Annotated in this window: 50 protein-coding genes and 3 tRNA genes (2 of these 53 only partly in view); 27 read left to right on the plus strand and 26 right to left on the minus strand. The window is 42.3% G+C overall.

The genetic code is table 11. From position 1 onward, the window contains the following. The 8 genes from rcsF to DXX92_RS07950 all read right to left on the minus strand — a co-directional run. On the minus strand, positions 1–34 hold the 5' portion of the coding sequence (rcsF, locus tag DXX92_RS07915) for an Rcs stress response system protein RcsF (RefSeq protein ID WP_181901720.1). It extends 368 nt beyond the left edge of the window; 34 of the gene's 402 nt are visible here — the first part of the coding sequence; the start codon lies at positions 32–34; the stop codon falls past the left edge of the window. Positions 35–128: 94 nt separating this feature from the next. Beyond that, complete coding sequence (locus tag DXX92_RS07920) at positions 129–395, minus strand: hypothetical protein (RefSeq protein ID WP_115999958.1); 267 nt, start codon at positions 393–395, stop codon at positions 129–131. A 79-nt stretch (positions 396–474) separates the two neighbouring features. After that, on the minus strand, positions 475–870 hold the full coding sequence (locus DXX92_RS07925) for a hypothetical protein (RefSeq protein WP_147301944.1): 396 nt from the start codon (positions 868–870) through the stop codon (positions 475–477). A gap of 206 nt (positions 871–1,076) precedes the next feature. After that, positions 1,077–2,012 (minus strand): alpha/beta fold hydrolase, encoded by a 936-nt coding sequence (locus DXX92_RS07930; protein WP_115999960.1) that lies wholly within the window; start codon positions 2,010–2,012, stop codon positions 1,077–1,079. A gap of 355 nt (positions 2,013–2,367) precedes the next feature. Further along, positions 2,368–3,351, minus strand: coding sequence for a rhodanese-related sulfurtransferase (locus DXX92_RS07935; protein WP_115999961.1), 984 nt, complete (start codon positions 3,349–3,351; stop codon positions 2,368–2,370). A gap of 358 nt (positions 3,352–3,709) precedes the next feature. Then, positions 3,710–4,090 (minus strand): VOC family protein, encoded by a 381-nt coding sequence (locus DXX92_RS07940; RefSeq protein ID WP_115999962.1) that lies wholly within the window; start codon positions 4,088–4,090, stop codon positions 3,710–3,712. Positions 4,091–4,161: 71 nt separating this feature from the next. After that, positions 4,162–5,118, minus strand: coding sequence for a DUF1295 domain-containing protein (locus DXX92_RS07945; protein WP_115999963.1), 957 nt, complete (start codon positions 5,116–5,118; stop codon positions 4,162–4,164). Between the two features lie 36 nt (positions 5,119–5,154). Beyond that, a complete protein-coding gene (locus DXX92_RS07950; protein ID WP_115999964.1) occupies positions 5,155–7,278 on the minus strand; it encodes a molybdopterin-dependent oxidoreductase in 2,124 nt (707 codons plus the stop codon). A gap of 191 nt (positions 7,279–7,469) precedes the next feature. Here DXX92_RS07950 and DXX92_RS07955 point away from each other — a divergent pair, with 191 nt between their 5' ends. Then, positions 7,470–8,453 carry a GlxA family transcriptional regulator gene (locus tag DXX92_RS07955; RefSeq protein WP_115999965.1) on the plus strand — a complete coding sequence of 328 codons (984 nt, stop codon included), beginning with the start codon at positions 7,470–7,472 and terminating at the stop codon, positions 8,451–8,453. Positions 8,454–8,487: 34 nt separating this feature from the next. Here DXX92_RS07955 and DXX92_RS07960 read toward each other — a convergent pair whose 3' ends face one another. The 5 genes from DXX92_RS07960 to metG form a co-directional block, all read right to left on the minus strand. Next, a complete protein-coding gene (locus DXX92_RS07960) occupies positions 8,488–9,117 on the minus strand; it encodes an HAD-IB family phosphatase (protein WP_115999966.1) in 630 nt (209 codons plus the stop codon). A gap of 49 nt (positions 9,118–9,166) precedes the next feature. Further along, on the minus strand, positions 9,167–9,565 hold the full coding sequence (locus DXX92_RS07965) for a hypothetical protein (protein ID WP_115999967.1): 399 nt from the start codon (positions 9,563–9,565) through the stop codon (positions 9,167–9,169). A gap of 17 nt (positions 9,566–9,582) precedes the next feature. Then, positions 9,583–9,846 carry a Txe/YoeB family addiction module toxin gene (locus DXX92_RS07970; protein ID WP_115999968.1) on the minus strand — a complete coding sequence of 88 codons (264 nt, stop codon included), beginning with the start codon at positions 9,844–9,846 and terminating at the stop codon, positions 9,583–9,585. Then, positions 9,839–10,093, minus strand: coding sequence for a type II toxin-antitoxin system Phd/YefM family antitoxin (locus DXX92_RS07975; protein WP_115999969.1), 255 nt, complete (start codon positions 10,091–10,093; stop codon positions 9,839–9,841). Before DXX92_RS07975 ends, DXX92_RS07970 begins: the two co-directional genes overlap by 8 nt. 200 nt (positions 10,094–10,293) lie before the next feature. Then, positions 10,294–12,360: a methionine--tRNA ligase gene (gene metG / locus DXX92_RS07980; RefSeq protein WP_115999970.1), complete on the minus strand. Its 2,067-nt coding sequence runs from the start codon at positions 12,358–12,360 to the stop codon at positions 10,294–10,296. Positions 12,361–12,504: 144 nt separating this feature from the next. Between metG and apbC the strand changes: the two genes are divergently transcribed. After that, positions 12,505–13,608 carry an iron-sulfur cluster carrier protein ApbC gene (gene apbC, locus DXX92_RS07985; RefSeq protein WP_115999971.1) on the plus strand — a complete coding sequence of 368 codons (1,104 nt, stop codon included), beginning with the start codon at positions 12,505–12,507 and terminating at the stop codon, positions 13,606–13,608. Between the two features lie 86 nt (positions 13,609–13,694). Beyond that, the gene (dcd, locus tag DXX92_RS07990; protein WP_115999972.1) at positions 13,695–14,288 is read left to right on the plus strand and encodes a dCTP deaminase; all 594 of its coding nucleotides are present in this window, start codon (positions 13,695–13,697) and stop codon (positions 14,286–14,288) included. Between the two features lie 38 nt (positions 14,289–14,326). Here dcd and DXX92_RS07995 read toward each other — a convergent pair whose 3' ends face one another. Further along, positions 14,327–15,253, minus strand: coding sequence for a gluconeogenesis factor YvcK family protein (locus tag DXX92_RS07995; protein WP_245961431.1), 927 nt, complete (start codon positions 15,251–15,253; stop codon positions 14,327–14,329). 333 nt (positions 15,254–15,586) lie between these two features. Between DXX92_RS07995 and DXX92_RS08000 the strand changes: the two genes are divergently transcribed. The 4 genes from DXX92_RS08000 to DXX92_RS08015 all read left to right on the plus strand — a co-directional run bounded on the left by DXX92_RS08000 (position 15,587) and on the right by DXX92_RS08015 (position 17,797). Beyond that, positions 15,587–15,662: transfer RNA gene (locus DXX92_RS08000), tRNA-Ala, on the plus strand. A 61-nt stretch (positions 15,663–15,723) separates the two neighbouring features. Continuing rightward, positions 15,724–15,799, plus strand: a tRNA-Glu gene (locus tag DXX92_RS08005). Positions 15,800–15,992: 193 nt separating this feature from the next. Beyond that, positions 15,993–16,068: transfer RNA gene (locus tag DXX92_RS08010), tRNA-Glu, on the plus strand. Between the two features lie 559 nt (positions 16,069–16,627). Then, entirely contained in the window at positions 16,628–17,797 is a 1,170-nt protein-coding gene (locus DXX92_RS08015; RefSeq protein ID WP_115999973.1) for a hydroxymethylglutaryl-CoA reductase, read from the plus strand. 191 nt (positions 17,798–17,988) lie between these two features. On the opposite strand, the gene DXX92_RS08020 is transcribed toward DXX92_RS08015, so the two are convergent. Both DXX92_RS08020 and DXX92_RS08025 read right to left on the minus strand, forming a co-directional pair. Continuing rightward, positions 17,989–19,566: a cation:proton antiporter family protein gene (locus DXX92_RS08020; protein WP_115999974.1), complete on the minus strand. Its 1,578-nt coding sequence runs from the start codon at positions 19,564–19,566 to the stop codon at positions 17,989–17,991. Beyond that, positions 19,566–20,198 carry an arylesterase gene (locus tag DXX92_RS08025; protein WP_115999975.1) on the minus strand — a complete coding sequence of 211 codons (633 nt, stop codon included), beginning with the start codon at positions 20,196–20,198 and terminating at the stop codon, positions 19,566–19,568. Before DXX92_RS08025 ends, DXX92_RS08020 begins: the two co-directional genes overlap by 1 nt. Here DXX92_RS08025 and DXX92_RS08030 point away from each other — a divergent pair. Further along, positions 20,197–20,961 carry an ABC transporter ATP-binding protein gene (locus DXX92_RS08030; RefSeq protein ID WP_115999976.1) on the plus strand — a complete coding sequence of 255 codons (765 nt, stop codon included), beginning with the start codon at positions 20,197–20,199 and terminating at the stop codon, positions 20,959–20,961. The two genes, DXX92_RS08025 and DXX92_RS08030, sit on opposite strands and share 2 nt — an antisense overlap. Next, a complete protein-coding gene (locus tag DXX92_RS08035) occupies positions 20,954–23,458 on the plus strand; it encodes an ABC transporter permease (protein WP_115999977.1) in 2,505 nt (834 codons plus the stop codon). The genes DXX92_RS08030 and DXX92_RS08035 overlap by 8 nt, the downstream gene beginning before the upstream one ends. Before the next feature lie 91 nt (positions 23,459–23,549). Here the strand turns inward: DXX92_RS08035 and DXX92_RS08040 are convergent, their stop codons facing one another. Beyond that, positions 23,550–24,437 carry a TIGR01777 family oxidoreductase gene (locus DXX92_RS08040; protein ID WP_115999978.1) on the minus strand — a complete coding sequence of 296 codons (888 nt, stop codon included), beginning with the start codon at positions 24,435–24,437 and terminating at the stop codon, positions 23,550–23,552. Between the two features lie 155 nt (positions 24,438–24,592). Here DXX92_RS08040 and DXX92_RS08045 point away from each other — a divergent pair, with 155 nt between their 5' ends. Beyond that, positions 24,593–25,648: an AI-2E family transporter gene (locus DXX92_RS08045; RefSeq protein WP_115999979.1), complete on the plus strand. Its 1,056-nt coding sequence runs from the start codon at positions 24,593–24,595 to the stop codon at positions 25,646–25,648. A gap of 80 nt (positions 25,649–25,728) precedes the next feature. Here DXX92_RS08045 and DXX92_RS08050 read toward each other — a convergent pair whose 3' ends face one another. The 4 genes from DXX92_RS08050 to DXX92_RS08065 all read right to left on the minus strand — a co-directional run bounded on the left by DXX92_RS08050 (position 25,729) and on the right by DXX92_RS08065 (position 28,605). Continuing rightward, positions 25,729–26,133, minus strand: a complete 405-nt coding sequence (locus DXX92_RS08050; RefSeq protein WP_115999980.1) for a lysozyme inhibitor LprI family protein — start codon at positions 26,131–26,133, stop codon at positions 25,729–25,731. 127 nt (positions 26,134–26,260) lie between these two features. Then, complete coding sequence (locus DXX92_RS08055; RefSeq protein ID WP_115999981.1) at positions 26,261–26,563, minus strand: YciI family protein; 303 nt, start codon at positions 26,561–26,563, stop codon at positions 26,261–26,263. Positions 26,564–26,574: 11 nt separating this feature from the next. Further along, a complete protein-coding gene (locus DXX92_RS08060; RefSeq protein WP_115999982.1) occupies positions 26,575–27,135 on the minus strand; it encodes a septation protein A in 561 nt (186 codons plus the stop codon). A 231-nt stretch (positions 27,136–27,366) separates the two neighbouring features. After that, positions 27,367–28,605 (minus strand): PQQ-dependent sugar dehydrogenase, encoded by a 1,239-nt coding sequence (locus tag DXX92_RS08065; protein ID WP_245961432.1) that lies wholly within the window; start codon positions 28,603–28,605, stop codon positions 27,367–27,369. Between DXX92_RS08065 and DXX92_RS08070 the strand changes: the two genes are divergently transcribed. Further along, complete coding sequence (locus DXX92_RS08070) at positions 28,590–29,045, plus strand: hypothetical protein (protein ID WP_115999983.1); 456 nt, start codon at positions 28,590–28,592, stop codon at positions 29,043–29,045. The two genes, DXX92_RS08065 and DXX92_RS08070, sit on opposite strands and share 16 nt — an antisense overlap. A 252-nt stretch (positions 29,046–29,297) precedes the next feature. Here the strand turns inward: DXX92_RS08070 and DXX92_RS08075 are convergent, their stop codons facing one another. Beyond that, on the minus strand, positions 29,298–30,311 hold the full coding sequence (locus DXX92_RS08075) for a sel1 repeat family protein (RefSeq protein ID WP_115999984.1): 1,014 nt from the start codon (positions 30,309–30,311) through the stop codon (positions 29,298–29,300). Positions 30,312–30,807: 496 nt separating this feature from the next. Between DXX92_RS08075 and DXX92_RS08080 the strand changes: the two genes are divergently transcribed. The 16 genes from DXX92_RS08080 to DXX92_RS08155 all read left to right on the plus strand — a co-directional run bounded on the left by DXX92_RS08080 (position 30,808) and on the right by DXX92_RS08155 (position 53,073). Beyond that, positions 30,808–31,083: an STAS domain-containing protein gene (locus DXX92_RS08080; protein ID WP_115999985.1), complete on the plus strand. Its 276-nt coding sequence runs from the start codon at positions 30,808–30,810 to the stop codon at positions 31,081–31,083. A 32-nt stretch (positions 31,084–31,115) separates the two neighbouring features. Continuing rightward, positions 31,116–31,478, plus strand: coding sequence for a response regulator (locus DXX92_RS08085; RefSeq protein ID WP_115999986.1), 363 nt, complete (start codon positions 31,116–31,118; stop codon positions 31,476–31,478). Positions 31,479–31,484: 6 nt separating this feature from the next. Further along, complete coding sequence (locus tag DXX92_RS08090; protein ID WP_115999987.1) at positions 31,485–33,704, plus strand: chemotaxis protein CheA; 2,220 nt, start codon at positions 31,485–31,487, stop codon at positions 33,702–33,704. Further along, entirely contained in the window at positions 33,704–34,228 is a 525-nt protein-coding gene (locus tag DXX92_RS08095) for a chemotaxis protein CheW (protein ID WP_115999988.1), read from the plus strand. Before DXX92_RS08090 ends, DXX92_RS08095 begins: the two co-directional genes overlap by 1 nt. 65 nt (positions 34,229–34,293) lie before the next feature. Next, a complete protein-coding gene (locus tag DXX92_RS08100) occupies positions 34,294–34,776 on the plus strand; it encodes a chemotaxis protein CheW (protein WP_115999989.1) in 483 nt (160 codons plus the stop codon). Positions 34,777–34,873: 97 nt separating this feature from the next. Further along, positions 34,874–37,654 carry a methyl-accepting chemotaxis protein gene (locus tag DXX92_RS08105; protein ID WP_115999990.1) on the plus strand — a complete coding sequence of 927 codons (2,781 nt, stop codon included), beginning with the start codon at positions 34,874–34,876 and terminating at the stop codon, positions 37,652–37,654. Positions 37,655–37,664: 10 nt separating this feature from the next. Further along, complete coding sequence (locus tag DXX92_RS08110; protein WP_115999991.1) at positions 37,665–38,510, plus strand: CheR family methyltransferase; 846 nt, start codon at positions 37,665–37,667, stop codon at positions 38,508–38,510. An 80-nt stretch (positions 38,511–38,590) separates the two neighbouring features. After that, entirely contained in the window at positions 38,591–39,253 is a 663-nt protein-coding gene (gene cheD, locus DXX92_RS08115) for a chemoreceptor glutamine deamidase CheD (RefSeq protein ID WP_115999992.1), read from the plus strand. Between the two features lie 17 nt (positions 39,254–39,270). Continuing rightward, entirely contained in the window at positions 39,271–40,359 is a 1,089-nt protein-coding gene (locus DXX92_RS08120; RefSeq protein WP_115999993.1) for a protein-glutamate methylesterase/protein-glutamine glutaminase, read from the plus strand. Beyond that, positions 40,352–41,548: a methyl-accepting chemotaxis protein gene (locus DXX92_RS08125; protein ID WP_115999994.1), complete on the plus strand. Its 1,197-nt coding sequence runs from the start codon at positions 40,352–40,354 to the stop codon at positions 41,546–41,548. Before DXX92_RS08120 ends, DXX92_RS08125 begins: the two co-directional genes overlap by 8 nt. A 15-nt stretch (positions 41,549–41,563) precedes the next feature. Continuing rightward, the gene (locus DXX92_RS08130) at positions 41,564–41,872 is read left to right on the plus strand and encodes an STAS domain-containing protein (RefSeq protein WP_115999995.1); all 309 of its coding nucleotides are present in this window, start codon (positions 41,564–41,566) and stop codon (positions 41,870–41,872) included. Positions 41,873–41,876: 4 nt separating this feature from the next. Then, positions 41,877–43,604: an ATP-binding SpoIIE family protein phosphatase gene (locus DXX92_RS08135; RefSeq protein WP_115999996.1), complete on the plus strand. Its 1,728-nt coding sequence runs from the start codon at positions 41,877–41,879 to the stop codon at positions 43,602–43,604. Positions 43,605–43,735: 131 nt separating this feature from the next. After that, positions 43,736–44,899 (plus strand): response regulator, encoded by a 1,164-nt coding sequence (locus DXX92_RS08140; RefSeq protein ID WP_115999997.1) that lies wholly within the window; start codon positions 43,736–43,738, stop codon positions 44,897–44,899. Next, the gene (locus DXX92_RS08145; RefSeq protein ID WP_115999998.1) at positions 44,899–47,502 is read left to right on the plus strand and encodes a hybrid sensor histidine kinase/response regulator; all 2,604 of its coding nucleotides are present in this window, start codon (positions 44,899–44,901) and stop codon (positions 47,500–47,502) included. The genes DXX92_RS08140 and DXX92_RS08145 overlap by 1 nt, the downstream gene beginning before the upstream one ends. A gap of 32 nt (positions 47,503–47,534) precedes the next feature. Next, positions 47,535–51,605: a response regulator gene (locus DXX92_RS08150; protein ID WP_115999999.1), complete on the plus strand. Its 4,071-nt coding sequence runs from the start codon at positions 47,535–47,537 to the stop codon at positions 51,603–51,605. Between the two features lie 163 nt (positions 51,606–51,768). After that, on the plus strand, positions 51,769–53,073 hold the full coding sequence (locus tag DXX92_RS08155) for a diguanylate cyclase (RefSeq protein ID WP_116000000.1): 1,305 nt from the start codon (positions 51,769–51,771) through the stop codon (positions 53,071–53,073). Positions 53,074–53,172: 99 nt separating this feature from the next. Here the strand turns inward: DXX92_RS08155 and yfaE are convergent, their stop codons facing one another. The 4 genes from yfaE to DXX92_RS08175 form a co-directional block, all read right to left on the minus strand. Next, positions 53,173–53,454 carry a class I ribonucleotide reductase maintenance protein YfaE gene (gene yfaE / locus DXX92_RS08160; RefSeq protein ID WP_116000001.1) on the minus strand — a complete coding sequence of 94 codons (282 nt, stop codon included), beginning with the start codon at positions 53,452–53,454 and terminating at the stop codon, positions 53,173–53,175. 53 nt (positions 53,455–53,507) lie between these two features. After that, positions 53,508–54,638, minus strand: coding sequence for a class Ia ribonucleoside-diphosphate reductase subunit beta (gene nrdB / locus DXX92_RS08165; protein WP_116000002.1), 1,131 nt, complete (start codon positions 54,636–54,638; stop codon positions 53,508–53,510). 205 nt (positions 54,639–54,843) lie between these two features. Next, positions 54,844–57,108: a class 1a ribonucleoside-diphosphate reductase subunit alpha gene (nrdA, locus tag DXX92_RS08170; protein WP_116000003.1), complete on the minus strand. Its 2,265-nt coding sequence runs from the start codon at positions 57,106–57,108 to the stop codon at positions 54,844–54,846. A 383-nt stretch (positions 57,109–57,491) separates the two neighbouring features. Further along, positions 57,492–57,671: the end of an HAD family hydrolase gene (locus DXX92_RS08175; protein ID WP_116000004.1), read on the minus strand. Its footprint extends 528 nt past the window's final position; only the last 180 of its 708 coding nucleotides appear in the window; the start codon falls outside the window, past its right edge; it ends in the stop codon at positions 57,492–57,494.

Consider the following 57,671-nt stretch of genomic DNA (forward strand, 5'->3'; position numbering starts at 1 on the left):
CAATGCTGGTTAATGCTAGTAAGCGATTCGACATACCATTCGACAAATGGTTCGATAAGCAATTTGATAAAAGATTAGTTAGTTTCATTCAACGGTTCTTGGTAAATTTGAGTTAAAACAAGTTGTAATTAGGGCGCTTGATGCTTATCACGAGCAGCCGCTATCAGCCAAAATAAGCTGGTGTAAGCGATATATTGGCCCGACATAAAAATCACCATTTTAGGCCAAAACGGTGTTTCTTCACTAAAAAAACTTAATGCCCACATCGCTGGCGCAGCGATGATTTCATAACCGGGTAAAGATGTTGGCACCATATGGTAATTAAATAAAAACGCGATGGTACCCAAAAGAATACCCAACAATCCCCAACGGGTCGCAAATTGTAACCTGCTCATCTTAGTCCTTGATAGTAAAATTATTTATCGACTCGACCATGGCAATTTAATTAGTGGTAACTTCATTAAAAGCGTTTTATTAATTTGTGTGACAGTCTACCGATAAATTGGCCGTTAAGGTAATCGATACTCGCTTATGATACTGACTATGCGTTACATAGCCGCATTCGCCAGCAATTTCCGTCGCTAATGGCGCTTTCATTTTAAACTGATAAAAATAGCTACCATCATTTTGGTCAAGCGCATAGTAGATGGTATTAGTGTTATTCGAGGCGATGGTGCCAAAATTCCAGTGACTGTAAGGTAACGTAACACTCGCTTTTTCAATCAGATACTGAGAGTTATTGGTAATGGTAACGCTTGGCTGTATGAAAAAATAAGTTTGATAGACAATAGCAAGTAGCATAAGTATTGCGGAAATTTTTAAAATTATTCGCCTAACACTCGCAATACCAAATTTTTCTGTATAAGACACTAGCTTTAAAATACTTACTGTTGTTTACAATGGCAGTAACTTTATCACCTCTCTTGGTTTTATCTAAGAATTTCAATTTTGGTAATTAATCATATTCACAAAGTTACCATTTGCTAATTTAATACATATTAAATTAGCAAATGGTAACTTTATTTATGAATGCCTAGTCAACCGGATTTTGAGTTCTGTTATTGGTAAGCCATCGACTATTTACTAAGAAACTCTTTAAATACCAATACAGTTTCCAATGGTGCTTCTTCATGGGGCAGGTGCCCAAGCTCTTCAAACATCACCAGCTCGCTGTCTGGTATTTCGCGGTGGAAATGATCACCAAGCTCAGGTGGAATTAAGCGGTCTTGTCCACCCCAGATAATCAATGTTGGCTGGGTGATGGTGTTGATTTTATCGGCGTAAGGGCCGGGTTTAGTTTGGCGAAAGCGTTGCGCTAAGGCTTGGCGGTTACCAGCTCGAACGGTCAAGTCAAAATAGCGGTCAACAAGCTCAGGAGTGATAACGCTTGGGTCGCCATACAAATTAACAATACTGCTTTCAATCATGCTACGCGGCAGTACTTTTTCCATCAGTTTGTTTAATACTGGCGTATTGGCAACGATAAAGCCGATGGGGGTGGATTTAGGGGTAAATGGATAGCCGCTGGTGTCAACCAGTGCTAATTGGCTTACTCGCTCTGGGTAGATAACAGCGGTTGCCCAAGCCACGTAACCGCCAAGTGAATTACCTGCTAACACCCCCTGTTCGATATTTAGGTGATCGAGCATCGCAACAATAAAACTGGCGTAGCTTTCAATGGTGTAGTTATTATCGGGCGATGGTCCGGTTAAGCCAAAGGCTGGAATATCGAAGCGAACTACGCGGCGTGTTGATTTTAATTCGTCTGTCCAGCCGTCCCATGTGTGTAGTGATGAAGAAGTGCCGTGAATAAGCACGATAGGGTTCGGATCATCGCGCGGCCCTTCATCGCGCAGGTGTACTTGCATTCCTTGTACATTAACAAATTGTGAAGGTGCTGGTGCCCATTTGGGTTTGAGCTCTTCAAGCGATTTGTCAGCTTGCCAATAAACCGCAATTAAAATGATGCTAGTCACAAGAATGACAAGCAGTAGCCAACCCAATACCTTCATGGTGTTACCTTATTGTTGTTATCTAACTTAATGATTATGAGGTGTACAAAGATTAACCTACTGGTAAAAAGGCACTTTATCAATTGGTTAATGACTTATATTACAAATAAGTGTTGCGAATCATAACGCCAGCAAAGACTGCTATTTGTTTTTAGAGGCATTACGGAGGCTTGGCTAATTTGGCTTAGCCGTTTCATAATTTAAGGAATTTAAGGCAGAATAGTTTGGTACCAAGGCAAATACAGGTCTAATCAGGACATAAAAAAGGCGCTTAGCTAGTGCTATGCGCCTTGTAATATTTTTTACTAGCTTGTGTTTGTCTCTAGTTGAGACAGCAGCCGCAGATTAGCCTTTATTAACTTTTAGCAGCTTCTTGTTGTGCTGCGATACGTGCTTTTTTCTCAGCTTTACGTTGCTCTAAAATTTTTGCAGCGTCTGAACCTACGTGCGTTTCGCCACGTTCTTTTGCTAATTGCATTTGGCGTTCGCGTTCAGCGTAACGAGCGCGTTGCGTTTCGGTTGTTGAACTAAAACAGTGATGACAGCTAACGCCTTTTTCGTATTCTGGCTTTTCTTTGTCTTCTGCTAAAATCGGCATACGACATGCGTGACATTGGTCGTATTTACCTGCTTCTAGGCTGTGATCTACGGTGACGCGATCGTCGAATACGAAACATTCACCTTGCCACATGGTTTCTTCCGCTGGTACGTCTTCAAGGTATTGGAGAATGCCACCTTCAAGGTGGTAGACTTCTTCAAACCCTTGCTCTTTCATGTAAGCCGTTGATTTTTCACAGCGAATACCGCCAGTACAGAACATCGCTACTTTTTTGTGCTTGGTCGGGTCCATGTTCTCTTTTGCCCAAGCTGGGAATTCACGGAAGGTTTTGGTGTCTGGGTCAACCGCGTTTTCAAACGTACCAATTTGCACTTCGTAGTCGTTGCGGGTATCAACCACGAATACTTCTGGATCAGAAATTAGTGCGTTCCAGTCTTTTGGTTTGACGTAAGTACCTACCACATGGCGCGGGTCAATGCCTTCAACGCCCATAGTTACGATTTCTTTTTTCAGCTTAACTTTGGTGCGTTTAAATGGCTTTTCTTCGGTGAAAGATTCTTTGTAAGAAATGTCGGCTAAGCGTTCGTCGCTTTTTAGCCATGTAAGTAAGGCGTCGATGCTTTCTCGAGAGCCTGCGACTGTACCGTTGATACCTTCTTTGGCAAGTAAAAGGGTACCGCAAACTTGGTTGTCTTCCATTGTTTTTAACAACTTAGGACGGATAACTTCAAAATCTTCAAGCGCAACAAACTTGTACATTGCGCAAACAACGTATTGCATATTTACCTCGGCTGGCGGGAGCGTAATTCCCGTGCTTTGTTAATAAAATCGCACGTGTGTTTGGCGGCTTAAGCTAGGCAATTAACTATTAAATTAGCACACCAAGTACATCGTACTTACTTCGATAAATTCTTTGGCAAACCGACTATTTAACGATCAGCTAAGAATATTTGCGCGCAATTATATTGATCTGGATCAAGAAATGGAAGTCAATGAACAAAGTATTACAGTTACAAAACGAGTAGTTATTGGATAGGTAAAAGCGCGAATTAGGTATAGAAAAAGCAGCATTGTGCTGCTTTTGGTATTCATTTGCGCTTATTATTTGTTGAGCGTTTGTAACCTAAAAAAGCGCTGGTTATTTAAAGCGGTGTAGGGCGCAGATTTTGTTACCTGAAGGGTCACGCAAGTAGGCAAGGTAGAGTTTTACGTCAAAGCCCTCGCGAACACCCGGAGGCTCTTCACATGTGGTGCCGCCATTAGCAATACCAGCAGCATGCCATGCATCGGCGATTTCAGGTGATTTAGCAAAAAAGCCTATGGTAGAGCCATTGCCATGACAGGCAGGCTCGCCATCAATGGGCTTTGATAAGGCAAAAATACCTTTGTCGGTGTAATAGAAACAACGGCCTAGTGGGTCAATAACTCCTTCTTTATGGCCCATTGCGCCCAATACGGCATCGTAAAACTTTTTAGACTCTTCAATATCATTAGCGCCGATCATAATATGACTAAACATACTTTCTCTCTTGTGTTTATTGTTTGTTATTTGCTGTTTGTTATCTGTAATTAGATAAATAAAAAATGCGATTAATCGGTGGCATTTACCGTGTTATTACTTTCATTATTAGCTTTGGGTTTGACGCGCCCAGGAAAAAATATATTCGTTTCTTGTTGATACTGGCGGTAAGCAGGGCGCTTTTGTACTGAATAATATTCAGCAGGCACAGCACCTGTGTAAGTCACCAGCGTGGTGTACATAACTCTTGAAACAAATAGTAAGCCCAAGCCTAACAGTAAGTTAGTGATTAACTTTTCTTGTCCAAACAAGGCTAACCACGCAGGAATAGCGGCAATCAGTAGTGCATTCCATACCATCCATTCAGCGAAATAATTAGGGTGCCTGCTATAGCGCCAAAGTCCGACATTACACACGTTATCTTTTGCTCCGCTTGCTTTGGCAGCTTTTAAAAATGAAAGCTTTTGCATATCGGCCAACGATTCCATCGCAAATGCCGCCAACCAAAGGATGATGGCGACAATTTCAAATGGGGATATTTGCGGTGACGTATTAGCGGCAATAATAAAAGCGGGAAACGCCAAGAAAGCTGCGTTAGCAAAGCCCTGTAAAATGGCTTCAACTTGCATGGCAAGTGCCGTATTCGTTTTACCTTGCTTATGCCAACGACGCTTTTGAAATTCATAGCGTGGTAGCTCAGTGTTTAAATGACCAGACGTTAATAGTTTGATTGCACCTAAGCCCATGCGGCTGCCAGCGAAAATGTACGCGATACTGACCATTGCAACACGCACAGGCTCGCCATCGCTATAAAGCCAAGTGACAATACCAATCACAGTTAGACCCCAAGGCCAGCCGATATCAACATACGACATGCGGCCTGTTTTCCACGCTGGAATGCAAACCACCAAGGCAAACAACAGCATTTGCAGGGCACCATTGATTAATGCCATTTGGCTAAAGCTAGTAGTGTTCATCAGCAACAACCAACCGCCGATAAACGGTGCGAGCGGTGCGAAGTATTTCACTCTGTTTTTCCTAATTCTTGTGCACTACTTTTCTTTTTAAGCGGCGCGAATGGCGACAGGTGTGCCATTAAACGCGGCATTGCCGGTAAGCACGTCAACACGATCTGCAGCGGTAACATCATTAATACTGACCCCCGCTTGTGTGGCGGCAGTGGTCATTTGCGTACCTGCTTGATTATGCCCCCAGCCTTGCGGCATCGACACAACACCGGCGAGCACATCGTCGGTGACACTGGCAGGCAAGGTAACTTCACCAACCGGTGATGACACCACCACAAGCTGGCCTTGGCTAATACCTAATTTATCCGCATCTGTGGGGTGAATTTCCAAGGTCACTGGGTTTTTGCCTTTGACTAAACGAGCAGAGTTTTGTGTCCACGTGTTATGGCTTTTCACTAGGCGGCGGCTGATCAGTTCAAACGGATATTGTGGGTCAATGGCAGGTGATTGAATTAGCTTGTTTAACCGCGGTAAGTCATTGATAAACAAGTATGGCGCGAGCTCTATTTTACCGCTGGCAGTTAATAGTCGCTTTGGCAGGCTTTGCTGTAATGGCCCTAAATCAATACCGTGTGGGTTTGCTTTAAGCTTTTCTAGATCTAGTGCTTGCTCGCTATCATTTTCCTTGCCGTAAGGACCGGCTTTTAGCTCCATATCTAAAATCATTTCAGGGGAATAAGGCAGGGCAGGTTTACCAGTAACGGCTTCGGCGATACTATTAAGGATCTCCCAATCCGCAAGTTGGTGTTCGGTTTTTTCAAATAATGGCGCTGAGTACTTAGCCGTATTACGCACCGCAAAGCTGTGGAAGAAAATATCGTAATGAGAATTTTCTAGCCCAGTGGTTGCCGGCAAAATAATGTCGGCATGCTTAGTGGTTTCATTAAGGTAGATATCAACGGCCACCATAAAATCTAGTGACTGAAACGCTTGTCCAAGTTTTTGGCCATCTGGTGCAGACAGCACAGGGTTACCGGCGATGGTGATCATGGCTTTAATTTGGCCGTCACCTTCAGTCAGAATTTCATCGGCTAAGGTTGCCGTCGGGAATTCACCATTAAAAAATGGCATTTTCTGAACCCGTGATTGGTATTTGCCAAAATTCGTCGGGTGACCAGCGGTTTTACCTCTCAGTAAGTTAAAGGCAGGGAGTGGAAACATGGCACCGCCTTCGCGATCAAAGTTACCTGTGATCACATTAAGAACGATCGTTAACCATTGGCACAGGCCACCGAAACTTTGTGTGGACGCGCCCATGCGGCTGTAGCAAACGGCAGATTCAGCCCCAGACATTTCAGCAGCTAAGGCTTTAATGTCATCAACACTAATCCCAATATGCTCTGCGACTGCCTCAGGCGCATAGTCTTTTGCCACTTGCGCTATATCAGCTAAACCATTTACATAGTCGCTTAAATGCCCCAAGCGTACTTGGTGATTGGCAAAAATACAGTGAATAAGTGAAAGCAGCAGTAGCGCATCTTTTTCTGGGCGAATAAACAGGTGCTGATCTGCCATTTTCGCCGTTTTAGTGCGCTGTGGATCAACAACTACGACTTTGCCGCCTCGTTTTTGAATCGCGGTTAAGCGGTTTAACACGCCGGGTGCGGTCATCATACTGCCATTAGAAACCACAGGGTTGGCGCCAATAATCAGCATAAAGTTGGTGCGGTCAATATCTGGTACGGGAATCAGCATGCCATTGCCGAGCATGTAATTAGCGGCAACGTGGTGCGGCATTTGGTCGGTTGATGCCGAGCTAAAGCGATTTAATGTACCCATGGCTTTAGAAAATGGCTTCAGCACCAGTGAATTGCCAAAATTATGGGCATTAGGGTTACCGAGGTAAATACCTAATGCATTTTTACCGTAAGCATTTTGAATGGTGCTGAACTTTTCGCCAATCTCAGCAAAAGCTTGCTGCCAGCTTATTTCTTGCCAACCATCCGCGGTGCGTTTTATCGGACGTTTTAAGCGATCTTTATCTTCGTAAAAGTCTTGTAGTGCAAGCGCTTTAGGGCACATATGGCCTTTGCTAAACGGGTCGTTCTTATCGCCTTTGATTGAGATAATTTCTTTGCTGTCGGCTTTGTACTGAATTTCAATTCCACACATGGCTTCGCAAATATTACAGTTGCGATAGTGGGTTTTAATGTCGCTCATGGTTTGTGCCCTCGTTGCGGCGTTGGATGAGTTAACGCCTGCCTGCAATTTTTATTGTTGTGTTTTCGACTATGTATTTTAGGTAACGGATTTAGTGTGACAGTAAAATAAGCCAAGACTAACGGTAATAATTGACATATATTGGGTGGGATTAGCCATTTTTTAACCATTTGAGGTGTCAACGCAAAGCGATGATCACAGTAACGATACTGGCGTTTGACTATGTGCTTGCCAGCGCACTGACAGGGATTAACGATTTATTTAATTTGGCTGGTGTTTCTTGGAATAAGTATCACCAACTGCCGGTTGATAAGCGTTTTCAGGTGCGAATTGCCAGTTGGCAGAAAAAGCCTATTTATACCTTAAACAATGTGATTATTAGCCCGCACTGCGCAATTAGCGACACCATGGATAGTGATATATTTCTGGTACCGAGTATTGCGGGCGATATAGAGAAAACGTTAGCGCAAAATCCAGAATTAATAGCGTTTTTGCGCCACTTAAAAGCCAGTGACGCGATGATTGGCAGTAATTCTACAGGGTCATTCTTTTTGGCTGAGGCAGGCTTACTTGATGGTAAAAGTGCAACCACCCATTGGGCATCAGCTGAGCAATTTAGTCAGCGTTATCCCAATGTTTCGTTAAACAGCGAGCAGCATATTACTCATGATGGCAATATTCTATGTGATAGCGGTGGTATGGCGTGGTTTGATTTGGGGCTGTATTTGATTGAACTTTTTTGTGATCACGAGACTGCGCAAGGCGTTGCGCGCTCGTTTGTACTTGAGACTGGTCGAACAACGCAGCTTACTTACTCACCGTTAATCGCTAAAAAGTATCATAACGACAAAACCGTGAAAGCGGTGCAAGAGTGGCTGGAAATTCACTACCGCCAACAAATAGCCATTGGTGATATTAGTCAACAATTTGGTGTGTCTAATCGCACCTTGATCAGACGTTTTAAAGAGGCCGCAAAAATTACCCCCTCCGAATATTTACAAGCGATTCGCATTGACGCCGCGAGTAAACTATTGGTGCAATCAAATCAGCATATTGATGAAATTACTCACGCGGTTGGGTACAGCGACATTAGCTCATTTACCAAGTTGTTTAAGCGCAAAACTGGGCTTTCACCCAGTAACTATCGCGCCCGCTATAAAGCGAATCTGCTTTAACTCTTCTTTCTTTATGAGCCCGTGTTTTTATGAATCAGGGTATCTCTTGCCATTGAAAGTACTTCTTATTGGCAAGCGCTAGCATTGGCATATCTTCTTGCGTGTCACCGTAGGCATAAATATGCGAGTAGTTGACTAACTCATAGTGAGATTGGACCGCGAGTGCTTTCTTTTCATTGCTGCAATCGCCATTACGGTATTTGCCCGTGTAGCGCTGATTTATTCGGCGCTTTTGAACGGCGAGTTCGCTGCTAATCAAGTTTACTTGATAGCGGCGACACCAAGCGGCTAAGTAGATATTCACGTTCGCAGAGACCACCGCTATTTCATGGCCTTGTGTCCGATGCCAACGAATTTCGGTAAGTGCTCTGTCGAAAATAACTGAATCCATAAACTTGGCGGAAAAATTATTAGCTTGTTGTTTAGTGCTTGCGACTTTTCTGCGCCAAAAGGCAAAAAAAGTGAGCTTAGGCCTTAGTTTAGCGGTCGGATAGCGGCCAAGCTTATTCAGTAAAATAAAAGGTGACAGCACAAGTGCGCCAATAACAATGCGATATAGTGGCGTGGTATTGAGGAGAAACTTGGTATAAGTATCTGCGGTGGTAATGGTACCATCAAAATCAAATAGCGCGAGGCCAAGATTCGGGTTATTTGCTGCTTTCATTTTTTGGAGTTAACTTTTAAAGACTTTGCTTTTTAAGATCGGATAGGAACTAAGGTGAAATTATTTCATTCAGAAAGTTCGCTTCTAAGCCAATACCTGCTGGCGATGTAAAGAAAACTTGTGTCATGACAATATCAGGTAGTGAGTCAGTGCGGTAGCTGATACCTAGCTCATCCAGCTTTGCGAGTAATCGAGCTAAGCCTGTTAGTTGGAATGCAACATGATCAAGGTAATGTTTTACTGGGCTGGCAGAATGTTCGTCGCTTTCGGTTAGGTGCACCAAGGCGTTCTTATCTTTACTGTCAGTTTGAGTGGCATAAAGCCAATAGCCATTTCGGGAAAAATTAGGGCGATACCCAATAGCTAATTGAAATACCTTACAGAAAAAGTCTTTTTCAATGGCCAATACTGCTTTTGGGGCACTGATATTGATATGGTCGATATGCATAGTTTTACCTGAAAATATTAATAATGATATCGGCAAGAAATGATGGTTATTGCTTGTTTATCAACGGCATAAACAAGTCGGTTGGTATCATCAATCCTTCTTGACCAAAAGCCAGAAAGGTTTTCTTTGAGCGGCTCTGGTTTACCTATACCTTCAAAAGGCATTCGTTTGGTTTCGATAATTAATTTGTTAATGCGTTTTAGCGTTTTTTTATCTTGGCTTTGCCAATAGAGATAATCTGACCAAGCTTCATCAGTCCATGACAAAAGCAATTTACTCATCTATGAGTTCTCGCTCCGTTGCATTGCCAGCTTTGTACTGTTCGATGGACTTATGCAAGTGTTCAGCATTGGCAGGCGAGCGCAGCAAATGTACCGTCTCCATTAAGCTATTGTAATAATCAAGCGACATGACTACAGCATCTTCCGCATCTCGGCGCGTTATTACCGTTGTACTTGCATCATCAACGACATTATCCAACACCGATTTTAGGCCGTTTCTCGCTTCGGTAAATGAAATAACTCTCATGCTCTATACTCGTATGTGCCATTAATTGTACAAGTATAGCTAGCCAGTTAAATATGTACAAGATATTGAACAGGTTTGCATTATGTATTTAATAATTAAGCTTAGACTTGCTATGGCTAAAGAAATAGGCAAAAGAGAAAGGCATAAAAAAGCCCATCAAGGTGACGGGCTTAAAATCGTTAGTAAGGTGAGGCTAGCGACTATTTAACGCGCATTCCCGGCTGGGCGCCTTCTTCTGGATTAAGAATCCATAAGTCTTTACCGCCAGGGCCAGCAGCTAACACCATACCTTCAGACATACCAAAACGCATTTTGCGCGGCGCTAGGTTAGCCACCATAACCGTTAACTTACCTTCTAAGTCTTCAGGTTGGTATGCTGATTTAATACCCGCAAACACTTGGCGTGTTTCGCCGCCTAGGTCTAATTCAAGGCGCAGTAGTTTGTCTGCTTTTTCAACGTGCTCCGCTTTTACAATTTTCGCTACGCGTAGGTCAATTTTTGCAAAATCGTCAAATTGAATTTCTGGTGCAATCGGGTCATCAGCTAATGGGCCAGTTGGCGCAGGTGCTGCTTTTTCAGTTGCTAATGATTCTTTAGAGGCTTCAATCATTTCGTTTACTTTATCCATTTCAATACGTTGCATTAACGCTTTGAATTTGTTGATTTGGTGATCTTTCAGAAGGGCTTTATGGCCGTCCCATACTAATTCGTCGTTTAAGAAACCTTGCGTTTTTTCTGCTAGGGCAGGAAGCACAGGTTTTAAGTAAATCATCAAGATACGGAATAGGTTAATGCCTAATGAGCAAATATCTTGAACTTCTTGCTGCTTGGTTTCGTCTTTAACCAGCTGCCATGGCTCTTTAACGGCAATGTACTCGTTCACTTTGTCAGCTAATGCCATGATCTCTCGCATTGCTTTACCAAATTCACGGCCTTCGTATAGCTCAGCTAGCTTGTCACCAGCGGCCATTACTTCGTCTGCCAATGCTTGGTCTTCAACATTGCTTGATAACATGCCATCAAAGCGCTTGGTGATAAAGCTAGCACAGCGTGAGGCAATGTTAACGACTTTACCAACCAAGTCAGAGTTTACGCGTTGCGCAAAGTCTTCTAGGTTTAAGTCTAAATCGTCGATGCGGTTGGTTAATTTCGCCGCATAGTAGTAACGTAAGTACTCAGGGTTTAGGTGATCTAAGTATGTGCGGCCTTTAATAAAAGTGCCTTTCGACTTAGACATTTTCGCGCCATTTACGGTCACAAAACCGTGTGCGTAAACAGACGTCGGCTTACGGTAACCCGCGCCCTCCAGCATGGCAGGCCAGAATAAACTGTGGAAATAGATGATGTCTTTACCGATAAAGTGGTAAAGTTCGGCATCTGAGTTTTCATTCCAGTAGCTGTCAAAATCAATGTTTTCACGGTCACATAGGTTTTTGAAGCTGCCCATGTAACCGATTGGTGCGTCTAGCCATACGTAAAAAAACTTGCCTGGTGCGCCTGGAATTTCAAAACCAAAGTATGGCGCGTCACGGCTGATATCCCACTGCTGTAGGCCAGATTCAAACCATTCATTTAACTTGTTGGCCATTTCTTCTTGCAATGAGCCACCAGTAGTCCAGTCTTTTAGCATTTGCTCAAACGCTGGCAGGTCAAAGAAGTAATGCTCCGAATCACGCAATACTGGTGTTGAACCTGATACTACTGAGCGCGGGTTGATGACTTCTGTTGGCGAGTAAGTTGCGCCACAGTTATCACAGCTATCGCCGTTTTCGTCTTCACTGCCACATTTAGGGCAAGTACCTTTGACGAAACGATCTGGCAAGAACATGCCTTTTTCTTCATCGTAAAGCTGTGAGATAGTGCGTGTTTTAATGTGGCCAGCAGCGTTTAGCTTATTGTAAATTTCACTGGCAAACTCACGGTTCTCGTCACTGTGGGTTGAGTGATAGTTGTCAAAGCTGATCAAAAAGTCGTTGAAATCTGCCATGTGCTCTTCGCGCACACCATCAATCATTTGCTCTGGCGTAATGCCAAGCTCTTGCGCTTTAAGCATAATTGGTGTGCCGTGGGCGTCGTCGGCACAAATAAAGTAAGTTTCGTTGCCGCGCATACGTTGGAAACGGACCCAAATATCGGTTTGGATATGTTCAAGTAAATGACCTAAATGAATAGAGCCATTGGCGTAAGGCAGGGCACAGGTCACTAAGATTTTACGCTTGTCTGCGGTAGCAGTTTGGGCGTTAGCTTGAGGTGTAGATTCTGACATTTTCTTTAGATACTAGCGTGCTAAGCACTTTAAGGTGGAAATCAATGGCGCAATGGTACAGAATTTACCAGCTATTTTCATTAACAATTCTGGGCTATTTTTAATTAACTCGCCCTAGTTACTGTTATTTATACAGGTGTCCATTTGAGTCGCTTAAGTCAATTTTTTAGTAAGAAGAAACCCATTAATCCCGAAGACCTTTCACTTATTGAGTCAGTGCTTGATGCCTATCGCTCTGATGCGTTTCCGTATGGTGTATTAGCTTTATCCAACGAATTAGCGGGTGAACAGCAAAAAGATAAGTTGCTTATTGCGATAGAACTGCCTTTTTTTGCGGGCGATGAGCTAACCAGTATTGCCCATTCGCTTTCTGATGAACTAGGTAAATCGGTTGAGTTTACTACCTCAAACCATATAGAGCCGGTGCGCAAGCACGACATAGCAGGCGTAAAAAACATTATTGCTATTGCGTCTGGCAAAGGTGGTGTTGGAAAATCGACAACAACTGTCAATATCGCCCGTGCCTTGCAAAATGAAGGCGCGCGAGTCGGTATTTTGGATGCTGATATTTACGGCCCGTCAATTCCGACGATGCTGGGCTGCCAAGACGATAAACCGAGCTCAGTTGATGGTAAAACTATGATCCCCATTGACGCTGATGGTATTTACTCAATGTCAATCGGCTATTTAGTGCCAGACAGTGACGCTGCAGTCTGGCGTGGCCCTATGGCGAGCACGGCGTTTAGCCAGTTATTAAATGAAACCCAGTGGCCAGAACTTGATTACCTGCTGATTGATATGCCGCCAGGTACAGGTGATATTCAACTAACGCTTTCCCAAAAAGTACCTGTTGCCGGTGCCGTGATTGTCACTACACCGCAAGATATTGCACTAACCGATGCGCAAAAGGGCATTGCCATGTTTGATAAAGTGAAAGTACCTGTGCTTGGCGTGGTCGAGAATATGAGTTATCACATTTGTGAAAACTGCGGTCATCACTCGCATTTATTCGGCCTTGATGGCGGCAAGGATATTGCCGAAATTAATCAGGTGGATTTGCTAGGACAGCTGCCGCTTAATATTCAAGTTAGGCAAGAAGCGGATTTAGGCGAGAGCTTATTTAATAGTGAAAGCGCTAGTGACATCTGTGATCAATACCGTAAAATAGCGCGCAATATAGCAAGTAAAGTATTTCATTTGCTTGATATGCGCAGTCCTGCAACACCTAATATCGAAATACTGGATTAGCTAAATACAGGGATGAACATTTTGATATACACAATATTAAATAAAAACGAAAACCTAATAGACACAACAAAATAAGAAGAAGCGCCATGAGATTATGTGATAAAGATATTGAACGCTGCATTGCTGACGGCAAAATAGTTATTGAGCCACAGCCAGATGCCTCGATGATCTCAGGTGTAAGCGTTGATATTCGCTTAGGCAATGAGTTTCGTGTATTTAAAAACAATACCGCACCGTTTATTGACTTAAGTGGCCCACGCGAAGAAGTGCAGGCGCAAATGAATGCGGTGATGAGTGAAGAGATTGTTATTCCAGACGGCGAAGCCTTCTTTTTACACCCAGGCGAACTTGCATTAGCAGTGACTTATGAGTCGGTAACCCTACCTGCGGATATCGTTGGCTGGCTTGACGGTCGTTCATCATTAGCACGCTTAGGCTTAATGGTGCATGTTACCGCTCACCGTATTGACCCTGGTTGGTCTGGCCAAATCGTTCTAGAGTTTTATAACAGTGGTAAGTTACCGCTTGCGCTTCGTCCGGGGATGAAAATTGCGGCATTAAATTTTGAAACTATGTCAGGCGAAGCTGATCGTCCGTACAACAAACGTGTAGATGCTAAATATAAAGGGCAAACGGGCGCGGTAGCCAGTCGTATTAGCCAAGATGATGCTTCAGAGTAGGGAAGTGCTGTTATAACGTTATGTGACAATAGCCAATGCTAGTTAGCATTGGCTATTTTTAATGGGGCAATAGGCTCAATACCTTCAATGCACTTATTGAGTGCTTCAATAAGCTTTGCTTTATCATGATGATGTTTTACATCATAACTTGCCATATTGTGTGTGATCACTTTGATTTTATCTGATGTCACCTCTTTGTGATGACAAATCGCACTATCAATTGGCAGACAACCTATATTTTCCTCAATCCATGTCAGTTTTTCGTCTAGGCTAAGCGCGGCGGCAGGGCTGCTTTCCGCAACAATATTTTCGACAAATACACAGTGCCCTTTTCTTTGCTTAAGTGCATTCGCAATATCACGTACTAAGAGTGGCGGAACGACACTTGTTAAGAAACTGCCTGGGCCGAGAATAATTAAATCTGCATTGTTAATGGCGTCTACACATTGCTGAGGAGATTTAACCAAAGGTGCTAGCATTAAGTTCTTTGGCATAATTGGCATGTCATCTACTGAAAGCTCACCCACGCGGCAACGACCTTCTGGGTAAAAGGCCATTAAGTCAGTAGGGGACTCAGACATTGGCAATACCGGTGTTCTAACACGTAATAAACGTCGTACTAATTTAATCGAATCAATAGGGCTCGATTGAATTTGTCCTAAACCATAGAGGATCAAGTTCCCTAAATTGTGACCACCTAGCTCGTCTTCGCCGTCAAAGCGAAAATCAAATAATTGGCTGCCGACAGAGTTTTCATCCACTAACTGGGTTAAACAATTGCGCAGATCGCCCCATGCAATGGAAGAGCTTCTTTTTCTTAAGCGACCAGTTGAACCACCATTATCAGTTGTAGTGACAATACCAGTAAGTTGATCTTGCATAAAAGAGAGAGTGGAGAGAACACGACCTAGGCCATGGCCACCACCAATAGCAACAATATTTAGTTTTTTTAGTTGCATAGTCATGTGTGTTTCTTAACCAATTAGTTAAACCTTAACGTTAAAGCCTTTAAAAATAAAGTTTTGACTCTTTACCAAGGTCAAAGTGGGCGCGAATACTAGCACAATTCAAAATTTGTTCAGCAAAACCACGCTCGCTAACTAGTTGAATACACAAAAAATAAGCAGATTGATTTCAATGTGAACGATCAAACAAATAATTCGATTCTTTTCGAGTTATTTTAAAATTAAGTGTTGACACTTATCAGGGGCATGCCTAAAATGCGCCTCGCTTTCGACGAGTACTAGGTCGCTTGTCTGAAGGCTGGTTTAAGTAAGGTGTTTTACCGAACTAAAACTGGGGCTATAGCTCAGCTGGGAGAGCGCTTCGCTGGCAGCGAAGAGGTCTGCGGTTCGATCCCGCATAGCTCCACCATTTTCTAGAATGTTGGTAACTAAAGGTGTCTTTTAAGATAAAGGTTACGAGCATGAACAGTGTCCCGTTCGTCTAGAGGCCTAGGACACCGCCCTTTCACGGCGGTAACAGGGGTTCGAATCCCCTACGGGATGCCACTTTCTGGGAGCTGCCTTCTAGGTCAGGCAGTTGACCAAGTGAGCATTAAGCTAATGAAAATTAGAGTAATGTAAACTAAAAAGTTTCTAAGCGGTTGCTATTGAGAGGAGAGGGTACTTTTCTTGAAAGGTAAATAGCAACAAGCGCTGAATTATCAAAGTGTGTTAGCACAATTTGTTAAGCGATTTCAGTGTCCCGTTCGTCTAGAGGCCTAGGACACCGCCCTTTCACGGCGGTAACAGGGGTTCGAATCCCCTACGGGATGCCACAAATTAAAAAACCGACGTAAGTCGGTTTTTTTATGCCCAAAATTTGATTCATATCGCTTTATAAATAACATTAGTTGGCTGATGTCTTTCTATTGTTCTCTTCTTAATAATTTCTCTGATTTTCGTTTAGCGTTTACCAAGTTTTTATCAGAGCAGCCGAGCCTAAAATAACGAACAACTCACCAAAACATAATCGATAAATGTAATTTCTGTCGCCGATTTCCAAATCTGCAGTGAATTCTAAACACATATCGGCCTGTTAACTTTCTAGAAATGGTCAACAAGGCAAACATCACCATGATCATATTTTCTTAACAAAATCTCTATAATGTATTCCATAACTTTGTTAGGGTAAATAAAAAAGAGAATAGGTCTGGGCGAAAATAAATCACTTGTCGGTAATTTTTAAGATCGTTAACGTTAAAAGGGTAATTAATAGAGTAAATACTCTTTTGGGGTGGTGGCACGATTTTTACTTTATAGTAGACGTCTCATTAGGTGCTGCTATGAAGGTTGAGATATTTTATAAATTCAATAAGTTAAGCAAAGGAAGGTAGTATGGTTAGTAAAAAAATTCCACGTAATTCAGAAAATGATTACACAGATGAAATGGCGCAAGTTCGTCGTGACTTTATCCATCAAGAAACCGGTGCAGTTATGGAGCACACAGGCAACTACAGCATTAGTACAGATGTGTTACCTGGTAACATAGAGAATTTTATCGGGGTTGTGCAAATGCCTGTTGGTGTTGCTGGCCCAGTGCAAATTGATGGTGAGCACGCACAAGGCGAATTCTTCATTCCACTCGCGACAACTGAAGGAACTTTAGTGGCGAGCTATAGCCGTGGTATGCGCTTGCTTAACGAATGTGGTGGTGTCAAAACCACCGTGGTTGAAGGCTTTATGCAACGAGCACCAGCATTTATTTTTGAAAGTGCACGCGAAGCTCGTGACTTTGGTCAATGGGTTGATGATCACTTTCTAAGTATCAAGGAAGTGGCCGAAACAACAACTTCTGTTGGTAAGCTTGAAAAAATTCAACAATGGTCAATTTCTCGCTTCCGTTACTTACGCTTTAATTTCACAACAGGTGACGCTGCAGGCCAAAACATGGTGGGTAAAGCAACCCTAGCTGCATGTGAATGGATCATTGCTAATGCACCTTTCTCTTGCCGCTACTTATTGTCTGGCAATATGGATACCGATAAAAAGCACTCTCACTTAAATATGCTCCATTCGCGCGGTAAACGAGTTATTGCTGAAATTATGATTAAAGATGAAGTGCTGCAGAAAATCATGAAAGTTAGCACTAAGCAGTTCGCTGATGGCTGTGTAATGGCAAACACTGGCGCTATGATGGCAAATGCAGCATACAATGGCCCACATTCCGCAAATGGTATAGCGTCGCTGTTTATTGCGACGGGCCAAGATGAAGCTAATGTGGTTGAATCACATGCGGGCTTGTTATCACACCAGTTAATGGAAAATGGTGACTTGTATTTATCAGTGACATTACCTTCGTTAATTGTCGCGACTTTCGGTGGTGGTACTGGCTTGCCAACGCAAAACGAATGTTTACAAATGCTTGGCTGTGTGGGCAAAGGTAAGGCAAATAAGTTTGCTGAGATTGTTGCTGCGACAGTACTTGCAGGTGATATTTCACTGAAATCGGCGGTGATTTCTGGTCACTGGGTAAGTAGCCATGATCAGTTAGGTCGCAACCGTTAAATTCTAACGCGATGATTGCTTGCTAGAGTTTTTATCAGCCAATCAGAGTACTGAATAAAAAAGCGGATAGTGATTTAGTCACTATCCGCTTTTTTATAAGGACGTTTTTGTATGACGTTTTGATATGGCGTTAGGGCTTTAATCCGACTATTAGTATCGCTATATTCGGTTTAGCTCAAGCGATTATCGGCTCAGACTGGCTGTGGCACTTTTACCATTGCTAAACTTTCTTCTGCGAAACCGACACCGGCTTCATTGTAGAAGTTAAACACTTTATCAATACCCAGTGCTTGCAATTCCTCTCGTTCATCATCAAAACGTGCAATGGCAGCAATTTGGCCACGGTAGTTAACAGCCTTTAATTGGGTAGTGATATTAATCACATCTTGCACAGAAGGCACGGCAATCATTACCAGCTCTAGTTGATTTAAATCTAAAGTTTCCCAAAAATCACGAGATTCCGCGTCACCGTAAAAGGCTTGTGCGCCTGTCGATTTCAACCAATCAATTTTTCCTCGATCTGCATCTAATCCCCAAACTTTATTACCCACTTGTTGATCAAGTGCTTGGTATGCACCCATGCCTACACGTCCCATACCAACGACAACAATAGGTGAGTCGCAAGGTTGATCAAATATGTCTTCAGGCAATCGCTTAGTGCGCTCTAGTTGAGTTAACGTGGCTTTGTGCTTGGCAAATAAGCGCTCCGAGAATCGATAGACGACATTGGTTAAGACAAAAGAAATTGAAACAGCGAGTGCTAAAATAACTAACCATTCCTTGCTTAGCCAGCCATTATCAACACTCAACGCCGCAACAATTAAGCCGAATTCACTAAAGTTGGTCAGAAGCATGGCTGATAAAAATGCAGGCCTTGCTTTTAACTTTAAGCTGCTAAGCAACACATAGAAGAGTGCAAATTTTATTGGCAGCATTAAACAAATAAGCAACGCAATGCCTAGCATTTCCCATGTGGGTAGGGCAGTAAAGCCGATCATTAAGAAAAAGCCAATCAAGAATAAATCTTTAAAATTCAATAGGGCTTTATTGATCTCGCTAGCTTTTGGGTGGCTTGCCAACAGCATGCCGACAATGAGTGCGCCCAAATCACCTTTAATGCTCACAGCTTCAAATAATTCATAGCTGCCTAGAGCGAGGAAAAACCCTGTCAGCGGAATCAGCTCGCCATGCCCAACCGCGGTGATAATTCGGTTCATGATAGGCTTGATAAGGAATAATGCGACTAAGCCAAGTGCCCATATACTTGGCGTTTTGCCCGTTGCTACCACTAAAAATGCCACAGCGACAACGTCCTGCATGACCAAGATACCAACAGCAAGCTTGCCGTGGCGGGTGCGCATTTCCCCTTGTTCTTCAAGTAATTTTACAATACACACTGTGCTGCTAAAACTCAGCGCAAAAGCAATTAATAGCGCGATTTCCAGTTCTAATGCGGCAAAGTAGGTAAGCCCTGCAAAGGCGACCAACTTTATCATCACAACTGTGCTTACTAACCAAAGTGCGGTATGGGAAAGGGCGCCTCCCCAGACTTCGAGCTTGAGAAGATCCTTCACGTTAAGTTTTAGACCAATGGTGAATAGCATCAACGTAATGCCTAAATCGGCCAGTGTAGTCAGGTAGTCATCGGCTTCAAAACCCATAAAGTGGAGCACAAAGCCAGCCAGTAGGTAGCCAATTGACGGTGGCAGTGAAATTAATTTAGCGCCCAGACCACAGAAAAAAGCGAATAAAACCCAGATAAATTCCATTAGTTGCTGGCCTTAGTCTTAATGATGTCAGCCAATTGGTTTGCCATCACCTGAACGATTTTGGGCTGAGCTTCTACATTAGGGTGAATACCGTCGTTTTGCATTAGCTCAGGGTGCACGGCGATCGTGTTTAAAAAGAAAGGCAGCAGTGGCACATTGGTTTGCTTAGCAACATCAACAAATACTTGGCCAAACATTTTGTTATAGCGGGGTCCGTAATTTGGTGGGATCTTGACGTTCATTAGAAAAACCGTGATGTTTTTTTGCTTTGCCAAGTCGATAATTTGTAACAAATTATTCTTAATCAACTTAGGTGGAAAGCCGCGCAGGCCGTCATTGCCGCCCAGTTCAATCAGTAAATAATCGACATCTTCTTTCGATAGAATTCCCGGTAGACGAGATAAACCGCCTGCTGTGGTCTCGCCGCTTATGCTAGCATTGATGATCTGGTAGGAGGCATTATTCGTTTTTAGTTGTTGATTTAGCAAATAAACCCAGCCTTGGTTTTGTTTCATTCCGTAACTTGCACTAAGGCTATCACCGAGTAATAAAATACGAGCATTAGCAAGCACACTGAAACTTTGACATAGTAACAGTGACATCATTAATACTTTAAAAGCGCGTTTAAACATGAAGTTAGAATCCGACATTATTTTAAAGGTCAGTGACTTAGCAAAGTCAGTGACATTGGAAAATCATATTTTAGACTTATTATCCGACATAAATCTAGCGGTTAGCGCGGGTGAAACCTTAGCCATCGTTGGTGCGTCAGGCTCAGGTAAAACCACATTACTGTCTTTACTTGCTGGTTTAGACTTACCTAGCAGCGGTCGTATTGAGTTGATGGGCAACACCTTGCATAACATGGACGAAGAAGCGCGCAGCGCAGTAAGGGCTAAGCACGTAGGTTTTATATTCCAACAGTTTTTGCTGGTTAACAGTTTAACAGCACTTGAAAACGTTATGCTGCCCGCTGAATTGGCGAACTTACCCAACGCCGAACAACGGGCAAAAGAATTACTAGCTCAGGTTGATTTAGCTGATCGAGTTAATCATTTTCCTTCACAAATGTCGGGCGGTGAGCAGCAGCGTGTTGCCATCGCACGTGCTTTTATTACCCAACCAGAAATATTATTTGCTGATGAACCAACCGGTAATCTCGACAGTAAAACTGGCTTGCACATCACCGAGTTGCTGTTTGATTTGAATAAGCAAAATGGCACAACGTTAATTTTGGTGACGCACGATGAGAAGCTTGCTAATCGTTGTCATCGTAAAGTGATTGTTGATAGTGGTCGTATTGTTGAAGACACATTGACCGAAGGGGCTAATAACTTAGCAACAGAGGCAGTTACTGCCATTGATGAAAACGTGAAGAGAACCGTCAATGAGTAGCGCTAAAACTTGGGTTAACCAATCGCTGCGCTTGCTCAAACACGAACTTAGGCGCGGTGAATTGACGATTATCTTTTTGGCGATAGTGCTCGCGGTGGCGACAGTGTTTTCGCTGTCGGGCTTTTCACATCAAATTCAAGCGGCTATTATCAACAAAAGTTCGACCTTTATTGCTGCAGATCGTGTACTGCAATCCCCTAGACCAATTGCCGAAGATATCTTTGTTAAAAGTAATGAGCTAGGTCTGCGCTCGGCGCTCAAGCTTGAAATGGGTTCTATGGTATTTGCCAATGACACCTTGCAACTCGCCGAAATAGAAGCCGTTGGTGAAGCCTATCCACTTAAAGGTGAGCTGCTAGTACGAGATGCTCAAGGCAAAGTAAATGCGCAGCAAGGGCCGGCAGTAGGCGAAGTTTGGGCAGAGCAAAAGTTGCTAAACGTGCTAGGTGTTGAAATTGGTGACACGATTGAAGTTGGTTTGGCTGAGCTTAAAATTGCTGGCGTTGCAACCCAAATACCAGACGCTTCTTTTAGTGTTTTTACCTCTGGCCCTGTTGTGCTGATGAATGTTGCTGACATGGCAAAAACAGAGTTAATCCAGCCAGGCAGCCGTTTAACCTATAAAGTGCTATTTGCTGGCACACCAGCGCAAATTGATGATTTTGCAGATTGGATCAAGCCACAAGTGAATGAAACCATGCGCTGGTATGGTATTCAGTCAAGTCGCTCAGCGTTATCGTCATCACTTACTCGTGCTGAGCAATACCTGTCACTCGCTAGTATGCTAGGCATCGTATTAGCGGCTGTTGCTGTCGCGGTCGCCAGTCGTCGATACGGCCAGCGTCATCAACCTATGGTTGCGGTATTTAAGGCCATGGGCGCTAGCCAAAACCATATTACCAAACTGTACTGCCTCCATTGGGGGCTGCTAAGTGCTTTATCTATTGCCGTTGGCCTAGCAATTGGCTATGGCTTACAGCAAGTTGGCCTTAATGCCATGAAAGGTTACTTGGAGGTAGAAGTAGAAGTCTCTATGTTGAGACCTCTGTTTATCGCCATTGCGACAGGACTAATGTGTGCGATTGCTTTCGCCATTGCGCCACTGATGCAACTTGTGTCGGTGAAGCCTTTGGCGGTTATTCGTGGCTTTAAGCATAACACCTTCCATTGGTTGCAATTAGTACCAGCCATTGTTGCTTTGTATTTATTGCTTTATTTATTTAGTCAAAATGCGCTGATGAGCATAGTCTTGCTTGCTGGCGGCGTTGTTGTCTCTATTGTTTTATTGTTGATGGGTCAAGTGTTAGTTAACCTTGGCCGCAGTGCGGGCAGCAAATCAGGTAAAGCGCTTCATTTAGCCTTTGCTAATTTAAAGCGCCGTGCGAAAGAAAACAGTGTGCAGTTGGTGAGCTTTACCATTGCTATTAAATTGTTATTACTTATCGTTGTGGTGCGTACTGATCTTATTAACGAGTGGCAGGCGCAACTTCCTAACGATACCGCAAATCGCTTTTTAGTGAATATCAGCCAGCCGCAAGTGGATCTTGTTAATCAGTTTATGGCAGAGCAACAAATCCCTGGCAGTGGTTTATATCCTGTTGTCCGTGGCAGATTAACAGCCATTAACGAAGATTCAGTGACCAAGCAAGTGACTAAGGAAGATGATCCTGATGCTGAGCAGCAACGTCGCGGTGTGGGGCGAGAGCTTAATTTAACTTGGCGAAATGAATTGCCGCCAAGCAATGTGTTGATTGACGGTCAATGGTTTAGTCCTGATCATAAAAAGCCACAAGTGTCGATTGAGCAGGGCGTAGCAGAGCGCTTAGATGTTAAAGTTGGTGACACCTTAACATTCCAACTGGGCAGCGAAGAATTTAGCGCTGAAGTCACCAGTGTGCGTGAGGTGGACTGGCAATCACTGCAACCTAACTTCTTTATGATTTTTAATCAGTATGTGTTGCAAGACTTTCCAGCGACGTATATTTCTTCTCACTATGTTGCCCCTGAACAAGAGCAGGCTTTTAATCGTTTCCTAGCGGACTATCCAACGATTTCTATGATAGACGTTGGCGCGTTGATCAATCAGTTACGCACTGTGATTGATCAGGTATCTATTGCAGTTGAGTTTATTTTAGTCATGGTAGTGATTGCGGGCTCGCTTGTGTTGGTTGCACAAGTACAAGCCAGCATGGAAGAGCGAGAACGAGAAATTGCCATTCTTAGAACCTTAGGGGCAAAAGGTAGCTTACTGCGAAACAGTGTTTTGCTTGAATTTGTCTGCTTGGGTGTGGTTGCAGGCTTAATGGCCGGAATTGCAATGGAAGCCGCCGTTTATGTGATTCAAACTCAAGTGTTTGATATGTCGCCGAGCTTTCACTTTAGTTACTGGGGGGGTGGCATCACCGCAGGGGCCACGTTTGTTGGGGCGGTTGGCATGTTAAGCTGCTGGCGCTTGCTCAATATGTCGAGCGTTACCTTGATACGCCGAACTATGTAGCCGATACCCTGTTTTTGCATTAGGCCAAGCACTGGTGCATTAGTCGTTAAAAACCTTATTCCTTGTGTTTTCCTTACTAAAGATAACACCACTATGGAATAAGGTTTTTTAATGCTTGCGATAATTGCGGAAACTCAAATGTATAGCCTGCTTCGAGTAGCTTTTTCGGAACAACATGTTGTCCGTAAATGAGCAATTCTGCGACTTCACCAAACATTAAGTTCACCACAAAAGCAGGCATACACATAACTCTAGGTCTGTGATAAGCCGAAGCTAATTCATCACTGAATATTTTATTACTGGCGGGATTTGGTGCTGTAAAATTCACCTCGCCTTCAATTGAGGAAGCTGTCAGTAAAAAGTTCATTGCCTTGGTCATATCATCAATATGAATCCATGACATGACTTGTTGCCCATTAGCAATGACCGCACCTAAGCCAAACTTAAATGGAGGTGCCATTTGCGCAAGTGCACCACCATTTGTGCTTAACACAATGCCAGTGCGTAACAAGCATACTCTAGTCTTGGTATTTGCTTTTAATGCTGCACTTTCCCAACTTTGACAAAGCTGGTGGCTAAATTCTTCATACGGAGTGGCAAATGATTCATCAATATCTAGCTCAGTTTGTCTGCCGTAGTAGCCTATGGCTGAACCAGAAAGCAACGTACTAGGCGGGTTTTGGCTTTTATTAATTAAGCTAACTAGCTGCTGAGTCACTTGAACTCGACTTTGGATAAGTTGCTGTTTCTGGTAAGCATTCCAGCGTTTACCAAAAATAGGCTCTCCTTGCAGATTAATAACGGCATCAAATTCATCTAAATTTTCAAAACCGTCGAGCGTACCAATATAGGTTACATTTTTGATAGGCGAACCCTTATCGGGGTGTCGTGTTAGCACGGTAAAGCTGTGTTCGTTAACAAAGCGCTTGATAAATGCTTGCCCGATTAAGCCTGTGCCACCGGTGATTAATATTTTCATAATGACTCTAGTTGATTTATATCTACTCAAACTTATCTATATATGTAGTTACGTGATGGCTAGTTTCCGAGTTCTGCTAAACAAATAAAATCATTGCTTTTTATCTGGCTAACTTACAATATGTTCGCCATAAAGAGTAGACTTCTGAGAGCAATATGGGAATAAGTGAAACCTCAACAGGGATCTTAAAAGGGTTAGTGGTTATTGCGGCAGTATTTATTGTACTTGCGGGCTTAAAAACCGCCACCAATATACTCGTACCTTTTCTATTGTCAGTTTTTATAGCGGTTATTTGTAACCCACTGATTGCCAAAGCGAGTGAGTACAAGATTCCGAAAGCGCTGTCAGTCACTTTGGTTATTGTGCTGTTTCTTGCTATCGCGTTGTCAATTGCAGGACTGGTGGGTAACTCACTGAATGAATTGTCACAGCAGTTGCCCCAGTATCGTACTCAACTAAATGAAGAATTTGCTTGGGTGACTAATAAGCTAGCCGAGTACAATATTGCGATATCATCCGCTGTACTAATTGAGTATTTTGATCCCGCAGCGGCAATGGGCTTAGCGGCAGATATGCTGAGTGGCCTAGGTGGCGTAATGGCGAATTTATTTTTGATCATTATTACTGTCGTGTTTATGTTGTTTGAAGCGTCCTCTTTACCGAAAAAACTGCATTACGCATTGGATGACCCAGAGATGCGCTTAAGCCAGATTGATCGCTTTTTACAATCGGTCAATCATTATTTAGCGATTAAAACAGTGGTTAGTATTGGTACTGGTGTTGCGGTATCACTGATGCTTTGGGTTATCGGCTTGGACTTTTTCTTACTGTGGGGCGTGTTAGCCTTTTTGCTAAATTACATTCCCAATATTGGTTCTATTATTGCGGCAGTTCCTGCAATGTCATTGGCGATATTGCAACTAGGGCCAGCGGCTGCCGGTGGTATTGGGCTAGGTTATATGGTCATTAATACCGTTATGGGCAATATGATTGAACCACGTTTTATGGGACGCGGCCTCGGGCTTTCAACCTTAGTGGTGTTTTTGTCGTTAATTTTCTGGGGTTGGCTATTTGGTACTGTAGGCATGCTGCTTTCGGTACCTTTGACCATGATTATCAAGATAGGCTTGGAAAGCTCTGAAGAAGGTCGCTGGTTTGCAATTATGCTCTCTAACGATGATGATGTAGAGAAGTATCACACAGCGAAATAGCTACTTTTAGTTTGAAGGTTGCATAAAAAAGCGCATTTCAGAATAGCTGAAATGCGCTTTTTTAATTACTAAACAGAAGGTTATTTTTCAGTATTTAATTGACTAAGATCGGCAATGCGAGAACGACTTAATCGGATATAGCATTCTTTGTATGCGCTACCTGCCGTTGTCGCTGGGGAAATTGCCAGATATTGCCAACGACAATTGTTTTCTCGGTACTTGATAAAATCACTATTCGAACGTTTAAACATGTTTAGCGCAGACTTACGTCCGGTTTTCGCTGCAATGTCTTCAAGGATAAATATTTGGTTGTTTATCCACGTCTGTAATTCACGATCAACGGCTGATTTTACTCTATCTAAACATCGAGAATAATCAATATTATCGGCCTTGGAGGCGTCACAATCGCTAATAGACTTTGCATGCGTCACTGACATCATCCCTGTTGATACTGCCAGAAAAATAGCAAAAAACGCTTTCTTCATGGGACTTTTCTTAACCTTCTGACTAATTCTTTCTCAATATACTTTCTAAGTAATACCAGCAGAATAAGATCTGTTACGTGCGGCTTTGTGCACGCTATCTATCGCTAAACTGGGTTGGTTTATCAGCTTAGGCTGGTAGTACTTTTTTATAAGGTTTTACAACAACTTTGGCATAAACACCGGCGTCAATATAAGGGTCAGCATCTGCCCATGTTTGAGCGTCAGTTAGCGAGTTGAACTTAGCAACAACCAGTGAGCCCGTAAAACCCGCTTCACCAGGGTCTTCACTGTCGATGGCAGGGCAAGGACCTGCGACAAGCAGGCGACCTTCGTCTTGTAAGGTTTTTAAACGCTCCAGGTGAGCGCCCCTTACTGGCATGCGAAGTGGTAGGCTATCAGCGACATCTTCGCTGTAGATCATGTAGTACATCATAAATATAATTACTCTTTTTCTTTCGCCGTTGAATCGGCGTCATCTTGGGGAAGGTGTTTGTGAACGGCAATAATAGTGCCGATGGCAAATGCAAAGGTAAGCCCCATCAAACCAAATACTTTGAAATTAACCCAAACTTCTTGGCTGAAGTTAAACGCTACATACGCATTTAACGCACCGCAAAATGCGAAGAATCCAGCCCAGCTCAGATTCAGCTTGGCCCAAATTTTTTCAGGCAACTCAAGTGCTTCTGCCATTAATTGTTTAATTAGGTTCTTCTTAAATACATAATTGCTGATTAGCAATGCGATCGCGAAAAAACCATTAATGATGGTAACTTTCCATTTAAGGAAGGTGTCATCCTGTAAAAAGATAGTCAATCCACCAAAGCCGGCGATTAAACCAAAGATAATCCAATTTTTGGTTGGAACTTTTTGTTTTGTCAGAATGAAATACATAATGTGCAGCAAAGCACCAACGATAAGAACCCCTGTTGCTGCGTAAATGTCGTAAAACTTATAAACAACAAAGAACAGAATTAAAGGAACATATTCAAACAAAGCTTGCATATTAAAAAGCTATTAACATAATTTGCCATCATTCTACCTAAAGCAAAATCCTTAGCCAATGAATTCTCTGATTGGTGATATGCTTTTTCGATACAAGACTGCTGCTGGTGTTATATCTGCTATGTTTGCTAGAGATTCGTTCTAGGTTGTAGTGATGTTAGGTTTTATCGCTTCTCACCACAACCTACCAACTACTCATAACTTCTATCACTTATCCCAAGCACCTAGATGCTACTCAGGCGTAATTAATGTTAATTTAGCGTCGCTACCGTCAGCCAATACTGCGATATCCCCGTTGTTCGTGACAAAAACATCTCTTAAACGCCCTGTGATATCAGGAAATACGTGCGTTTGAGTAAAATCTCCATCCGCTAAATTGACTGCATAGAGTTTTTGATCGACTAAGGTGGTGATCAAGGCATGTCGTTGCAGTGAGGTAAAACTGCTATGTTGTGAGCCGTAATAGGCCATACCTGAAGGTGCGATGGAAGGCGTCCAGTCCACACTTGGTAATTTCATGCCGGGATATTTTGTAAAAGGGGAAATACGGGCTTGTGAATAATCTTTGCCATAGGTTATCACTGGCCAGCCATAATTTGCCCCAGCAGTTATATAATTGAGTTCGTCTCCACCTGCTGGGCCATGTTCGTGGCTAACAATCTGTTGACTGTCGTAATCATAAATCAAGCCCTGCGTATTGCGATGCCCGATGGTATACACCGCGTGTGCTTTGTTATTCTCGTGTTGGCTAAATGGATTATCTTCAGGAATACTGCCGTCAAGCTTTATACGCAGTACTTTACCAAGTTGACTGGTTTTTACTTGGGCTTGTTCTCGGTAGTCGAAACCGTCGCCGCTCGAGAATAACAGTGTGTTGTCAGGCAATACTAGTGCTCGACCCGCATAATGTTGCGGTGTGCCTTTGTCTGTTGCTACCTGATAAATAATTGTCGGCGTTGAAAATTGCTCACCATCAAACTTTGCTTTGGCGATAACCAGTCGGTTTGCATTTAATTTACCTTGCGCATACGTGATTAGAACTTCTTTCGATACGCTAAAATCAGGTGCAAGCACAATATCAAGCAGGCCACCTTGGCCTGCAACGTACAAACCATCTAGGGCTAATTTTACTCTAGATTGCTGCCCATTTTTGGCGATTACAACATGACCATCGCGCTCAGTGATTAGCCAAGTTTTGTTGGGTAATTGAACCACACTCCAAGGCGATTTTAAGTCGTTAGCTATGGTAGTGACTTTGTAGTCGTCAGGCATCATTGGGTTTGCAGAAGACGCGCTAAGTTCAGTATTTGCAAGCAGCGAAAATGAAGTAAGCAAGGAGGCTGAGCTTAACAGTAATTGTTTAGTGCTTAAGCCTTTGGTAGGGTAAGAAAAAAAACGCGCTCGATGTGGCAGTTTACGTCGAATTAGTCGAGCTAGCCTAGATTGAGATGCCCATGCAATTTTTAACACGCGTTCTACCTTCCTTTTTAGTTTCTTGGTTGCTTACGTTTTCTCTTGCTAGCTTGTTTCATAGCCAATATGTTGTCAATCAATTAGTTAACATTGGTGTTGAGGTTAAATTTGCCGATCGTTTACAGTTAACGCAAGAAGATTGGTTAGGGCTATTGCCAACGTATGGTGCGATTATCGCCATCGCCTTTTTAATTGCGTTTCCGGTAACGGCTTGGCTGGCCAGAAAGTGGGATAAATATCGAACTCAGTTGTATGTGGCAGGTGGCATTACCGCTTTTGTTATCGCTTTGGTTGCTATTGAATCGATAATGAATATCAACATTATTGCAGGTGCGAGAGGTTGGGGCTTTTATGCACAGTTATTAGCCGGCGCTATTGGTGGCTGGATTTTCGCAAAAATTAGCACTGTGCTGAGCACTTCAAAAACTAACCCGTAAAGGTGTAGTGCTTTTATACCAGCTTTTTATATTGCTTTTTTATACAGCTTAGATGACAAGTATCGCATGCTAGCTCTACACAACTGCGCAGCTAGCTAGACTAGTCTTTTTTCCGCATTGGTTAGCGCGAATTAAAAATACCGAGCTAACTCTAATTATTTAAATCATTGGGGATAAAGCTGCGGGGTTGAGAGCACAGGGCTGCAATAACAGAATCAATTTGTTTGGCACACTAAACAGGGCAAAAATATGTTAGGCGTTGCCAATTAAAGTAGACGCTTCAATATATAGCTCTGGATCCGATTCTTGGAAATACTCAACCCGTTTAATTGCTTGTGGAAGTCCTAAATCAGCGGCACTGATGAGCCAAGCTAAACCAAGCGTCTGGTCTTCTTCAACACCTTCCGCTAAGAAGTAAGCTCTACCGATGGCGCCACGCGATTTAACGCAACCGAACTTGGCGGCTTCTTTAAATAAAGCGATAGCTTGTTCAAACTCTTGGCTGTCACGGTTAGCCATTGCTTCGTTGTATAGCTTATCGGCAAGTGCCTCATCAGGCTCTGCAGACTCGACAAGTTCAATAGGCGCTAGGCTTTCAAGTGTATGATCTGATTCAGGCGCCTTAGTTGATAATGCTTTCTGATGTTCGTTGTTTGTTTCTTCGGTAGTTGCATTGGCAGAGTTACCGAGTAAATCATCCGGTGATTCATTAGTAAAGTCATCAGTTATATCATCAGTAATGTCAGCGGATAGCTTGACTGGATTTGTTGCCGAGCTACGCTGTTCAGGCTCAAATTCAGCCGTTGGTTGGGCTTGTTGAATAGCTTCTCTTGGGGGCTGAACGTTTGTATGGCGTTGAGTTTCTAATGGGGAAGTCAACTCGATTGGTGCTTCTTCTTCGCCATTGTCAAAAATCGCTTTAATGTCGATATCGCGCTTTTTCTGCTCCAAAAAGGTTGTCATTACCGCGTCGTACCTAGCATTGAGCTGCTCAATGGTATGTTGCTGCTGAGAAACTTGTTGCTTAAAGTAATTTACGTCGGCCTGAAGTTGAGCAATTGTTGCTTGGCTTTGAATTTGTTGCTCTTTGTGCAGATGTTTTAAGCTCTCAAGGTGATCTTGATGGTTGGCATCAATCCTTTCCTGTTGCTTTTCATTATAAGCTTCAAATTTATTTAACACCGAGTTGACGGTATGTTCGTAATTCGCCTTCATTTTTTCGAACCAGCGAAACACTTGGCTAGGTGCTTTGAAGTTATCAGACATAAATAATTACTAGGTTATGCAATGACGTTATAGCTACCTTAATGATTTGTATTTTTGAAATCAATTTGCCAGCCTAAAATAGCCAAGATTATTGTCCTTTAGCGCATTCTTTAAACATAAACTGCAAAAACGCTGAAAAAACAACTAAGCATAAACGCTTTGAAGACAGAAACTTCAGGGCCCAGTCGTTAAATATCTGATAAAAATCAAGTTTGAAAGGCAATTGGCTTGATTGTGCCATTTCTTGGCCTATATTTTTAACGAGAAGGCTGTACTTATCTGTATGTTGGCGCTTTTAAGATAAGTAGTGGCGCTATTATGAGCAAAGGAATGCGAGATTACGATTTATCCTTTGTTTTTGCTGATTTATTTAAAAAAACGCTATATGATGCGCAACGCGAATATTTGTGTTGCTAAGTGCAAACCAAGTAAACAAGGTTTATGGTCGAAAGATAAATAAACGCTAGTTGTAGTCTTTACTTAATCAAGGAAACACATGTTCAAATTACCTGCTGAATTAACCATAGCCAAAGCAGAAGAATTTAAACAACTGCTAATGGAATATGCCGAAAACCACGATGACATCGTAATTGATGACTCCGCAGTTGAAAAAATTGACACCATTGGCGTTCAGCTTATTCTATCTATGGTGACCTACTTAACCTCTATTCACAAAAGCATCGAATGGCAGTGCACAGCAACAGCCATCAAAGAAAGCGTAGAAAAGCTGGGAATTAAAGATTCTATTTTACTTCAATACGTCAATGCTTAATGTACCGATAAAATAAAAAGGAAAGAAAGAACATGGCCAAAGTGCTTGTAGTTGATGATTCTAATTCAATTCGTGACATGGTGAGTTTTACACTCAAGGCGGCAGGGTATGAAACCGTAGAAGCTGCTAACGGTCAAGAAGGTCTGACGAAAGCGCAGTCTGGCAACATTGATTTAGTGATCACTGACGTCAACATGCCGATTATGGATGGCATTACCTTATGCCAAGAATTAAGAAAGTTACCTGCGTTTAAATTCACACCAATTTTAATGTTAACCACTGAAAGTTCAGTTGATATGAAGCAACGCGGTAAAGCTGCAGGTGCAACTGGCTGGTTAGTCAAACCATTTAACCCTGAAAAACTATTAGCAACCATCAAACGCGTCATTCGGTAACGTGATATGAGCTTAGATCTCTCGCAATTCATTCCAACTTTCTTAGAGGAAAGTTTCGAAGGATTGGAGTTAATGGAATCAAGCCTGCTTAATTTGGAGCACGGCGACGATGAAACCATTAACTCTATATTCCGTGCTGCCCATTCAATTAAAGGTGGAGCAGGCACATTTGGCTTTGGTCACGTAACGGATTTTACTCACTTAGTTGAAACTTTGTTGGATGAGATGCGCGATGGTCGACGCGAAATAAAAAACGAAGAAGTTGAAGTACTGCTAGCGTCAGTTGATTGTATTCGACTAATGATTGAAGCTATTCAAAATGATGACGACTACGATCCTTCATCGATCGAAGAAACTTCAGAGCGATTGTCTATTTTACTTGCCAATGGCGAAGATAATGCCAGTGACGGTAAAAGCGTTGCTGCTGACGAGCCAATGTTACTTGGCAAAATTTGGCAGATCACCTTTATTCCGGAGCATCATTTAGTTCAGACGGGCAACGACCCATTACTGCTATTTAATGCGTTAGAGGATTTAGGTGAGTTGATTGTTTTAGCAAAAACAGAACAATTACCTTCAATCACCGAAATTGATGTTGAAGAACTCTATATTCACTGGCAACTTACATTAATGTCAGACAATGCAAGCGAAGCGGATATTCGCGAAGTATTTGAGTGGGTTGAAGATGAATGTGAGCTGGACATCAATTTACTTTCCGATGACACACCTGCACCGCCATCATCAGTTGACGAGCAGCCCGTTAATAAGGCGCCAAATACCATTACTGTTGACAGTGAAACTATTGAAGAATTGCCTTCGCACCTTAATGAAGCTGATGTCGCATTAGAGCAAGCGGCCAGCAAAGCGTTGGCTGAACAAGAGGTTGCTGCTGAGAATAATGCGCCAGCGCAATCTTCATCTAGTCAGCCTACTCAAGCTACTAAACCCGCAGCTAAGACGCAGACTTCTAAAACACCTGCTAAGGGCAAGGGTGATACAGGTTCAATTCGCGTAGGTGTTGATAAGGTCGATAGCTTAATTAACCTGGTTGGTGAACTAGTTATTACGCAAAGTATGTTGTCAGAATTAGGCAATGACTTTGACCTTTCAAAGGTAGAAAAACTAACTGCTGGGCTTGAGCAGCTGTTACAAAATACCAAAGAGTTGCAAGAAAGCGTGATGCGTATTCGTATGCTGCCAATAAGCTTCGCTTTCAACCGCTTTCCTCGCTTGATTCATGACTTGGCTAAGAAAACAGGCAAAGACATTGAGTTAATTATCAACGGCGAGAATACCGAACTCGATAAAACTGTGATGGAGCAAATCGGTGATCCGCTTGTCCATTTAGTGCGCAATGCTGTTGACCATGGTATTGAGCCCGCTGATAAACGTCTGGCAGCTGGTAAATCAGCACAGGGTACAATTTGGCTGGATGCCTATCACCAAGGTGGCAGTATCGTTATCGAAATTAAAGATGACGGTGGCGGTATCAACCGTGAAGCTGTGTTCAATAAAGCGCTAGAAAAAGGCTTAATTGATGCGAATGCTTCGTTAACTGACCAACAAGTCTTTGATCTTATTTTTGAACCAGGTTTTTCAACCGCTCAAGCAGTAAGCGACATTTCTGGCCGTGGTGTTGGTATGGATGTCGTTAAGAAAAACATTCAAGCATTAGGTGGTCGTATACAAGTTGATTCGGTGCCGGGTGAGGGCAGTACGTTTAAAGTTTACTTGCCGCTTACATTGGCAATTCTGGACGGGCAATTGGTTAAAGTTGGCGACGAAGTTTTCGTCGTACCGCTGATTACCATCGTCGAATCACTGCAAGCAAAAGCCGATTTAATTAACCGCGTATCTGGCGACATGGTGCTTTATCGCTTGCGTGAAGATAATGTCCCTGTGATTCCAATTTTTGAGCTGTTTAATTTACCAGCTGAACATCAAACCGTAGATAACGCCTTGATGGTGGTGGTAGAAGCCGATGGTCAAAAAGTTGGTCTTATGGTTGATGATCTCTTAGCACAACAGCAAGTCGTGATAAAAAGCCTTAAAGATAACTACCAAGATGTAGCCGGTATTTCCGGGGCGACAATTTTAGGCGACGGCTCAGTTGCTATGATTTTAGACATCCCAGGCATCATCTCAATGGCACAAAAGATCGCTGCTGAAAAGCAAGCAGAGCGAATCGCTAACTATTCAAAAGCGCTTGAAGGAGCAGTGAATTAATGGATATTCAAGCACTCGCGAAAGACATTCCGGTTGAAGGTGAATACTCGCTTGAAGGTATAGACTTTATTACCAATGGTGAGCAGTACCTCACGTTTCTTTTAGAAAATGAGCAATACGCGGTTGATATTCTGTGTGTTGAAGAAATCAGAAGCTGGGAAAAGCCAACGCGTATCCCGAACTCCCCAAGTTATGTCAAAGGGGTGATTAATATGCGTGGTGTTATCGTGCCTATTATTGATCTGCGTTTAAAGTTTGGTATCGGCAAGCCTGAATATACCGAAACAACAGTTGTTATTGTGCTTAGCTATGAATCGGACGAGCACAGCCGAACGATAGGCTTTGTGGTTGATGCAGTATCTGATGTATTAAATGCAGAAGAAAACGAAATTAAAAATGCGCCAACGTTAGGCGGTGTTATCCCACACCATTATGTTGATGGCTTAGTCAACGTTGGTGATGGTGTCGTGACTTTGCTGTCAGTAGAAGAGCTTCAACAAATAGAAGCTCACAGTATTGGTTAATCTGACAATGATTGAACTCACAGAAGTGAGAAAAAATTGCTTAAGAAAAGGTTGGTAGCAAGTTAATGGAACAAGAATATTTAACTTTTGTGCTAAGTGGCGAAGAGTTTGGTGTCGACATTCTATGCGTTCAAGAAATACGAGTATTATCGACTGTCACTGAACTGCCCAATAAGCCTGATTACCTGAAAGGGGTAATCAATTTACGTGGCGTAATTATACCTATTGTCGATCTACGACAACGCTTTGGCCTTGAGCCACTAAGCTATGATGATAAAACCGTGACCATTATTTTGCGCAGCCGCAACCCTGAAAAACCTATGGTTGTTGGCATTATTGTTGATGCGGTTTCTGAAGTTTACAAGTTTGATCCAACCAATGTACGTAAACCGCCAGCACTTGGCAGCAAACTCGACAGTAGCTTCTTAAAAGGGCTTGCTACCGTAGAAGAAAAACTCATTATTTTATTAGACACGGCAACGCTTCTTAATGAAGACGAGCTATTCAGTGTTGATATGGATGAAACCCCGGTTCTGACAATGTCATAACGGCAACGTAGTTGTTCTTTGTTGGTAACTATCAACAAAGAAGTTGCATGCCTGAATTATCAGGCGGGTAATAAAAGCGTAAACCTAGGCAGGGAAGATGACTCCAAAGCAAATATCAACTGTGCAAGTAAGTTGGGCAAAAGTACCAGCAGAACAAAAAATGCTTGGTCTAAGTGCTTTTACCTCGCTTGTGCAGCAAAGTAACTCGCTAGATTGGCTAGTGGCTCACCTCGGACTTAATAGCACCGATGAAATCAGTATATCTGCCGATTTACTCAATAACTTTGAAAAGTTAATCAATGATCTAACAAATCCACTTGAGCTTGAACTCGCTATTAAAAAAATAGCGGATGTTCATCAAGTCCATGGTTTCGACGAGCAAGCGTTCAATTCAATTGCTGAAATAGTGTTTGCAAGTATCGAAACCGCAATACAAAAACCTTTAAGCGTTGCAGTAAAAAAAGCTTGGACTGCTGTTGCCAAATCCCTATTTAAAGCAATCGTCCAAATAAGCGAACAGCAACAACAAATCGTTAAGATAGTGCAAAAAGAGGCATCTATGGATACGTCAACCAAAGCAAGCAATGATTTAGCGGTACGACTACAAGGAGCACTTGATCAGTCGTCAACTGCTTTTATGATGATCGACCGCGACTTTATTGTTACTTATATCAATGAAGCTACCATGCAATTGCTGACCAAGCATGAGCAAGTTTTCCAGCAAAAGTGGCCAGACTTCGTTGCTGACAAAGCTAAAGTTGTTGGCAGCTGCATCGACATTTTTCATGTCAAGCCTGAGCACCAAAGAGCGCTACTTTCCGATCCAAGCAATTTACCTTGGAAAACGGATATTCAAATAGAACATTTAACAATTGAGTTAAACGTAACGGCCATTAACGATGCTGATGGCGAGTACATAGGCAACTCGTTAGAGTGGCAAGATGTCACCGATGCACGTGCCCAGGAAAATAAAGCTGTGCAATTACAAGGTGCTGTTGACCAATCGAGTACGCCTAGTATGTTCATCGATCGTGATTTCAACATCACCTACGCGAATAAAGCGACGTTGGACTTATTAAAGCGTCATGAAGCTACATTTGCTCAAAAATGGCCAGGTTTTAGTGCTGATGAGTCTGCGTTAATTGGTGCTTGCATTGATGTTTTCCATGTTAAGCCTGAACACCAGCGCAAATTATTGAGTGACCCGTCCAACTTGCCATGGACAACGGATATTCATATTGAGCATTTAACGTTTCAACTCAATGTAACCGCTATTAATGACGTTAGCGGCAATTATATAGGCAATGCACTTGAATGGCACGATGTTACCGAAGCGCGCACAAAAGCGTTAGAGGTTGGGCGTTTAATGTCTGCTGTTGAGGGTATGACAACTAATCTGATGATGGCGGACTTACAAGGTAATATTGTTTACGCCAACCCTTCGGTTATCAAAATGTTAGCGCGCAGAGAGGATGACTTACGTAAAGTCTTTCCATCTTTTAGTGCTAGTAATATTGTCGGAACGAACTTCGATATTTTTCATAAGAACCCAGCTCATCAGCAAAATTTGCTGGGAGACATGAAAAACATGCCATATACCACTGAGATTTCAGTCTCAGGGTTAGTGTTTGAATTGATTGCTATTGCACTAAAAGACGAACAGGGCAATCACGTCGGCAATGCGGTGCAGTGGCTTGACTTAACTGAGCAAAAAGATGCGCAAGGGCAAGTTGAAGGCTTAATTAACGCCGCAATTCAAGGCCAACTAGATACTCGCATTACAACGGAAGGTTACCAAGGCTTTATGCGAAAGCTTGGTGATAGCATCAATGGCTTAATGGATACGATTATCCAACCAATTAGCGAAGCTAAGAATGTCGCGCAAGCGCTGGCGAGAGGCAATTTAACTCAGTCGATGGACGGTAGCTACGACGGTGAATTTTTAGCGCTTGCTGATGCAATGAATGAATCAATCAGAAACCTAAGCAATATGGTGAATGAGATCCGCTCAGCATCGACCAATGTTTTTGATTCAGCTCGAGAGCTTGCTGAAGGCAATAACGAGTTGAGTCACCGTACTGAGTCGCAAGCTTCTAGCCTTGAGCAAACAGCATCGGCAATGGAAGAATTAACCAGTACCGTTCAGCAAAATGCAGAAAATACGACTAATGCCACCAAGCTTTCTGTATCCGTCGTTGAAAAAGCGAAAAGCGGGGGAGCTGTTGTTAATAATGCGATAACGGCGATGAGCGATATCAATAAATCGAGTAAAAAAATAGCCGATATTATCAGTGTGATTGACGAAATTGCTTTCCAAACGAACCTCCTCGCATTAAATGCAGCGGTAGAGGCTGCTAGAGCAGGTGAGCAAGGGCGTGGCTTTGCTGTGGTTGCTGCAGAAGTAAGAAACTTAGCACAGCGCTCTGCTGGCGCTGCAAAAGAAATTAAAGGCTTGATTAACGATAGTGTGGAGGCTGTTGGCCTTGGCACAAAACTTGTCGATGAAACTGGCCAAACATTTGAGCAGCTTGTCAGCGCAATCGAAGAAGTGGGTAGCATGCTAGCTGACATTGACAATGCGGGTAAAGAACAATCAGCCGGTATTGGTGAGGTGAGTGCGGCTGTTAGTCAAATGGATGAAATGACACAACAAAACGCTGCCTTAGTCGAAGAAGCGGCCTCTGCCAGTAAATCAATGGAAGAACAGTCACAAGGGCTTTTAGAGCAGGTGGCTTATTTTGACAATGGCGAACAAGAGCAGGTTGCTCAAAGCACCGTAACTCGAGAGGTAACGAGAAAGCCTCAACTTCGCGCACCTAAACCAACTCGTCAAGCAAGAGCCAAAACGATTGCTGACGACGAATGGGAAGAGTTTTAGGTTTAACTAGATGAAGGATGTAAGAGAAAATTCTTATCAGCTAAGTGGTAAGAATTTTAAATTTATTTGCGATTACGTTTATGACTCCGCTGGCATTGTGCTGGGTGAGGCTAAGCGTGAGATGCTCTATCGTCGCTTAACCCGAGTTATTCGTGAACGAAAACTACCAAGCTTTGACGCTTACTGCGATTTACTGAGATCTCAACCAGAGCAAGAGCGAACGTACTTTATTAATGCTATCACCACGAATTTAACCAGTTTTTATCGTGAGCAGCATCATTTTGACTACCTTGCTAAGCATGAATTTCCTAAATTACTGAATAAAAATAGTGACTCGAAGCGCATTAGGCTCTGGTCGAGTGCTAGTTCAACGGGGGAAGAGCCGTATAGCCTGGGAATTACTACTCATCAAAGCTTTGCACCGGTGCTAAGTCAATGGGACATAAAAATTCTCGCAACCGACATTGATAGTAATGTACTGGCAACGGCAAAAGAAGGCGTTTATACCGCAAACCGTGTTGAAGGTATCTCACAATCAATTCAACAAAAGTATTTTAAAAAAGGTACTGGTGCAAATGAAACGAAAGTTAGAGTTATCGATGAGGTTCGCTCATTAATTACGTTTAAACAGTTGAATTTGTTACACGAATGGCCTGTTAAAGGGCCATTTGATGTGATTTTCTGCCGTAATGTGATTATTTACTTTGATAAAGCAACTCAGCAAGACTTATTTGCTCGTTATTACGAGTTACTAGCTCCCGGTGGTTTATTGATGTTAGGTCACAGTGAAAACCTAGGCGAGTACCAGCGTTATTTTGAAAACGTAGGTAGAACAATTTTTAGAAAGCCTGAATAGATTTTATAGGTCAAATGAGACCATCTTAAATAAATACGCCTTATTAATATTGGCAAATATAGAGAGTAGTAATAGCAAGTATGGTAAATGCACACGAGAAATCGGCGCTTAGATCAGCACTAGCACATTGTGCGTCTGAGTTTAAGCATGTGAACCACTACTGGGACAAACAACGCAATACGGTTGTGGCCAAAATATTACCCGGCGAATTTTACATGACGTCAGACGAGGTACTTATTTCTACCACGCTCGGTTCATGTATTTCAGCGTGCATCTGGGATGAGCAAGCGCAAGTGGGGGGCATGAATCATTTTATGCTACCTGCCACAGATAAGAATGCAGATGAAGTAGACTGGGGTCAGCGCGGCCTTGCTTCAGATGCTACTCGTTATGGCAATTTTGCGATGGAGCACTTGATCAATATGCTGCTTAAACAAGGGGGATTGCGCAGAAACTTAAAAGCCAAAGTATTTGGTGGCGGCAAAGTGTTAAAGAAAATGTCAGATATTGGTGAACGCAACACCGCTTTTGTTTTCGACTATTTAAAAACCGAACGGATAGAAGTTATCAACCATGATGTCGGTTCTATTTATCCAAGAAAAGTAATGTTCGACCCACTAACCGGTCGCGCTTTTGTCAAAAGATTAGATAATTTACACAACGATACGATTGCCCAGCGCGAAAGTGATTACCGCACGCGCATCGACCACGAAGTGGTTGAAGGTGATGTCGAATTGTTTTAAAAGTGAAATCAGTGAATATGAATAAATCTAAGGTGCTCATTGTCGATGATTCGTCGGTAATTCGTGGCTTGTTAACAGAGATTATCAGCTCAGATCCTGAGCTTGAAGTTGTGGGTGAAGCAAAGGACCCATATGTCGCCAGAGAGCAAATAAAAAAGCTTAACCCGGACGTGATAACTTTGGACGTTGAAATGCCTAAGATGGATGGCATCACTTTCTTAAGCAACTTAATGCGCTTGCGCCCTATGCCTGTGATCATGCTGTCAACGCTAACAACGAAAGGCGCAGATATTACGCTTGAAGCATTAGAGCTTGGTGCTGTTGATTTTATTGCCAAGCCAAGTTTTGAGAAGTTACTAGCTAATCGCTATGCATTTAAGGATCTGCTACTTGAGAAAATCAAATCAGCCGTAAAAGTTGACCAAAAGAGCTTTCAGTTATCATCAGCGATATCATCCGTTAAGTCAGATAAACATACCACTTTGCCGTTTGCAGGCTGTAAACGAGCAAATCATATTGTCGCGATTGGCTCATCAACAGGTGGTACAGATGCCTTGAGACAATTGATCAATCAATTGCCTGTGAATTGTCCGCCAGTGGTCATTGCTCAGCACATCCCGCCAAAATTTAGTGAGCGTTTTGCTAATCGGTTGAACGGCCATGTTGCGGTCACTGTTCAAGAAGCAAGGCACGGTCAGAAATTAAAAGACGGTAATGTGTATGTTGCTCCCGGTGACAAGCACTTGCAGGTGGTACACAAAAATGGTGCGTTATTTTCTGTGTTAGATGATTCTGAACCTGTTAACCGCCATAAGCCATCTGTTGATGTATTATTTGATTCGCTTGAGCCAATAGCTGCTAATGCCCAAGCTGTCTTGCTGACGGGTATGGGGCAAGATGGCGCTGCAGCGATGGCGAGGCTGAAAAGCCATGGCGCTCGTACCATGATCCAAAACAAAGCCACTAGTTTGATATGGGGAATGCCTGGAGCAGCTTATGCGTTAAATGCCCATACTAGCGAGCACGCGTTACAAGACATCGCCCAAGAAGTTCTTGCATATGCAGCATTAACTCGCGAAGAAATGAAAGGGGCTCTAAATGCTTAACAACCAGAATGTGCAACTTAAGCTACTAATTGCCTTGTGTTTAGTCGCGATCATTAACCAAGTTGCACTGCAACTTCCTTGGCTAACAACAGTTTTCTTGGTGATAGCGACTGGCATAGTCATCAATTTATTGAGATCAGAAAGTTCTCAGCAAGCTGACAGCAGTCAACTAGAAGATACTCAGCTTAGCAATGTGACAGATATGTATGATGCCGCCTTGCTTAAAGAGAGCGTCGAGCAAATGTCAGCGCTGATTGATCAAGAAGTAAGTGTTATAGAGCAGGAGCATCAGCGAGTTACTGGTTTAGTTCGTGACGCGATTAGCGGAATTTCATATAGCTTTAAAAGTCTGCAATCGCTGAGTCAAGAGCAGCAACAAATGATCAGTGAAGTGATAGAAACCAATCAAAATATTGGTGATGAAGGCGGAACAACACTGGCTTCGTTTGTTGAAGACTCAAATCAAACACTCGAAGACTTTGTGAGCGTTATTATCAATACGAGTAAGCAGAGTTTAGAAACCATGTCATATACCGATGAAATGGTTAAAAAAATTAGTGGTATATTTGGTTTACTAGAGCAAGTTGAAAATCTAGCTAGCCAAACAAATTTACTCGCGTTGAATGCGGCAATTGAAGCAGCTCGCGCTGGTGAAGCTGGTCGAGGCTTTGCGGTCGTTGCTAACGAAGTTCGTGCACTTTCGGTCAACTCAACCGAGTTAAACAACGACATTCGCGCTGAAATTTCAGGTGCGCAAGAAACCATTGAAAAATTGCGTAGCTCTGTAGAAGTAATGGCGTCAGCAGACATGACTTCAACACTTCAAGCGAAAGACAATGTCAGTGTTATGATGGAGCATGTTGGGCATGTCAACGAGCAAACTACCAATATTGTTGAGCGCTTAGCGACGATATCTGCACAGATCGATGAAACGGCGGTAACCGGCGTTCGTTCTTTGCAGTTTGAAGATTTAACTTACCAAACCATTGATTCTTTAGCGTTTAATTTGAATAATTTAGCTAAGCTTAAGCAGGTACTGGCTGGAATTTCTACGCTGGAAGATATGAGCCAACAATTAAATGAAGTTAAGCAAGTTTGTGCCGACGCTGTTGCAGCGAGTAAACAAGCTAACGAAGAAAGAACAGTGTCTCAATCGTCAATGGACGAAGGCGATGTCGAATTATTTTAATGAGGAGAGTTGTAAATGTCAGTCAAGAAACATGTAAGTTCAAACCTAAAAGAAATCACCATAGGAATTGATGACAGATTTGATTTTTCATTGCACCAATTATTTCGTGACAGCTACATTGGCGAAGTCGCTCAAGGTGCAGTATTTACCTTAGACTTATCAAGAACATCGTATATGGATAGCTCGGCACTAGGTATGATTTTACTACTGAAAGACCACGCAGAAAAATTGTCAGGCGAGGTTATCATTAAACAGCCTAATGAGTCTGTTGCAAAAATTTTGGAGATTGCTCAGTTCCACCGTTTGCTAAAAATCGAGAATTAAGCATATGGCCAGCCCGCAGGAACGTCATTACAAATTGGCATTGGTGGTTGATGATTCAGTCATGCAATGTAAGGTGCTTGGTGTACTTTTAAAAGAAGAAGGCTATCGCGTGTTTACCGCTAACGACGGTGCGCGTGGTGTAGATATGTATATCAAATATCAGCCGGATCTTGTGCTGATGGATATCAACATGCCCGTGATGAACGGATACGAGGCCGCACGGAAAATAAAGTCATTGTCGAAAAATACCTTGGCACCGTTAATCTTTATTACCAGTATGGATACTGACCAAGCATTTATTGAAAGTATTGAAGCGGGCGGCGACGGGATATTAGTTCGACCTTTTTCACCGGAAGTGTTCAAAGCCAAAATCAAGTCGATTCAGCGCATTAGTGATCTTTATGCGCAGGTTAAGTCGCTACAGCAGGCGCAACAACAAGACGCAGAACTAGCTGAGCAGTTGATGTCTGGCGTAATTGAATCGCGTAACTTTGCCCTTGACCGAATTGATATCCTAAAAAAACCTGCTGAGTTATTCAGTGGTGATATTCAATTAACAGCACAATGCCCAAATGGCGACGTTAATGTGTTGTTAGGGGATTTCACTGGTCATGGTTTGCGCTCATCAATTGGCGCGATACCGTTAGCTGAAACGTTTCGAGTGATGACTAAAAAAGGCTTTAGCCTCTTTGAGATCATCGTTCAAATAAACAATCAGCTATACGATTTGCTGCCATCAGATCTGTTCTTAGCCGCTGGCTTTGTCAGTATTTCAAGTAGTGATGCCACGGCTTATGTTTTTAATGCGGGTTTGCCAGACACGTATGTTTATGATCAATTGGGTGAAATTAAGCATAAAATTGCGTCTACACATCCGCCACTTGGGGTTATTCAATCGTTGTTGCCTGGCAGTAAGCTAGATGTCGTATCCGTTGCCCCAACCGACAGCGTATTGTTATTAAGTGACGGTATTATCGAAGCGGGTAACCATGGCGGGGAAATGTACGGCATCGAGCGCTTTGAGCAAGCAGCAAAATTAGGTGTTGTTAATCAAACACTCGGTGAAACTGTACTTAACGATGTTGAACAATTCTGTCAGGGGGCACTGCAAGAAGACGATATCTCACTAATTAGTGTGCCTTGCGGTGATTGGGCAAAATCGGTAGCAGTGAACCCTCCCGCGGCAGTTAAACCAGCACCTTATGGCACCTTTGTTGACTTACCCGACTCTGGTGCATTATGGCAGTGGAATATCGTCTTATCCGGCGAGAAGCTTGCTAAAGTAAACCCTATTCCAATTGCGATGAGTTTTATCCAAGAACTCGAAGGTGGTGGGGAGCAATGGCAAAACCTATTTACCATCTTAACTGAATTGTTTGTTAATGCGTTGGATCATGGCGTATTGGTACTCGATTCATCATTAAAACAAGAAGCAGAAGGTTTTGCGCTGTACTTCCATGAGCGTGAAAAAAGGCTCCAACAATTAACCGATGGGACCGTTGAACTATCGTTGAGCTATTACCAACTAGCCGATTCAGGCCGCATGGATATTGTGATTAAAGATAGCGGCAAAGGGTTTGACCATAAAGCATTTCTAGAGAAAATTTCATCGGCAGAAAATGTTGAATTGGCGTTAAGTGGCCGCGGCATTATCCTAGTGAGCCAACTTTGTGAGCAATTAGACTATCGCAAAGGTGGGAGCGAAGTGACAGCAAGCTACTTGCTGTCATAATAAATAGCGTTAAAAGTACAATTTTATTACATATTATCCAGACAGGAACGCTGCAAATGTAAACCGTTTATGTTGCTGTTGTATAGGCTCATATTTGGTAAGTGCATTTGTCGAAAATTAAGGACTTTTGAATGACAGAATCAAAAAAGACCGTATTGATTATTGATGATGATAGTCAGTATTTAGAGTTGTTGGCAGAATGCCTTGAAACAGTCTTTACCGTTGAAGTTGCAGATAGTTTGAGCTTAGGGGAAGCGAAAATTGAGCAGCATGGCAAATTTGATATTGCTTTAGTTGATGAATATATAGGTCAAGAAGTTGGTTCTGAATGGATAAAAAAATGTGTTGATAGCCAACGCGGTGCTGAGTCATTTGTGCTTTATTCAGGGCTTGCTACTGAAGAAGCTATTCTCAAAGGCCTAGAGTGTGGCGCTGATGATTTTTTAGCAAAACCTATCTCGCTTATTACGCTTAGTCAAAAGCTAGAAAAGCTGATTAATTATCAAGACAAAATTCATGATTTTGAAAGTGAGTTAATGTCAAAAGATCGAGTTATCAATGTCTCGATGGCGCAAGCATCTAAATACGGTGCTTGTATGCAGCTTACCTCTCGTTTAAACCAATGCTTTAGCTTTGAAGAAATTCGCGATCAAGTTTTTTCATTTTTTTACAGCATGAATTTGCATGGCTGTATTGCCTTTTATCCTCTGCAAGAAAAACCGTTGTTTTACAGTTCTAAAAATGGCTTATGTTCGCCCGTAGAAATCGGTGTGATGGAGCTACTTAAAGTAAAGCCGCGTCTTTATCGCTTTGGTACGCGAACGATTTTCAATCATCCGCTAGTCTCAATTTTGGTGCTGAATTTAGAGGAAGGCGCAATCGATACCGATATTTATATCGATGCATTGGCCTCTGTCATCGAATGTATCGGTGCGCGTATGGCATTTATCACCTATAAAAATTCATTGGTTGAAGTGCAGGAACAGATTCAACAAGCTGTCGTGAAAACGAAGAAAATGATCGAAATCTCAAAGCATCATCAACAAGAGGTGATGAATGAAATTGTCCAGAATATGGGCATGAGTTTTCATGTGTTAGATATGAGTGAAGATCAAGAAACTTATCTAACCGACTTAGTGCACAAAGCATTAAAAAAACATACCCAAGATGATGTTAACTTTTTAGAAGTTACACAATTACTTGATCAAGCATTAGGCAGCGTTGATAGCCTGAAGTCGCTTAATCAGCAGCAAACAGTAGTAGAAGATTTTGATGAAGATGATGAGCTATTTTGATGGCTGAAAGCATCTCATTAACAGAGCTGCCAATTGCGGTTGTAGAGCTTGATAGTGATGGAGATATCACTGCAGCTAATCCTGCATTGGCTAGCTTAGTTGGTCTCAACCCAGAACAATTAGTGGGTAAGCCCTTAGCCTCGATATTAAAAGATTACCCCCTTCATTCTGTAAAACGTGCATTAGCGAGTGAGATAGCAAATGAGCTAGACCAAGCCAGTCAAGCCACGCAAACTGGATCTCACAAGCAACATCAATCGCTGTGGTTACTCGAGGCGGCAAACTCAAGTTTGTCTTATGTCACCGTTAAAGAGCATCAAGTTGGCGATAAACTATGGCTGTTTGTTGTACCTAATATTACGCCGCCCAAAGAAATTAGTGAACCGCTTAGGGAAGACACTAGAACGACACTAGAAGCGCTTGATGAAACCTACTGGGAATGGGATATCGCATCAGATCTAGTGTACTTTTCACCAGAATTGATAGCCATGCTTGGCTATAAACGCCAAGCGCTTTCAGTACCAAGTAGTTTTTGGCAAAAGCATATTAATGAGCAGCAATGGCAAAACATGTTGCAACAAGTCGATCTATTACTTAAAGACCAACAAACAAGTTTTAATACAACCTATCAAGTTACTACTACTAACAATCAGGTGTTATGGGTGAATGCCACGGCAAGGCTGAAACGTGATAGCGACGGCATACCGGAGCGGATGTATGGTGCAGTGCGCAACGTGACGGAAACCAAGTCACTTATACAACAATTGCGCAAGCAAAATAACTACCTTTCACTTGCAGAAAAAATCAGTAATTCAGGGCATTGGCGTTATGATGTTGTTGAACAAAAAATGTTCTGGTCAACTGAGCTATATCGAATATATGGCACTGAGCCGCATGCATTTCGCCCGAATCTAGAGAATGAACTTGTGTTCCATTCGAAAGCTGAACGTGAACAAATTCGCAATGCTTTTAAGCGCAGTATTGAGTGTGCGCAAAGCCTTCACCATAAATCCACCATATTACAAGCAAGTGGTAAGAAAGCGAAAATCGAAACTATAGGTGAAGTGGAAGTTGATTCAGATGGTAAGGTCGTTGCGCTATTTGGTATTAGTCGAGACATTACTCGTAGTGAAGCGGTATTTGAAAAACTTAAGCTACTCGCGCTCGTTAATTACACCATTAAAGTACCAATCTTCTTTATTGATGAAGATGACAACGTGGTATACCAAGATATTTCGCCTCAGCAGGGCGGCAGTAATACCGCTTTGTTTGACTATGTAAATTTTAGCATTAGTGAGTATATGTCGCTGAAAAAAACTGCTCGGCAATATGGCCAACTCAAACGAACTCACATTAGCTTTGATGACTACAATAACGTTTTTGATTTATCCGTCACATACGAAGCCGATAAAGGGGTCTACATCTGGATTGTTGAAAATGTTACCGATAAATTCAGAAAAGAGCAGCAGCAAGCCATTAGCAGTCGCTTAGCCTTACTTGGCAACACATTTGGCAGTGTTTCGCATGATATTAACAATGTGTTAGGTGTTGCCCTTGGCGCGATCGAAATGCTTGAGCTTAAGTTTTCGCAAGGTGAGCAAAATATCTCTCGGTACATTGAGCGTGTGAAGAATGCAATAGACAAGGGAAAAAGTGTTACAGAGCGCTTATTGGCATTTACTAAAAAGCCGATGGTTAAAGTGGTTAAATTCGACCCACTAAAAGACATACTTGATAACCAATACTTGTTTAGACAAGTGTTAGTCGCCAATATCGAGCTTGAGATAAATTTACCAGATACTGAGGCCTCTATAAACTTTCCGCAAGGTGAGTTTATTAACATTCTGCTTAATCTCGTGATCAATGCACAAGACGCGATTAAGGAGCAGGAAAAAGCACTTGCCCAAAATGAAGGTGGAAAAATTCAGTTAACCGCTTACTGCAATGCCAAAGGCAGTTTAGAAATACATGTCAAAGATAGCGGTATTGGCATTGTCTCGGAAAATCTTACAAAAATATTTGATCCGTTTTATTCGAGTAAGTCAGTCAGTAAAGGCCACGGCATTGGCTTGGCGAATGTCTATAGCACTATGTATAAACACAATGCGCAGATAAGAGTCTATGGCAAGTCAGAACTCGGTGGTGCGCATTTTGTGCTTGAGTTTCCGTGTAATTGTGTTGAAAAAACTAGTGTTGCTAGGTCAGCTGATAAAGCGCTAGATTCATCAAGCGGTCAGCTAGGCGGGGTTAATCGCCAGCGTATTTTAATTCTTGATGACGAAGCGAGTATTGCTGAATTTGTTGCTTTATTTTTAGAAAGCATTGGCGCTGAAACCGTACATGTCAGTAATAAAGTAGACTTGATAGAGGCTATTGATCTCAAAGGGCCCTTTGATGTTTTTATGACAGATATGATCTTGCCTGACACCTCCGGTCGTGAAGCCACAGCATTGGTGCAGCAAAGTTATCCGAGGGCGAAAATCTGCTCGATGAGTGGTTATATAGATAACGATGATAAGAGTTGGCCATACCCAGTACTGCGCAAGCCATTCAATTCCGCTGAGCTATCTCAATTTTTTAGCAATTTGAATAACTCCATGTAAAATTGAAATATAAGCTCAATGGAAGTAACGAGATGACAACAAATAATGGGAAAACACTCAGGCAGCGAAAGTTTTGGCGATCGCTAAAGTTCAAAGTACCGCTGATCAGTTTTGTTATTGCCTTATTTGTTGCCACTGTAATGAGCTTAACGTCATATTTTGAAAGCGGAAAAATCCTAAAACAACATGCAGAGCAAGATTTAGCGGAAAATGCTGAATTTGTTGCTGCTATGGTTAAACGCTATTTCAGCGTAAACTTTGAAGATGCCGTTGCGATCAGCGATGCTCACTTAGTCGAACAATTGGTTGATGACAACACCGCAGCAAACTACGGCATTAGTTTCTCTGATCAGCGGCGTCAGTTTAATGCTGCCTTTGCATCTTTGCTATCTGCAAAACCTAAGTTTGTCACTATCTCATTGTTATCTAGCAAAGGTCAGATGATAGCAGCTCAATATACCGTTACCGATCATGTGCAACAACAAATCATCAAATATGCCATTAACCGCAACAGCACCGAAAGGGCAACAAAAGATACCTACTTTCAGCAAATTGAAATAGCTGACGCAAAGCAGTCGTTGATGGTGTCAGTTAACCCCATGTACCAAGGTGAGCGGCATGTTGCGAGTCTAATTATTGCGTTTAATCTGGCATCACTTGATGAACTATTAACAACGTTTCATAAAGTAGGCGAACATATATATATTGCTGATAGCGAGGCGAATCTCGTCTACCAAAGTGAGCAAAAAACTGATAGCGGATTCTTAGATAACAAGTGGCAAGAGCGTCTGAAATCACTCGCAATCAACAATGCCGCTGCCGATAGCGCACCTCAAAGTCCTACCTCAATTCGCATTTCTGAACAAGTTGAAGAGCTGCAACCCATGCAGCTAAGTACAACAAAGCAAATTGTATTTAATGAGTACGGGCAGCCGCTCAAGCTTAACCTGCTTTTTTATCATGACGGTCATCGACTTTCCGCTGAGTTTGGCAAATTAGAAGAGCGCGTATTTTTGCTGGGGGTGCTACTAGCGCTGATAGCTTTTGGACTATCTGTGCTTGGTTCGAGACGGATTATTGAGCCGTTGACAAATATGATCGCCAGTATTAGCCAATATGAAAGCAAAGGCGAAGTATTACCTTTACCTACAGCGAAACGAGATGAAACAGGGCGATTGGCGCGTAGTTTTGCTCGCTTGCTTCGACACGTAGAGCAGCAAAAAGAGTCGATGAATGATACCTTAGCTGAATCACAAGAAACGTCAGCTAAGCTCCAGTCTATTCTTAACTCGATAACTGATGCTGTGGTGAACTTTGATGAAAACGCCAACATCGTTGCCTTTAACCGTTCTGCTGAGCGCATGTTTGGTTATCGCGCAGCTGATATGATTGGTAAACATCTTACTGAATTGTTACCGCACGATACTGCTATAGAGTTTGATCAAATTGCGGCTGAATTTAGTGACGTGGGCTCAAGTTGCCGCTCTATGGCTGGCAAAGAACTACCTGCGATGCGCATAGATGGTGAAGTTTTTCCCGTGCTCTTAGTTGTTTCGCAAGTCGCGATCGACCAAGGCGTTATGTATACCGGCTTAATCCGCGACAATACCTATTACAAATTACTTGAATCTGAGCGGAAATCAGCACTACGTGATGCCAATGAGCTTGCCTGGCGGCTAGATTTTGCTTTGTCAGCGCCGCAAATCGGTGTTTGGGAATATAACCGCCTGACGGGGCGTGTGTCATGGGATAAGCGTATGTATCATTTGTACGGCTATGACCAAAGTGATGGTGGTTTACCGGAACAAATATGGCTAAAAGCGGTACACCCGAAAGATCGCCAAATTGTTGATAATGCGATTGAGCAATCATTGTCAACTGGGCAAGACTTTAATGTGACTTTTCGCATTAATATGCCAAACGGGCAAATAAACTATATTGAGTCGCATGCCAAAGCGATCATTGAGCAAACTGCAGAAACCGTCCGTTTGGTGGGTACTAACCGCAATGTCACTGAACAACGGTTATTACACGACTTGAAGCAGCAAGCGCTTGATATGGCACAAGAATCTCTACGCTCTAAATCAGAATTTCTTGCCAGTATGAGCCATGAAATTCGCACGCCTATGAATGGCGTGATTGGAATGCTTGGTTTATTAGAGCAAAGTGACTTATCGGCAAAGCAACGCCATTATTTACAACTTGCCAACGCTAGTGCTTTTTCTTTACTGAATTTGATCAATGACATTTTAGATTTTTCGAAAGTCGAAGCAGGAAAGCTAGAGCTTGAAATTTTAGACTTTGATTTGCGCTCACATCTTGGTGATATAGCTGAATCTATGGCGTTAAAAGCACAAGACAAAGGTGTAGAGATTATCCTAGATGTCAGCCAAATAAGCTTATCTATGGTTAAGGGCGACCCAACTCGCTTGATGCAAATAATCACTAATTTGGTCGGTAATGCAATTAAATTTACCGAACGAGGTGAAGTGGTTATTCGCGCGAAATTGTCACCAGCTTTAGTAGATGGACAAGATGTGCTTAAGTTTGAATGCCAAGTTATTGATACTGGAATTGGCATTGCAGGGGATAAATTAGAAAAACTATTTGACTCTTTTACACAGGTTGATGCCAGTACTACCCGCCGTTATGGTGGTACAGGCCTTGGTTTGGCAATCGTCAAGAAATTGTGTCTGTTAATGCAGGGTAGTGTCAGTGTAGAGAGCTCGTTAGGTATTGGTAGTAAGTTTACCTTTGATTTGATTATGCGACGCAGTGAGCAAACGCCAGTGGCGATTCCCGATATTAGTTTCTCAGGCCATCACGTCTTAGTGATTGATGAAAATGCGACCAATCGCAGTGTGCTTGCCGAGCAACTATCTGTTTGGGGCGCATCAGTTGTCACTGCTGACAGCGGAGAATCAGCGTTAGAGACCATTGCTAAGCGGCCTTCTGGTTATTTTGAAGTGGCAATTTTAGATCGACAGCTATCCGATATTGACGGTGTGACGCTTGGACAGCGCATAAAATCAGCTGTAAACGCTAAGCACATAAAATTGATAATGATGACGTCGATGAGTGAGCGAGGCGATGCTAATTATTTTGCTGAGCTCGGCTATAGTGCCTATTTCCCTAAACCAGCAACCACCAGCGATTTACGTAACGCTATGGCGGTTGTGCTCAGTAAAGGGGCGGATAGCGGCTCCGATGGTTCGCCCATTTTAACACATTACAATGTTCACCCCAGCGCCTCGCCGTCTGCACAAGATATGTCGTTTAAATCGATGCGTATTTTGCTCGTAGAAGATAACCGAATTAATCAGGCAGTTGTTCAAGGTATTCTTGGCAATGGCGGTGGGCGAGCGGATATCGCTAACCATGGCAGGGAAGCGTTGGAGCAATTAGCTCAATCCCCCTCAAATGCGGCATACGATATTATTTTGATGGATTGCCAGATGCCTGAAATGGACGGCTATCAAACGACTCAAGCTATTCGACAAGGAAAAGTGGGCAACTTTTATAAAGATATACCGATCATAGCAATGACGGCAAATGCGATGAAAGGGGATAGGGAAAAGTGTTTGGCCGCTGGTATGAATGATTACCTCTCAAAGCCTGTGGATGCAGAAAAGCTCGGTGAAACACTGTGTCACTGGGTTAAAAAGTCAAACAACTACAACCAGAAGGTAGAATTACTATCGAATGTAGAGCAAGCGAACATAATAGAAGAAGAGCCAAGCGACTTAAAATTAGCGCCTCTTTGGGATAAGCAAGCCTTGTTTAAGCGTGTGAGAAATAATGAACAGTTGGTGCGTAATTTAGTAGAGTTGTATATAAATGAAGTGCCAGAACTTTTTGAACAGCTAATTGAAGCGCTCGCGCAAAGCAATATGACTGAAATTTTGGCTTTTGCCCACAAGCTTAAAGGCTCTTCAAATAACTTAGGGGGGATACAGCTAGCTGATATTGCACTTAAAATAGAGCTTGCAGCGAAAGTCGAAGATATTGCACAGTTAAAAGAGCTTACGCAGGCATTAGATAAAACTTATGTTGAGTTTATCGAGCATCTTAGAGCGTTTTTATCACAGCCAATTGAGGCATGAAAACGCATAATTTTATGACTAAGTAGAGCGGTAAAGTACTTATTACTCGCCTATTTGCTAAACTTATCTATGATTTTTAACGTGTTAAGTTAAGTTTAGGTCTTATACGAATATACTTTATTCGCTATTATTAGCAGCGAATGGCATTGATTAAGGACTATTTATGTACACAGTTTTGGCAGCAGATGATGCCAAAGATACGCTAATGCTACTTGAGTTTGACCTACAAGCTGAAGGTTATCAAGTGTTGAAAGCGGAAGATGGCGAAAGTGCATTAGCTGCAATTGATAATAACAATGTTGATATCCTACTACTTGATTTGTATATGCCAGGAATGTCAGGCATTGAGACGTTAAAACAGCTTAAAGCCAATCCTGAGCAGGCCAACATACCAGTTATTATGCTGTCTGCGTCTGATGATGAAGACAAAATAGTTGAAGCGCTGGAACTAGGTGCTCACGATTATATTACTAAGCCATATATCGCTAAAGTACTGCTCGCGCGAATTCGCAATGCGATTAGACTACGCGAGAAAACACTGACACTTGAGAATTTAGCCCAAACAGATTTTCTTACTAAGCTCAATAACAAAGGAAGCTTTGAACAACTGAGTTTAAAAGCCATCAATCAGGGCTCTCGTGCAATGAATAACATGGCAATAGCTATGATAGACATCGACCATTTCAAAGCCGTTAACGACAATTATGGTCATGAAGCGGGTGATATCGTGTTAAAGCAGTTTGCTCAGTTACTTGCTCAAACCTTTAGAGACTACGATATTATTGGCCGCGTAGGTGGTGAAGAATTCGCAGTTTGTATGCCAGAAGTCAATCAGCGCGACGCTGTTAATGCTTGTGATCGTTTTCGAAAAGCAGTAGAGCAAACGCCAATGGAGCTTGGAAACGAACAAATTTTTGTCACGACCAGTATTGGTGTCGCTTGTGCTCAACATATTGAAGTCGGTTATGACTTTAATCAAATGATGCAGACTGCCGATAAATTTCTTTATGACGCCAAACAACTTTCCCGAAATGTGACGTTAAGCCATCCTCCTGAAGGGCAAGAAGAAACTGTTCAGCAAACTCCTGCGCAAACAACCGCAGTCAACGAAAATAGCGAGCAGGGCTTTGTTGGGATAGATTATCAAGTTGGTCTAAGCAATGTGCTTGGTGATGATGACTTATTCAAAGAGATACTTAAGATGTTCTTCGATGATCACCACCAAGATGGCATTAAAATTCAGCAGGCAATAGATACTGACGATCAGGCGAGTGTTAAACATTTAGTGCATACCCTCAAAGGAGTTGCATGTTCAGTTGGCGCCATGCAGTTATTTGACCGAGCTAAACAACTAGATTTTGCTGTTAATGATGGCGATAAGGAAAGTTATCAAGGATTGTTTGACAATGTTTCGTTTGAATTAAATCGAGTAATTACAGGTATTAAAACAGAGCTTAATATTAGTTAAACGAATACGTTGCAACAATAAACAGTTGCTATGATATACAATAAAAAAACCAGCTTAACGCTGGTTTTTTAATGCTTGCTGTTATATCAATGCATGGTATCAATCTATGGTCAGCTCGATATCGCTAGTTGGCACACAACAGCAAGGAAGAATTTCCCCTTCACTTACAAAAGCCAGCGGTTCGCCTTGAGGGTATCGAATTTGCCCTTTATCAAGTCTGACACGGCAAGCGCCGCAAAATCCATCCCGACAATGGTAATGCACTTCGATGTTAGCTTCTTCTAAACACACCAGCAAATCTGGCTGTTTATCTGTGAATATAACCTCTTGGCCATTGGCGATTACCTTGTGTGGACTTTCGTTAGTATCGCTTTCACTCATTTTATAAAACGATAGCCCTATAGCTTTTCAATATCATCGAGTTTATTGAAGATCTAAAGGTCAAACTCTTCGAAAGCGTCATCGGCAACAGCCGCATCTACTTGACCAACTAAATAGCTCGAAATTTCAGACTCTTGCGGTGCAACCTGTACGTTATCACTCACCAAGTATGCGTTCATCCATGGTAGTGGGTTACTTTTCACGTTAAACGGCGATTCTAGGCCGATAGCGTTCATACGCTGATGACTGATGTATTCAATGTATTGGTTTAGTATTTGAGCGTTTAAGCCGATCATTGAGCCATCTTTGAATAGGTACTCTGCCCATTCTTTTTCTTGCTCAACGACATCAAGGAAAATTTGACGGCCTTCTTCTTTAAGCTCATCAGCGATTTCTTTCATTTCTGGGCAATCTTTACCAGACATCCAGTTGTTAAGAATATGCTGAGTTCCGGTTAAGTGTAATGCTTCATCACGGGCAATCAACTTGATGATTTTTGCATTACCTTCGAGTAACTCACGTTCTGCAAAGGCAAAAGAACAGGCAAAACTGACATAAAAACGAATGGCTTCTAACGCATTGACCGAGCAAATAGCAAGGAACAAGCGCTCTTTCAATTTACGCGTGCTCACTTCAACCATTTCGCCTTCAACTTCGTACGTGCCTTCGCCTTGTGATTGAAGTAATTGCGTAGTCAAAATCACGTCATCAAAATATTTTGCGATACTGCTTGCACGATTTAAAATCGCTGGGTTGACCACAATATCGTCAAATACTTCACCAGGCTCAGTAAATAGGTTACGCAAAATATGGGTGTATGAGCGAGAGTGGATGGTCTCACTAAATGCCCAAGTTTCAATCCAAGTTTCTAGTTCTGGCAATGAAACTAGCGGTAGTAATACAGCATTTACTGAACGTGCTGCCATACTATCAAGCAAGGTTTGATACTTTAAATTCGAAATGAAAATATGCTTTTCAGATGGCGTTAAGCCTTGCCAATCAGCGCGGTCTTTTGATACATCAACCTCTTCTGGACGCCAGAAGAAGGAAAGTTGTTTTTCGATTAGCTTTTCAAAAGCCATGTATTTTTGTTGGTCGTAACGAGCAACATTAACACTATTACCCAAAAACATCGGTTCAAGCAGGGCGTTTGTTGGGGTTTGATTAAAAGTTGTGTAAGTCATTAATAACTCCAAATGTCGTACTTAGCTGACATTTTTGAATGTGCATCTTGATTGCTATTGTTCTAATTTACTGTTTTTTATCTTGCATGTGCGAGTGTTTAAAACTGATGCTTCAACACACGAACAAGCCGCATGTCATATTATGCAGCTAGCAACTAGGCTATTTGCATTGACCATGCGGCTTTGTATTACGGAACGTGTAAAGCTAAATCTTACACGCACCGCCTTCGCAGCCGTCATCTTGCTGGCTGTCGTCTGCACCATCACGAGTATTGTGGTAGTACAAGGTTTTAACACCTAATTTGTATGCCGTAAGTAAATCTTTAATGATCTGCTTAACAGGTACTTTGCCGCCTTCGTAACGCGATGGATCATAGTTCGTATTGGCGGAAATCGTTTGGTCGATAAACTTCTGCATAATACCAACAAGCTCCAAATAGCCATCGTTGCTCGGAATATTCCACAGTAACTCGTAGCTATCTTTCAAACGTTTGTACTCAGGTACAACCTGTTTTAACACGCCGTCTTTACTTGCTTTAATACTGATTAAGCCACGTGGTGGTTCAATACCATTAGTTGCATTTGAGATTTGCGATGAAGTTTCAGACGGCATCAAAGCTGATACTGTTGAATTACGAACGCCGTGCTCTTTGATGCTTTCGCGTAACCATTCCCAATCAAGGTGAAGCTGTTCGCCAGTAACTTTATCGATATCTTTTTTGTACGTATCGATAGGTAGAATGCCTTTACTTAATTTTGTTTCATTAAATAATGGACATGCACCTTGTTCTTTCGCCAATAAGTTAGACGCTTTTAGCAAGTAATACTGAATTGCTTCGAAAGTACGGTGCGTTAGGTTATTAGCGCTACCGTTTGAATAGAAAACACCGTTTTTCGCTAAGTAGTAGGCGTAGTTAATAACACCTATACCTAACGTACGACGACCCATAGTTGCATTGTGTGCCGCAGGAACTGGGTAGTCTTGATAATCTAATAGGCTATCAAGTGCTCGAACAGCTAAATCTGCAAGGCCTTCTAATTCGTCTAAGCTTTCAATGGCTCCTAGGTTAAATGCCGATAGGGTACAAAGTGCAATTTCACCATTAGGATCATTTACATCTGCCATTGGCTTAGTTGGTAAAGCAATTTCTAAACATAAGTTACTTTGGCGAATAGGCGCTTGTGCAGGGTCGAATGGACTGTGTGTATTACAGTGGTCAACATTCTGCAGGTAGATACGACCTGTACTTGCACGCTCTTGTGCAAATAAACCAAACAACTCTATTGCCTTAATGCGCTTTTTACGAATTGACTCGTCTTGCTCGTATTTTACGTAAAGCTCTTCAAATTTGTCTTGGTCTTCAAAGAAAGCGTCGTATAAGCCAGGTACGTCACTTGGGCTAAATAGCGTGATTGATTCACCTTTGATCAAACGCTGGTACATTAGCTTGTTAAATTGCACACCATAGTCTAGGTGACGAACTCGGTTCTCTTCTACACCGCGGTTGTTTTTAAGCACTAATAAGCTTTCTACTTCGAGATGCCATAGCGGGTAGAAAAGGGTAGCTGCGCCACCACGTACACCACCTTGAGAACAGCTTTTTACCGCCGTTTGAAAGTGTTTATAAAACGGAATACAACCGGTATGGAAGGCTTCACCACTTCGAATTTCGCTGCCTAGCGCACGAATTCTACCAGCGTTAATGCCAATGCCAGCACGTTGTGATACATATTTTACAATTGCGCTAGACGTTGCGTTAATTGAGTCTAAGCTGTCGTCACACTCAATCAACACACACGATGAGAATTGACGTGTTGGCGTACGTACACCAGCCATAATTGGTGTAGGTAATGAAATTTTAAAGGTCGAAATAGCGTCGTAGAATCCTTCGATGTAACGCAAGCGGCTATCAGCTGGGTACTTAGCGAATAGGCAAGCAGCTACTAAAATATAGAGGAACTGAGCACTTTCATAAATTTCACCCGTCACGCGGTTTTGAACTAGGTACTTACCTTCAAGTTGCTTTACGGCAGCGTAGCTGAAATTAAGATCACGACGGTGGTCGATGTAGCTTTCCATTTGCTCAAATTCAGCTTGCGTATAATCAGCCAATAAATGCTGGTCATACTTACCACTTTCAACCATGTTAACAACATGATCGTATAGTTTTGGTGGTTCAAATTGACCGTAAGCCTTTTTACGTAAGTGGAAAATTGCTAATCGTGCTGCAAGATACTGGTAGTCAGGTGATTCTTCAGAGATCAAATCCGCAGCTGCTTTGATGATAGTCTCGTGAATGTCAGAAGTTTTAATTCCGTCATAAAACTGAATGTGAGACTTTAATTCAACTTGCGAGACAGAAACGTCATCAAGGCCTTCTGCAGCCCAAGCAATTACTTTGTGAATTTTTTCCAGATCAATGGCTTCTTTATTACCATTTCGTTTAGTTACAAAAAGATTACTATTCATGAAAGACCTTGAGTGTGTTTTATTCTTCTTATTTTTTGAGCAGATACTGTTGCGTAATTACTCAAATCTAGTAAACCACTAGGACTAGTGGTTATTTGAATAATCAATACACAATATATTGGGTTATTTAAAAAATATGATCACAAGATAATGAGGTTTGACGGTTATTGCAAGGGCAAAAAATTAGAGTGATTATTTAATAATCTAGCCTAAAATTGACTGGTTAGTAATGACTAACGTAGTAGTACGTTTTAATTTTGCTTTAATAAAAACGCAATGGTTTTTTTGCACTTTTTTGCCGTCATAGAATGATTTATTACATTAAATTCCGCTTTTTATTTCTAATTTGAATATATATTTTGATCTCTATATATATCAATGGTTTAGCGATTTGATGGTTTTGTGAACAGAAATTCCATCTTGTTAATTTCACTTGGATGAGCACAGTGAATATCTGCCTGCCATGTCGTTAGGTCAGTATCGTTAGCGATGTACCCCCAGCCAGCGATAATAGTGCACATATTAGCAGCGTTACCAGCTTCGATATCGCGTGGTGCATCGCC

The organism is Thalassotalea euphylliae, from assembly GCF_003390395.1.
In the GTDB taxonomy this organism is placed as follows: Bacteria; Pseudomonadota; Gammaproteobacteria; order Enterobacterales; family Alteromonadaceae; genus Thalassotalea_F; species Thalassotalea_F euphylliae_C.

What these genes read in the sequence shown, in the direction of transcription:
- DXX92_RS08095 (WP_115999988.1), top strand. Translation starts at nt 33,704, where the DNA reads ATGGATATTCAAGCACTCGCGAAAGACATTCCGGTTGAAGGTGAATAC.
- DXX92_RS07955 (WP_115999965.1), top strand. Translation starts at nt 7,470, where the DNA reads ATGATCACAGTAACGATACTGGCGTTTGACTATGTGCTTGCCAGCGCA.
- DXX92_RS08100 (WP_115999989.1), top strand. Translation starts at nt 34,294, where the DNA reads ATGGAACAAGAATATTTAACTTTTGTGCTAAGTGGCGAAGAGTTTGGT.
- DXX92_RS07920 (WP_115999958.1), bottom strand. Translation starts at nt 395, where the DNA reads ATGAGCAGGTTACAATTTGCGACCCGTTGGGGATTGTTGGGTATTCTT.
- DXX92_RS08155 (WP_116000000.1), top strand. Translation starts at nt 51,769, where the DNA reads ATGTACACAGTTTTGGCAGCAGATGATGCCAAAGATACGCTAATGCTA.
- dcd (WP_115999972.1), top strand. Translation starts at nt 13,695, where the DNA reads ATGAGATTATGTGATAAAGATATTGAACGCTGCATTGCTGACGGCAAA.
- DXX92_RS08045 (WP_115999979.1), top strand. Translation starts at nt 24,593, where the DNA reads ATGGGAATAAGTGAAACCTCAACAGGGATCTTAAAAGGGTTAGTGGTT.
- DXX92_RS08070 (WP_115999983.1), top strand. Translation starts at nt 28,590, where the DNA reads ATGCAATTTTTAACACGCGTTCTACCTTCCTTTTTAGTTTCTTGGTTG.
- DXX92_RS08085 (WP_115999986.1), top strand. Translation starts at nt 31,116, where the DNA reads ATGGCCAAAGTGCTTGTAGTTGATGATTCTAATTCAATTCGTGACATG.
- DXX92_RS08075 (WP_115999984.1), bottom strand. Translation starts at nt 30,311, where the DNA reads ATGTCTGATAACTTCAAAGCACCTAGCCAAGTGTTTCGCTGGTTCGAA.
- DXX92_RS08125 (WP_115999994.1), top strand. Translation starts at nt 40,352, where the DNA reads ATGCTTAACAACCAGAATGTGCAACTTAAGCTACTAATTGCCTTGTGT.
- DXX92_RS07935 (WP_115999961.1), bottom strand. Translation starts at nt 3,351, where the DNA reads ATGCAATACGTTGTTTGCGCAATGTACAAGTTTGTTGCGCTTGAAGAT.
- DXX92_RS08110 (WP_115999991.1), top strand. Translation starts at nt 37,665, where the DNA reads ATGAAGGATGTAAGAGAAAATTCTTATCAGCTAAGTGGTAAGAATTTT.
- DXX92_RS08120 (WP_115999993.1), top strand. Translation starts at nt 39,271, where the DNA reads ATGAATAAATCTAAGGTGCTCATTGTCGATGATTCGTCGGTAATTCGT.
- DXX92_RS08105 (WP_115999990.1), top strand. Translation starts at nt 34,874, where the DNA reads ATGACTCCAAAGCAAATATCAACTGTGCAAGTAAGTTGGGCAAAAGTA.
- DXX92_RS07965 (WP_115999967.1), bottom strand. Translation starts at nt 9,565, where the DNA reads ATGCATATCGACCATATCAATATCAGTGCCCCAAAAGCAGTATTGGCC.
- DXX92_RS08040 (WP_115999978.1), bottom strand. Translation starts at nt 24,437, where the DNA reads ATGAAAATATTAATCACCGGTGGCACAGGCTTAATCGGGCAAGCATTT.
- DXX92_RS08050 (WP_115999980.1), bottom strand. Translation starts at nt 26,133, where the DNA reads ATGAAGAAAGCGTTTTTTGCTATTTTTCTGGCAGTATCAACAGGGATG.
- nrdA (WP_116000003.1), bottom strand. Translation starts at nt 57,108, where the DNA reads ATGAATAGTAATCTTTTTGTAACTAAACGAAATGGTAATAAAGAAGCC.
- DXX92_RS07940 (WP_115999962.1), bottom strand. Translation starts at nt 4,090, where the DNA reads ATGTTTAGTCATATTATGATCGGCGCTAATGATATTGAAGAGTCTAAA.
- DXX92_RS08030 (WP_115999976.1), top strand. Translation starts at nt 20,197, where the DNA reads ATGAAGTTAGAATCCGACATTATTTTAAAGGTCAGTGACTTAGCAAAG.
- DXX92_RS07950 (WP_115999964.1), bottom strand. Translation starts at nt 7,278, where the DNA reads ATGAGCGACATTAAAACCCACTATCGCAACTGTAATATTTGCGAAGCC.
- DXX92_RS08025 (WP_115999975.1), bottom strand. Translation starts at nt 20,198, where the DNA reads ATGTTTAAACGCGCTTTTAAAGTATTAATGATGTCACTGTTACTATGT.
- nrdB (WP_116000002.1), bottom strand. Translation starts at nt 54,638, where the DNA reads ATGACTTACACAACTTTTAATCAAACCCCAACAAACGCCCTGCTTGAA.
- DXX92_RS08035 (WP_115999977.1), top strand. Translation starts at nt 20,954, where the DNA reads ATGAGTAGCGCTAAAACTTGGGTTAACCAATCGCTGCGCTTGCTCAAA.
- DXX92_RS08090 (WP_115999987.1), top strand. Translation starts at nt 31,485, where the DNA reads ATGAGCTTAGATCTCTCGCAATTCATTCCAACTTTCTTAGAGGAAAGT.
- metG (WP_115999970.1), bottom strand. Translation starts at nt 12,360, where the DNA reads ATGTCAGAATCTACACCTCAAGCTAACGCCCAAACTGCTACCGCAGAC.
- DXX92_RS08145 (WP_115999998.1), top strand. Translation starts at nt 44,899, where the DNA reads ATGGCTGAAAGCATCTCATTAACAGAGCTGCCAATTGCGGTTGTAGAG.
- DXX92_RS08130 (WP_115999995.1), top strand. Translation starts at nt 41,564, where the DNA reads ATGTCAGTCAAGAAACATGTAAGTTCAAACCTAAAAGAAATCACCATA.
- DXX92_RS08150 (WP_115999999.1), top strand. Translation starts at nt 47,535, where the DNA reads ATGACAACAAATAATGGGAAAACACTCAGGCAGCGAAAGTTTTGGCGA.
- DXX92_RS07975 (WP_115999969.1), bottom strand. Translation starts at nt 10,093, where the DNA reads ATGAGAGTTATTTCATTTACCGAAGCGAGAAACGGCCTAAAATCGGTG.
- DXX92_RS07995 (WP_245961431.1), bottom strand. Translation starts at nt 15,253, where the DNA reads ATGACTATGCAACTAAAAAAACTAAATATTGTTGCTATTGGTGGTGGC.
- DXX92_RS08135 (WP_115999996.1), top strand. Translation starts at nt 41,877, where the DNA reads ATGGCCAGCCCGCAGGAACGTCATTACAAATTGGCATTGGTGGTTGAT.
- DXX92_RS08140 (WP_115999997.1), top strand. Translation starts at nt 43,736, where the DNA reads ATGACAGAATCAAAAAAGACCGTATTGATTATTGATGATGATAGTCAG.
- DXX92_RS08020 (WP_115999974.1), bottom strand. Translation starts at nt 19,566, where the DNA reads ATGGAATTTATCTGGGTTTTATTCGCTTTTTTCTGTGGTCTGGGCGCT.
- DXX92_RS08080 (WP_115999985.1), top strand. Translation starts at nt 30,808, where the DNA reads ATGTTCAAATTACCTGCTGAATTAACCATAGCCAAAGCAGAAGAATTT.
- cheD (WP_115999992.1), top strand. Translation starts at nt 38,591, where the DNA reads ATGGTAAATGCACACGAGAAATCGGCGCTTAGATCAGCACTAGCACAT.
- yfaE (WP_116000001.1), bottom strand. Translation starts at nt 53,454, where the DNA reads ATGAGTGAAAGCGATACTAACGAAAGTCCACACAAGGTAATCGCCAAT.
- DXX92_RS08060 (WP_115999982.1), bottom strand. Translation starts at nt 27,135, where the DNA reads ATGCAAGCTTTGTTTGAATATGTTCCTTTAATTCTGTTCTTTGTTGTT.
- DXX92_RS07930 (WP_115999960.1), bottom strand. Translation starts at nt 2,012, where the DNA reads ATGAAGGTATTGGGTTGGCTACTGCTTGTCATTCTTGTGACTAGCATC.
- DXX92_RS07960 (WP_115999966.1), bottom strand. Translation starts at nt 9,117, where the DNA reads ATGAAAGCAGCAAATAACCCGAATCTTGGCCTCGCGCTATTTGATTTT.
- DXX92_RS08015 (WP_115999973.1), top strand. Translation starts at nt 16,628, where the DNA reads ATGGTTAGTAAAAAAATTCCACGTAATTCAGAAAATGATTACACAGAT.
- DXX92_RS08055 (WP_115999981.1), bottom strand. Translation starts at nt 26,563, where the DNA reads ATGTACTACATGATCTACAGCGAAGATGTCGCTGATAGCCTACCACTT.
- DXX92_RS07970 (WP_115999968.1), bottom strand. Translation starts at nt 9,846, where the DNA reads ATGAGTAAATTGCTTTTGTCATGGACTGATGAAGCTTGGTCAGATTAT.